We start from the raw sequence: 55,414 nt of genomic DNA, 5'->3' as shown, positions 1-55,414 counted from the left end.
CGTCGGGCTTGGCGCGGCGTGCGGCTTCGATGGCGACAAAGCCGCCGCCGCCTGGGCGGTTGTCCACGGTCACGCCCTGCTTCCAGCGGGCGGAAAGCTTTTCGCCCACGATGCGCAGCACGGCGTCAGGGCCGCTGCCCACGGCAAAGGCCGTGATCACGGTGACGGGGCGCGTGGGAAAGCTGGCGGCGCTGCTGGAGCCTGCCTGTGCCCAGGCGCAATGCAGCGGGGCGATGGAGGCCAGCAGCAGGGCGGCGCCTGCGAGGGCCTTGCGGCGGGAGGGGGCGGTGCCGAGGCGGCTGGATGGGGATGCTTTCACAGTCTGTCTCCTGTTGGATCTGCTTTTTTCACTGCTTGCAATGCCCCGGTCCTTCTGGCGAGGACTCGGGGCGGGTTAGGGCTGCCGGCAAAGGTGCGGCGGGGTTCAGGCGAAGTTCAGCCGGCGTCAGGCTGGGCCAGGGGCGCGGCCTGCGCAAAGGCGGGCAGGGCCGCGCAGGCCCTGTCCACTGCGCTGATCAGCGGCCAGCGGTTCAGGTCCACGCCAAAGCGGCGTGCGCTTTCGATCTGGGGAACCAGGTAGACATCGGCCAGCGTGGGTGCGTGGCCGAAGCAGAAGTCGCCGCGCCGCGTGTCGCGGGCCAGCAGGGCCTCGATGGCGTCGAAGCCGTCGGCAATCCAGGTGGCGCACCAGACGTTGATGGCGGCTTCGTCCGCACCGAACTGGCGACGCAGGGTCTGCAGGATGCGGCGGTTGTTGATGGGATGCACGTCGCAGCCGACGATGGCGGCCAGCGCGCGCACCTGGGCGCGGTCCTCGGGGTCGGCGGGCAGCAGCGGCGGCTCGGGGTGGCGCTCCTCCAGCCATTCGATGATGGCCGGCGACTGGATCAGCGTGCGGCCATCGTCCAGTGTCAGCACCGGCACCAGGCCCTGCGGGTTGACCTGCTTGAACGGCGCCTGGGCCTGCTCGTCCACGCGCAGGTCCACGGGGAAGTAGTCAGCGCGCAGGCCCTTGAGGTTGAGCGCGATGCGCAGGCGGTGCGAGGTGCCGCTGCGGAAAAAGCTGTAGAGCTTCATGGTGGTGGTCTCCCGGGTCTTATTCAGGCTGGCCCACGGTGAGCGCGATCTCGCCCACGCCCTGCACATGGCCGGTGATGCGGTCGCCCGGCAGCACGGCGCCCACGCCTTCGGGCGTGCCCGTGTAGATGAGGTCGCCGGGTTGCAGGTGATAGAACAGCGAGAGGTCGGCAATGATTTCGCGGATGTTCCAGATCAGCTTGTCCACGTCGGACTGCTGCCTGGTCTCGCCATTGACGGCCAGTGCAATGGCGCCGGATTCGATCACCTGCCCCGGCATGGGCACGATCTCGCTGGCCACCGAGGACTGCTCCACATCCTTGCCCAGGTCCCAGGGCCGGCCCTTGTCGCGCGCCACCAGCTGCAGGTCGCGGCGCGTCATGTCCAGGCCGCAGGCGTAGCCGTAGATGTGTTCATGGGCCTGGTCCGCCGCAATGCGAAAGCCCGCCTTGCCGATGGCCACCACCAGTTCCATCTCGAAGTGGTAGTTGTTCGTCTCGGGCGGGTAGGCCACGGTGGCACCCGATTCGGTCAGCGTGGACGGCGCCTTGGTGAAGTAGAAGGGGCGCTCCACGCTCTTGTCCACCGGGCGGCCCATCTCGACGGCATGGGCGTGGTAGTTGCGGCCCACGAAGAACAGGCGGTTCACGGGCAGGCGCTGCGTGCTGCCGCGCACGGGCAGGGATTGGACGGGGGGCGGGGTCCAGAGGTATTGGGGGGCGGTCATGGTATTGGCGATGGGGGAGTAAAGAGACATCGGAGGATTCAAGGCCGGACCTCGTAGAGGCCCAGCTTTCGGTGCAAAGGCGCCTCGTCGGCCAGGAAGAGGAAGGCGGGCTCGCTGGCGCTGGCATTGGCCAGCGTGGCGGGCGCCCAGCCGGGCACGCAGCAGGTGTCGGCCGGGGCCAGGTCGAAATGGCGGTCCACGGCGGCCACGCTGGCGCCGCCCTCGATGACATGGAACACGCAGGCCGGCGAGCGCGCGGGCAACTGCAGCGTCTGGCCCGGGCGCAGCATCAGCGCGTAGAAGCCCAGGATGTTTTCGCAGTCGGCCCCGGTCTCGGGGTTGGTGTAGGCCAGCTGCACGCAGTCCAGATCGGGGCGGTCGGCGGCCAGCTCCAGCAGCGCGGCGCGGGCATCCTTCCACGGGTAGCGCAGCATGGGGTAGGCCTTGGCGCTGCGGGCGAACACCTGCGTGGGCGCCAGGCCGCCGCGCGCATATGCCCGGTCGCCACGGCCGGGCAGGGCGGGCTGGCGCGGGCCGTCCACGTGGTAGGTGACTTCCAGGTAGTAGGCCAGGGGCAGGTCCAGCACATCGAGCCAGACCACGGGCTCGTCGCCGTCATGGCCATGCTCGTGCCACAGGCCCGTGGGCGTGAGGATCAGGTCGCCGCGCTCCATGGGGCATTTCTCGCCGTCGACCAGACTCCAGGCGCCCTGGCCTTCCACCACCATGCGCACGGCATTGGGCGTGTGGCGGTGCGAGGGCGCCCACTCGCCGGGCAGCAGCAGCTGCATGCCCAGGTAGATGGAGGAGCTGGCCTGCATCTTCTCCAGCCCATGGCCGGGGTTGGCCAGCACCAGCACGCGGCGCTCGGCCTTTTCGATGGGCGTCAGCTCGCCGGCCTGCATGAGCAGCGGGCGGATGGACTGGTACGGCCAGGCAATCGGCTGGGTGCGCGGGCGCGGCGTGTGCGGCGGCATCACGTTGCGCAGGCTGGGCCACAGCGGCACCAGGTTGTTGCGCGCGAGTTCGTCGCGGTAGTCCTGGGGCAGGTCTTCCAGGCGGCCAAGTTCTTGCATGGCGGTCTCCTTGTGTTCAGTCTTCGGAGAGGCAGGTTTCGGCCTTCCAGCCGTACAGCCATTCCATGGCGTCGTAGAAACGCTGGGGCGTGCGGCCCTTCCAGAGGTCGTTGCGCACCAGGCGCTCCACGCCGCTGGCGTGGAAGATGCGGCCCATCTCGCGCGCGGACAGCACCACGCGCGCCGTGCGGGCGATGCGCGAGCGCTCGTACAGCCGCAGCGCCTGCGGCCAGTCGTTGCCGCAGTGCTTGAGCGCCTGGCCCAGCGTCACCGCGTCTTCCAGCGCCATGCAGGCGCCCTGGGCGATGTACTGCAGGGTGGGGTGTGCGGCATCGCCCAGCAGCGTGGCGCGGCCGAAGCTCCACTGGCCAATGGGCTCGCGGTCGGCCGTGGCCCAGCGCTTCCAGCTTTTGGGCAGGTCTATGAGCTGGCGTGCGCGCGGGCAGCAGTCGCTGTAGTAGCTTTGCACCTCTTGGCGGCTGCCTTCGCGCACGCCCCATTCCTCCTGCTCGCGGCTGTGGAAGGTGACGACCACGTTGTACTGCTCGCCGCCGCGCAGCGGGTAGTGCACCAGGTGGTAGTTGGGGCCGACCCAGATGCTGGCCGCGTTCCAGCGCAGGTCCTCGGGGAAGTCGTTCTTCTCCACCACGGCGCGGTACACCACGTGGCCGGAGACACGCGCCGCATCGCCCACGTACTGCTGGCGCACCACGGACTTCACGCCATCGGCGCCGATCAGGGCCTGGCCCACATGGACCTGGCCGTGCTGGTCGCGCACGGTGACGGTGTCACCCTCCTGCTGCACGGCTTCGATGCGCGTGCCCGTCAGCGTCTCGATTTGGCCGTGGGTGCGCGCGCCTTCGAGCAGCGAGGTGTGGATGTCGGCGCGGTGGATCACCGCATACGGGTTGCCGAAGCGGGCGCGAAACGCCTCGCCCGTGGGAATGCGGCCGACCAGCCGCTCATCGAGCGCGTCGTGCATCACCATCTCGTCGGTATAGACGGCGCGGCCACGGGCCAGCTCGCCAATGCCCAGCGCGTCGAAGGCCGCGAATGCGTTGGGCCCCAGTTGTATGCCGGCGCCGATCTCGCCCAGCTGCGGCGCCTGCTCCAGCACCTTGACGGCAAATCCCTGGCGCGCCAGGGCCAGCGCGGCCGCCACGCCGCCAATGCCGCCGCCTGCCACAAGAACGGGCAGCGCCCGGGAAGAAATGCTGGTGTTCATGGATGTCCTGTGCTTCGTGGTGCGTGTCGCCAGCCTGCGGGTCAGCTGCGTCGCGACTAATTAAACAGTATGCTGACGATGAGTGTAGTGTTGATTTGCATCAGGCCAGCCTGGGGTTTCCCTGGATGCAGGCCAAACGGTGGTGGACAGCGTGTCCGGGTGAATCACCTGTCCGCCAGCCAACGCCAACGGAGGGCGCAGTTCATGCGAACATCTGCGCTTGCCCGCAGGGACCCGGAAAAGAGCGCAATGGCCATGGACTACCAACCCGCAGAACTAGAAAACTACCCCGGCTACCACATCCGCCGCCTGCAGCAGATCGCGGTGGCCGTCTTCATGGAAGAGACCCAGGAATTCGGCGTGACCCCCGTGCAGTACGCGGCGCTGTCGGCCGTGCTGCGCCAGCCCGGCGTGGACCAGCGCACGCTGGCGCGGATGATCGGTTTCGACACCTCCACCATTGGCAGCGTCATCGACCGGCTGGAGGCGCGCGGCCTCATGGTGCGCAACACCAGCCCGGCCGACCGGCGCGTGCGCCTGCTGTCGGTCACCGCAGAAGGCGCCGCGCTGCTGGCCGCTGCCGAGCCCTCGGTGCTGCGGGCCCAGCAGCGCATGCTGGAGCCGCTGCCGCAGGAGCAGCGGGGCCTGTTCATGGACATGATGGCCGTCCTGGTGCGGCAAAACGACGAGCTGGCGCGTGCGCCCAGCACGCTGGCCGCGCGCCGCGCCGCAGCCGACTGAGGCGGCCTCGACCCATGGACTGGGACCACCTGAGATTCTTTGGCGAGCTGGCGCGCAGCGGCAGCATGGCCGCCGCCGCGCGGCAACTGGGCGTGGAGCACACCACGGTGTCGCGCCGCATCCAGGCCCTGGAAAAGCAGCTGGGGGCCGTGCTCTTCGAGCGCGAAGCGGGCCAATGGCGGCCCACGGAGGCCGGCCGACAGCTGCTGGGCGTGGCAGACGCCATGCAGCGCGCCGCAGCCGGGCTGGAGCGCATGCCGCTGGCGGCGGAATCCACCAGCCAGGGCCCGTCCGGCCTGGTGCGCGTGGGCGCCACGGAGGGCTTCGGCACCCAGCTGCTGGCCCCGCAGCTGGCCGCGCTGACGCAGCGCCATCCGCTGCTGAGCATCGACCTGCTGGCCCTGCCGCGCCTGCTGCACCTGTCGCGGCGCGAGGCCGACATCGTCATCTCGCTGGAGCGCCCCACGCGCGGCTCGGCCGTGGTCACCAAGCTCACCGACTACCGGCTGTTCCTCTACGGCCAGCGCGAATACCTTGCGCGCCGCCCGCTGGTGGCGCGCACCGAGGACCTGCGCCACCACAGCTTCATCCACTATGTGGACGACCTGCTGTTCACGCGCGAGCTGCAGCTGCTGTCCACCCTGTTCCAGCCCGAGCGCTTTGCCTTTCGCAGCACCAGCATCACCGCCCAGTACGAGGCCGTGCGCGCCGGCGCCGGCCTGGCCGTGCTGCCCGCCTTCATCGCCGACCGCGACCCCGTGCTCAGTCGCGTGCTGCCCGCCGAGGCCTGCTTCACCCGCACCTTCTGGATGAGCATGCCCTCGGATGCCCGGCAGGTTCAGCGCATCGAGGCGGTCTGGGGGTTTCTGAGGGAGGCTGTGCAGGGGATGCGGGAACTGCTCAGTCCCCGGAGTTGATGCAAGAGGGCCTAACTGCAGGCGGGGTAAGCATCAGCTAATAACGGGAGTCGTTATTATTGATCCATGATCCTCGATTTCAGATGTGCAGACACCCAGGCATTGATGCTTGGCAAGCGCGTTGCGCGGTTCGCCAACCTGGAGGTCGCTGCCATGCGCAAGCTTGTGCAGCTGAACGCAGCGACCTCCCTGGAGTTCCTGCGCATTCCGCCAGGCAACAGACTGGAGGCTCTTCAAGGAAGCCGCAGGGGCCAGTACAGCATTCGGATCAATGAGCAATGGCGCCTTTGCTTCGTCTGGGCAGATGGCCATGCCAGCCAGGTCGAGATCGTGGATTACCACTGAAAGGACTACAACATGACCCGCGAAGTCAAATGGCCGCACCCAGGAGAAATCCTGATGCAGGAGTGGCTCGAACCCATGGGCCTGAGCCAGTACGCGTTGGCAAAGGCCATCGATGTGCCGCCTCGGCGCATCAACGAGATCGTGAAGGGCATGCGCGGCATCACGGCGGATACGGCGCTGCGCCTTGCGGTCTTCTTTGGCACGGACGCGCAAAGCTGGCTCAACCTGCAGTCCGACTACGACCTTGCCGAAGCCCGCGATGCCATGGCGGACGTGCTGGCGCGAATCCAGCGGTTTGAGCCCACGCATCCCTGAGCGACCTCAGGACGCCCTCTGCCGTCCGCAGCATGATGCGTCTCCGGCGGTGGTTTGCCCCTGCCGCTATACTGCCCGCCCCGAATCTCGTCATCCGACAGCAGGATCTTCCGGCATGCGCCTCCAAGCCCTTTTGCGTCCACTGGTGTACCTGAGCCTGGCGGGGCTGGCCGCTTGCGGCAGCAACCCGCCCAGCCCCTCGGCGGCCACGCCCGAGTCCACGCCCACCGTGCCGGGCACACCCGTGGCCCCCATCAGGATCGGTCTGGCCCTGGGCGGCGGGGCCGTGAAGGGCTTTGCCCATATCGGCGTCATCAAGATGCTGGAAGCCAATGGCCTTGCGCCTGCGGTGGTGTCCGGCACCAGCGCGGGCAGCGTGGTGGGGGCGTTGTATGCAGGCGGTATGAACGCCTTCGAGCTGCAGGAAAAGGCCGTGGCGCTGGATGAGACCAGGATCCGCGACCTGCAGCTGTCCTCGGGCGGCCTGCTGGTGGGCCAGAAGCTGGAGGACTATGTGAACGAACAGGTGGGCCGCAAGCCGCTGGAGCAACTGGCCAAGCCCTTCGTGGCGGTGTCCACGCGGCTGGAGGACGGCGAGCGCACCGTGTTCGCGCGCGGCAATACGGGGCAGGCGGTGCGTGCCTCCAGCAGCATTCCGGGTGTGTTCCAGCCCGTGGCCATCGGAAAGTTCCACTTCGTCGATGGCGGCATCACCAGCCCCGTGCCCGTGGACGCCGCGCGCCAGCTGGGCGCCGATCTGGTGATCGCCGTGGACATCTCCAACAAGGCCCGAGGCAAGGCGCCCGAGAACATGCTGGGCGCACTGGGCCAGTCCATTGCGATCATGGGCCAGAAGCTGGGCCAGGCCGAGCTGGCCCGCGCCGACATCACCATCCGCCCCAAGGTGCTGGACATCGGCCCGGCCGACTTCACCCAGCGCGCCAGCGCCATTCTTGAAGGCGAAAAGGCCGCCGTGGCCGCCATGCCCCAGATCCGCGAGCGCATCGCCCAGCTGCAGGCCGAGCGCGCCAAGGCCGCGAAGCTGGCCCAGCAAAAGGCGGCCGAAGCCCAGCACCAGGCCTGCCTGGAGCAGCGCTCGCGCATGCAGAAGCTGGCTGAGATGGCGGGTATGGAAGAGGCATGCAACAAGCCCTGAGGGCCGGAGCATTGCGATGAATGGAGCGCTGCACAAAGGTGCAATGCTTTGTCGCTTCGTTTGTAAAGAAATGTATACAATCCTCCGCTGATTGAAATCCGGGCGTGTTTGCCACGGGCTTTGTTCAGTCAGTCAATCTCAATAATTTGAGCATCGGAGGGAGAAGAAATGACAAAGATCGCCGTAGTCGCGCTTGCCAGCTTTCTGTTGGTGGGCTGTGCATCCGTGAAGATGGAAAGCAAGGAAGCTTCGCAAAAAGCCAAGGAGTTCAACCCGCCGACCGCTGGCAATTCAGGCCTCTACATTTACCGGGACAGCGTGGTGGGCCGGGCTCTCAAGAAGGATGTCTGGGTCAACGAAAAGTGCGTTGGCGAGACCGCTCCCGACGTCTTTTTCTACACGGAAGTGGCGGGCAACCAGAACCATACCGTCTCCACCGAGTCCGAGTTCTCGCCCAATACGCTGCCGTTGGCGACGGAAACCGGCAAACACTATTTCGTGCGGCAGTACATGAAGATCGGTGTTTTTGTCGGAGGCGCCAATCTGGAGCTGATTCCCGAGACCGAGGGCAAGGCTGCGGTAACCAAGCTGGAACTGGCCACAAGCGGCACCTGCAGCAAATAACTGCCACTTCAAAGTACAGCTTTCTCGCTATGGCTGTCGCGCACCCCCCGGGTACATGGCCGGGCGGTGCGCTCGCGTGATCATCTTTTACCCATACACCGGATACCGACGGCACAGCTCCGTCACCTGATCGCGCACCTGCGCCGCCACCTTGGCAAAGCGGGCGCCTTCCTGCGCGTCCAGCGCATCGAGCACATCGCACAGCCAGTCGGCCAGCTGTTCGCACTGCGCCTGGCCGAAGCCGCGCGTGGTGACGGCGGGCGTGCCTATGCGCAGGCCCGAGGTCACGAAGGGCGAGCGCGGGTCGTTGGGCACGGTGTTCTTGTTGGTGGTGATGTGCGCCTCGCTGAGCGCGGCGTCGGCGTCCTTGCCGGTGTAGCTGCGGTCGGACAGGTCGATCAGCATCAGGTGGTTGTCCGTGCCGCCCGAGACGATGCGGTAGCCGCGCTGCTGGATCACGGCGGCCATGGCGCGGGCGTTGGCCAGCACCTGGCGCTGATAGGCCTTGAACCCGGGCTGCAGCGCCTCCTTGAAGGCGACGGCCTTGGCGGCGATCACATGCATCAGCGGCCCGCCCTGCACGCCGGGGAACACGGCCGAGCTCAGGCGGCGGTTGAAGGTTTCGTCCTGTCCCTTGGACAGGATCAGGCCGCCGCGCGGGCCGCGCAGCGTCTTGTGCGTGGTGCTGGTGACCACATGCGCGTGGGGCAGGGGGCTGGGGTATTCGCCCGCAGCCACCAGGCCTGCGACATGGGCCATGTCCACCCAGAACACGGCACCCACCTTGTCGGCAATGGCGCGCATGCGGGCCCAGTCCTTGTGGCGCGAGTAGGCAGAGAAGCCGCCGATGAGCATGCGGGGCCGGTGCTCCAGGGCGATGCGCTCCATCTCGTCGTAGTCGATCAGGCCCGTGGCGGGGTCCAGGCCGTAGGGGACGATGCGGTAGTGGCGGCCCGAGAAGTTGGACGGGTTGCCATGCGTCAGGTGGCCGCCCTGGGCCAGGTTCATGCCCATGACGGTGTCGCCGGGCTGGGCCAGCGCCAGGAACACGGCGGCATTGGCCTGGGCGCCGGCATGGGGCTGCACGTTGGCGTAGTCGCAGTCGAACAGCGCCATGGCGCGTTCCACGGCCAGGCGCTCGGCCACGTCCACGTTCTCGCAGCCGCTGTAGTAGCGCTTGCCGGGGTAGCCCTCGGCGTACTTGTTGGTGAAGACCGAGTTCTGCACCGCCATCACCAGCGGGCTGGCGTAGTTTTCGGAGGCGATGAGTTCCACATGGTCTTCCTGGCGGCGTTTCTCGCTCTGGATGGCCTTGGCCAGCTGCAGGTCGAAGTCGGCCAGGGTCAGGGATGCGTCGTACATGGGTGAATGGTTCCTGTATTGGGGCAAGGGCTGTAGGGAGCGATGGTCATGCAGCCGCCAGCTGGCCTGCGGCGGGTGCGCCTGCCTGCGCGGCGCTGGCCGACTCCAGCAGGCAGGCCAGGCGGGCGACGATGTCGTCGATCTGGCGCTCGTCGCAGATCAGCGGCGGCAGCAGGCGGATGGTGGATTCGCGCGTCACCGTGATCAGCAGGCGCTGCTGGGCCAGCGCGCGGCCCACCAGGTCCTGGCAGTTGCGGTTCAGCTCGATGCCCACCATCAGGCCCTGGCCGCGCACGGCCAGCACGTCGGGGTGGCCGTGCAGCGCCTGCTGCAGGCCGTTGAGCAGGCGCCGGCCCAGTTGCCTGGCGCGGCCGGGGATGTCCTCGGTCTCCATGATGTCCAGCACCGTGCAGCCCACGCGGCAGGCCAGCGGGTTGCCGCCAAAGGTGGAGCCATGCTGGCCGGGCGAGATCAGGTCGGCCGCAGGCCCGCGCGCCAGGCAGGCGCCGATCGGAATGCCGTTGCCCAGGGCCTTGGCCAGGGTCATCACATCGGGGGCGATGCCCGCGTGCTGGTGGCCGAACCAGGCGCCGGTGCGTCCCAGGCCGGTCTGGATCTCGTCCAGCATCAGCAGCCAGCCGTGCCGGTCGCACAGGCTGCGCAGCTGGCGCAGGTAGTCGGGGCTGGCCAGGCGGATGCCGCCTTCGCCCTGCACGGGCTCGATCAGCACGGCCACGATGTCGCCATGCTGGGCGGCGGCGTGGTGCACGGCCGCGATGTCGTCATAGGGCACGCGCACGAAGCCCGGCATCAGCGGCTCGAAGCCGCGCTGCTTGGCCGGGTTGCCCGTGGCCGACAGCGTGGCCAGCGTGCGGCCGTGAAAGCCGTTGTCCATCACCAGGATCTGCGGCCGCGCCACCTGCCTGCGGTGGCCGTGCAGGCGCGCCAGCTTGAGCGCGGCCTCGTTGGCCTCGGCGCCGGAGTTGCAGAAAAAGGCCGTCTCCATGCCGGCCAGGGCGCACAGGCGCTGGCCCAGGCGTTCCTGCCAGTCGATGCGGAACACGTTGGAGGTGTGCAGCAGCAGGCCGGCCTGCTCGGCGATCACGGCGGCGATCTCCGGGTGCGCGTGGCCCAGGGCGGTCACGGCCACACCGGCAATGGCGTCCAGGTATTCGGTGCCGTGCTCGTCCCAGAGCCGGGCCCCACGGCCACGGACGAAGGAGACGGGCTGGCGGGCATAGGCCTTCATCAGGCGGGAATCAAGGGGTTGCATGGCTTTTTGCATGTCAAGGTCCTCAAGCGGGGTCAGGGTTGAATCGAAAAGGGTGGCGAGGGGGCGCGTTCAGGGCAGCGCCAGGGCGGCGGGATCAGGGCCGCCGGCGGGCCAGTAGAAGCTGTCCGGCTGGGCGCGGGCGCCGAAGATGGCCTGGCCCACGCGCACCACGGTGGCGCCTTCCTCGATGGCGATCTCGAAGTCGCCGGACATGCCCATGGACAGTTCATCCAGCGAGATGCCCGCCGGCGCGCCCTGGCGCAGCTGGTCGCGCAGGCTGCGCAGCAGCACGAAGCACTGGCGCACGCGCTCGGCCTCGCTGGAGAACAGGGCCAGCGTCATCAGGCCGCGCACGCGCAGCGCACTGAAGGCGGGCAGGGCCTGGAGGAATCCCTGCACCTCGTCGGGCGGCAGGCCGTACTTGCTGGCCTCGCCCGAGGTGTTGACCTGCACGAACACGTCCAGCGCCCGGCCTTCGGCCTGCAGGCGGCGGTCCAGCGCCTCGGCCACGCGCAGGTTGTCCAGCGCCTGGAACTCGCTGGCAAAGCGTGCCACGAGCTTTGCCTTGTTGGTCTGCAGGTGGCCGATGACGGACCACTGCAGATCGGCCAGGTCCTGCATGGCCTCCCATTTGCCGAAGGCTTCCTGCACCTTGTTCTCGCCCAGCATGCGGCAGCCCGCCGCGTGGGCCAGGCGCAGGCTGGATTCGGGCTTGGTCTTGCTCACGGGCAGCAGGCGCACGCTGGCCGGGTCGCGCCCTGCGCGGCGGCACGCAGCGGCCATGCGCGCCTGCACGGTGGCCAGGTTGTGCCGGAAATCGTCCACCGTCTCGGCCTGGGGGTAGCGGCCGTGCTGGTCGTGGCGCGTCAGGGTGTCGGCGGCTTGGGCGGTGCCGCCGGTGGTGTCTTGTGTCGCAAGCATGGTTTCAGCTCCTTTTGATGGCGGCATCGGCGGCGGGCACGTTGCCGGTGCCCGCCTCGCTGCGGGCGGTCCGGCGCGGCCACTGGCCGTTGAGCACGGCATGGGCCACCAGGCCGATGACCAGGCCCCAGAAGGCGCCGCCTATGCCCAGCATGGAAATGTTGGCGGCGGCGGCCAGGAAGGTGATCAGCGAGGCCTCGCGGGTTTTGGCATCGGCCAGCGCATTGGCCAGGCTGCCGCCGATGGTGCCCAGCAGCGCCAGGCCCGCCAGCGTGGTGATGAAGGTGGCCGGGAACGCCATGAACACGGCCGCCAGCGTGACGCCGAACACACCCACCAGGATGTAGAACACGCCCGCAGCGATACCTGCGATCCAGCGCCTGGACGGCTCTTCATGCGCCTCCTTGCCCGTGCAGATGGCGGCCGTGATGGCGGCGATGTTGAAGGCGTGCGAGCCGAACGGCGCCATCAGCAGCGAGCCCAGGCCCGTCAGCGTGACGATGGGGTTGGCGCTGGTCCTGAAGCCGTCGTTGCGCAGCACCAGCATGCCGGGCATGTACTGGCCGGTCAGCGTGATCAGGAACAGCGGCAGGGCCACGCTCAGCAGGGCGTTGAGCGTGAACTCGGGCCGCGTGAACACGGGCGCGGCAAAGCGCAGCTGCAGCCCGGACAGGTCCACACGGTCCTGCGCGAGCAGGAACGCCAGGCCCAGCGCCAGGATGCCGACCACCGCATAGCGCGCCGTCAGTCGCTTGAGCAGAACGTAGGCCACGATCAGCAGGCCGGCCAGCAGCGGGTCCACGCTCATGCCGCCAAAGGCCTTGATGCCGAACTGCAGCAGGATGCCCGCCAGCAGGCCCGAGGCCACGCCGGGCGGAATCAGCCGGATCACGCGCTCGAACCAGCCCGACAGTCCCAGCACCACGAAGGCCGCGGCCGACACCACATAGGCGCCCACGGCCTCGGCATACGGCGTGGTGGCCAGGGCCGTCACCAGGAAGGCGGCGGCCGGCGTGGACCAGGCCGTGATGATGGGCTCGCGCGAGAGCCAGCTGAGCACCAGCCCGGTGACGCCCACGCCAATCGAAATAGACCACACCCACGAAGCCGTGAGCTCCGGGCTCAGGCCGGCCACCTTGGCGGCCTGGAACACCAGGATGAAGGTGCCGCCGTAGTTGACGATGACCGAGATCAGCCCGGCCACCACGGGGTGGATGAGGTCGCTGAAGCGAAGGGGTGAGTGTGTGTCTGATGAAGGCATGGTCTTCTCGTTTTCCTTGGGGGTTGGATTCCTGGCTGTCTGGTGAAAGGGGTATTTGAGCGCCGAAGTGGACTGAATGATCCATACACTTCGCTCTCTTGTTGCAGACCACTTTGCAATGGGCGCGCAGCATTTGCGTCAGTACAATGGCCTGCCAAAGAGGTGCAATGAGATGAAAGGCGGCAGACCGCATGAGCAAGACCTTCGAGCTTGAGACCCTGAAGATCCGCATGGGAGATGCCGACCTGCGCCAGCTGGACCTGCACCAGCGGGTGCAGCGCGCCATGCGTGCGCTGATCCTGGATGGGGCGCTGCTGCCGGGCCTGAAGCTGCCGGCCACGCGCTCGCTGGCCGACTCGCTGGGCATTGCCCGCGACACGGTGGAGAACGCCTACACCCAGCTGCACCGCGACGGCTTCATCGTGCGGCGCCAGGGATCGGGCAGCTATGTCTCCGAGACCATCGGCACCGAGCTGCGGGGCCGGGCGGCGCGGCGCGGCCGCTTGCCCGAGCACGAGCGCAGCGCCCATGCGGCCGGTGCTGCCGGTGCTGTCGGTGCCATAAGGGCCGGTGCCGGCCTGAGCCGGCGCGGCCAGGCCATTGTCGATGGCGGCGGCATCGCCGACCAGCAGACCATTCGGGCCTTTGCCACCGGCCTGCCCGAGACGCGCACTTTTCCCACCGATGTCTGGGAGCGGCTGCAGCGGCAGGCGCTCAAGGACTACCGGGCCAGCGTCCTGCTGCACGGCGACCCGCAGGGCGCCGAGCCGCTGCGCAAGGCCATTGCCACCTACCTCAACCTGGAGCGCGGCGCCAAGGTGGAGGCCGGGCAGATCGTGGTGCTCAGCAGCACGCGGCAGGCGCTGTTCCTGTGCGCGCAGCTGCTGGTGGATGCGGGCCGGCCCATCCTGCTGGAGAACCCGGGCTACTTCGGCGCCCGCAAGGCCTTCGAGTCGGCCGAGGCCAAGGTCCTGCCCATCGACGTGGACGCGCAAGGCATTCGCACCGACCTGCTGCACGCCGACCGCAGCGGCGCCACCTGCGTCTATGTCACGCCATCGCACCAGTACCCCACGGGCGTCACCATGCAGCTGGAGCGGCGGCTGGACCTGATCCGCTGGGCATTCGAGCGCGGGCGCTGGATCATCGAGGACGACTACGACAGCGAATTCCACTACGACGGCATGCCCACCGCCTGCGTGCAAGGCCTGGACAAGCACGCGCGCACCATCTACATCGGCACCTTCGGCAAGACCCTGTACCCGGGCCTGCGCATGGGCTACATGGCCTTGCCGCAGGAGCTGGTGCGCGCCTTTGTCCAGGCGCGCAGCATCATGGACGGGCACACGCCCCAGATCCAGCAGCTGACGCTGGCGCGCTTCATGGAGGACGGCCACTACAACTCCCACGTGCGGGCCATGCGCAAGCTGTATGCGGGGCGGCGCGAGGTCATCCTCGAATCCATAGGCAGGCACCTGGCCGGCATCGTCACCGCGCCAAGGCCCCAGGGCGGCATGCAGGTGCCCTGCCTGCTGGAGCCCGGCTGGTCCGAGGAAGACACCATCCGCCGCGCCGCCGCGGCCGGCGTGCTGCTGCAGGGGCTCAGCCGCCTGTACGCGGGCGAGCAGCGGCAGGCGGGCTGGCTGCTGGGCTATGCCTCGCTCACGGCCTACGAGATCGAGGCCGCCGTGCTGCGCCTGGCCAACGCGCTGCGAAAACCCTGACAGGTTGGGAGAAGCCGGACGCTGCATGCCTCAGTAGGGCAGGGGAAAGCGCGCGGTCAGGTCGGACACGCCTTCGTGGATGGACTTGAGCGTGCGCGCGTTCATGGTGCCGCTGCGTATGCCGCCCAGCGTGGCAAGAATCATGTCGCCGATCTCGCGGAACTCGTCGGCGCCCATGCCGCGCGTGGTGCAGGCCGCGCTGCCCACGCGGATGCCCGAGGTCACCAGTGGCCGCGCGCCATCGCCGGGCACGGCGTTCTTGTTGACCGTGATGCCGATCTGCTCCAGCGCCGTTTCGGCGGCCTTGCCCGTCAGCTCCCAGGGGCGCAGGTCGATCACGCCCAGATGGCAGTCCGTGCCTGCGGACACCACGGACAGCCCGCCCTGCGACAGCCGGTCGCACAGCACGCGGGCGTTGTCCACCACGGCCCGCGCATAGGTACGGAAGGCGGGCTTGAGCGCCTCGCCCAGCGCCACCGCCTTGGCCGCCACCACATGCATCAGCGGCCCGGACTGCAGGCCCGGAAACACGGCGGCGTCTATGCGCCTGGCGATCTCGGCGTCGGCCGAGAGGATCATGCCGCCGCGCGGCCCGCGCAGCGTCTTGTGCGTGGTGGTCGTGGTCACATGGGCGTGCTCCACGGGCGAGGGGAACACGCCCGCGGCCACCAGCCCCGCCACGTGCGCGATGTCGGCCATGAAGATGGCGCCCACCCGGTCGGCAATGCGCCGGAACTCGGCCCAGTCCATCTGCCGTGAATAGGCCGAGCCTCCGGCAATGATGAGCCTGGGCCGCTCCTTCAGCGCAATGCGCCGCACCTGGTCCATGTCGATGAGTTGGGAGCGGGCGTCCACCTCGTAGCTGATGGACTGGAACCACTTGCCCGACACGCTCACGCTGGAGCCATGCGTCAGGTGCCCGCCCGAGCGCAGGTCCAGCCCCATGATCTTGTCGCCGGGCTCCAGGAACGCCAGGTACACGCCCTGGTTGGCCTGGCTGCCCGAGTGCGGCTGCACGTTGGCGTGCGCGCAGCCGAACAGCGCCTTGGCACGCGCAATGGCCAGGTTCTCCACGGCATCGGCATTGGCGCAGCCGCCGTAGTAGCGCACGCCCGGATAGCCCTCGGCGTATTTGTTGGTCAGCACCGAGCCCTGCGCCTCCATCACCGCGCGGCTCACGAAGTTTTCAGAGGCAATCAATTCAATCGAACGCGCCTGCCGTGTCCGCTCGGCCGCTATGGCGTCCCAGGCCTCGCTGTCCGCGTGTTGGAGTTCCAGGGAATTGATTCTGGGGAGCGATAAATCGTCCATGTCGCATTGGCTGTCTTGGAGGCGCTGAAGCACGGGAATCGGCAGCGCCCGGGTTATGGAAGGATTTGGAAACCAGGACGCATCGGTAATGGGCAGTCTACAAAGTGCAGCGGCCTTGATTCCGACCATGTTTGAGCGGGTGAGCAGACCAATTAAGGTGGCATGCCAATGTAAACCGTTGAAAAAAGCGGTCTGGTTCATTGACGAAAATAGGTCTGTTTGAATCCACGCTCTCTCCATAGAATTCGCCGCCAGACGTTGAAAGTCATGAGATCCAATACCGCCAGGAATCATCCGCAATCTGCAGTCGGGCAGATTGATTCAAGGTGGAATATGACAGAGTGAAGAAATCCATGACAACGTATCTGCCATCTGCAGCGTCAATTGCAGTGCCATTTGCGGTGCCATTTGCGTCGCCATTGGTGATTGCGGCAGATGGAGAAAGCGGGGGGAGGGAATAGGCGATTTGACTCAGATCAATCAAGTTCAATCACACGGAGTTGAAAAATGAATCTCGATATCTCTCGGACAGATGACGCCGTGCGCGATGCGCTCAAAAAGCTGTCCCTGCTCTGGAAGTCAAGAGCGGCCGTGAATCAGGACCTGCCTGATTACTGCGGCTTGGCGTTCGACCCCGCCCGGCAGGACTTCACCGCCTCGCTGCTGCCGTTTCGCGATCACCAGGCATGGGTGGAGGCGCCACAGCACCTGCGCGACCAATGCCTGTCCTACGCCTGGGGCATCTACAACCTCAAGACCATCTACATCGAGTGCAACGTGGTCACGCCGGCCTGCGAGGACATCATCAAGACCCCGCCGCCCAGCGCCAACCGTGCGCTGCTGCAGGACGTCATGTCCCAGGCCCTGCTGGACGAGGCCCTGCACACCCGCATGTCCATCATGGCCTGCAACTACATCTACGAGATGCGCGGCCTGGCGCCGCTGGACTACGCGGACTTCAACCTCGTCGGCTGGCGCAACGGCGTGCTGGCGCAGTGCGGCGCGGAATGGGAGCGCCGCCTGGCGCGCTTCGCCATTGCCTGCGCCAGCGAGACCCTGATCACCGACTACCTCAAGACCATGGCCGAGGACCGCAGCATCCAGCCCATCTGCCACGAGGTCACGCGCACCCACGCCGTGGACGAATGGAGCCACTCCAGCGTCTTCAGCTCGGTGGCCACCGACATCGTCCAGGGCCTGAGCAACCGCGAGCGCAGCTACCTGCGCTCCATCATCCTCAAGACCGTGCAGATGTTCGCCAACAACGAACTGGGCGCCTGGTCCACCGTCTTCACCATGGTCGGCATGCCGCATGCGCGCGACATCCTGCACGACGTGGGCGACAGCAACGAGATCGGCGTCTACACCGACTCGGTGCAAAGCCTGATCGACCGCATCGGCCTGGCGGGCCGCAACCTGGGCGGCAGCGTGGCGCTGGTGTCGTCGGTCCTCGAGGAGATGCAGGCATGAGCGCCGCCCTCCAGGCAGGCAGCATGCTCGCGCGCTGCGCCGCTGCACGGGCAGAGGCGGGCGGCGTCATGGTCTACACCCTGCGCGTGCAGGGCGCCTCGGCGCAATTCCTCGGCGGCCTGCGGCCCGGCCGGCATGTGGCCATCGAGCATGCCGACGCCAGTGGCACCATGCAGCAGCGCCTGTACTCCATCACCCGCTACGAGCCCTGCAGCGAGCACGACGGCGCCGGCCAGTTCGACATTGCCGTCAAAAGCTCGGGCCGGGGCAGCGTCTCCGACCACATGCATGCGGTGCTGCGCGCAGGCTCCACGCTGCCGCTGGGCGGCGTGGCCGGCGACATCACGGCCGACCTGGTGCTGGGCCTGGACTCCCTGGTCATGCTGGCCGGCGGCATCGGCCTGACCTTGCCGCTGGCGCTGCTGCGCGAACTGGACCGGCTGCGCCAGCAGGGCCAGCGCGTGCCCCGCACCACGCTGCTGCTGTGCTTTGCGCGCATGGCCGACATTCCGTTCCTGCAGGAGCTGCAGCAGCTGTGCGAAACGGCCCCCTGGTTCGACCTGCGTATCCACATCACGCGTGAAGACATTGCCGCCCACGGCCCCTTCGTGCCGGGCCGCCCCTCGCAGCAGTCCCTGCTGGCGCTGGGCCAGCCCCAGGCCGTCGTCATCTGTGGCGGCCACGCCTTTGCGCAGACCTTTCGCGAGCATGCGCGGGCCTGCTTTCCCGGTGCCATACAGCACATCGAGGCCTTCACGCCGCCTGCCGCATCCACCGCCCAGCCAGGCGAGACCGCGCAGGCATGCCAGCTGCAGATCGCGCACAGCGGGCAGATTGTCGAAGCCGCGTCCGGCAAAAGCCTGCTGGAGATCCTGGAAGGCGTGGGCATTGCCATCCGCAGCCAGTGCCGGGCCGGCATCTGCGGCAGCTGCCGCATCCGCATCACGGGAGGCAGTTCACGGCTGGAGGCGGACTTTTGCCTCAGCGACAGGGAAAAGGAAGCCGGCTATGCCTTGGCCTGCTGCACCTTCCCCTCGGCAGGCCATATCCACGTCGATCTCAAGCCCGGCGCCTGACGGGCTCCGCACGTTCCAAGCCACCCTCCTGTATCCACCTGAGTTCCTCCCATGAAAAAAGCCATCGCGCTGCGCCACATCCACTTCGAAGACCTGGGCACCCTGCATGCCGAGTTCGCCAGCCGCGGCTACGAAGTGCAGTACGTCGATCCCAGCATCGGCGAGCTTGACACCCTGGACCTGGGCCGTGCCGACCTGCTCGTCGTGCTGGGCGGCCCCATAGGTGCCCATGACGAGGCGCTTTATCCCTTCGTCGCCCAGGAGCTGGCGGCCGTGCGCCGCTGGCTGGACAGCGGCAAGCCGCTGCTGGGCATCTGCCTGGGCGCGCAGCTCATTGCGCGCGCGCTGGGCGCCAGGGTCTACCCGCTGGGCGTCAAGGAAATCGGCTTCTCGCCGCTCACGCTCACCGACGCCGGCCTGGCCTCGCCCCTGTCCAGGCTGGACGGCGTGCCCGTGCTCCATTGGCATGGCGACCAGTTCGACATTCCCGAAGGCGCCGTGCACCTGGCCGGCACCGCCATCGGCGCCAACCAGGCCTTCGCAGTCGGCTCGCAGGTGCTGGGCCTGCAATTCCATCTGGAGGCCGACGCGGCCCGGCTGGAGCGCTGGCTGGTCGGCCATGCCTGTGAGCTCGGCATGGCCAAGGTGGACCCGCGCACCCTGCGTGCCGATGCCCAGAAATACGGCGGCCTGCTGGCGCTGGCCGCGCGCGATGTGCTGGCCGCCTGGCTGGCCCACCTGGAGCGCAGCCGCTGAACCTGCGGCGCTGCCCATTCACCCATTTCCCCCACGCCGGAGCCGCCGCTGCGCGGCGCCGGAATCTCTGTTCCCGAAAAAAAGGAGAGTTGAAGATGGTTGTCGTACTGTTCGAACTGCAGGCCTTGCCCGGCCAGAACCAGACCTATGTGGACCTGGTCAACAAGCTCACCCCCATGCTCAAGCCCATGGAGGGATTCATCTCCGTGGAATGCTTCCAGAGCACGCTCAACCCCGAGAAAGTCATGTCCGTCACCACCTGGCGCGACGAGGAAGCCGTCGTCCAGTGGCGCAACGTGGAAGCCCACCTCAGCGCCCAGCGCGCCGGCCGCGACAAGATCTTCAAGGACTACCGCGTGCGCGTCACCCAGGTGCTGCGCGACTACGGCCTGAATGACCGCGCGCAGGCGCCCGCGGACAGCATCATGGGCAAGGCAGGCAGCTGCCCCGTCAGCCACGCCTGAGGGCTGGCGGTGCCGCAAAGACCCGGCTGCTCCCCCTGCCGGAGCGCGATGCACGCACTCGGAAGATGCCGGCAGTGACTACGCTGCCGGCGCCTGGCCGGAAAAAAAGCCCGCTGAATGCTCAGAGGGCTTTTTTTCGGACGGCACAGATTCCTTCGCATCGGAACCGCACCGCACCGCACGGCATCCTGCGTGCCGCCGTGTGCAGCGCCTTCAGTTGCGAGCTGCCGCTGCCGCCATTTCTGCGAGGAACGGGCCTTGGGCCGCCTCGGGTTTGCGTTCGATGAGGAAGTCGTCGCGATCCTGGTCCTTGATCCAGTTCGGAGGCTTGCCGCGACCTGTCCACGTTGCTCCTGTAGACGGATCGCGATACTTCGCCGGTGCGCTGGTTTTTGCTGGGATGTAGGGGAACACTTGCTGCTGGGTGAATCCGAAATCGGTCACCAGCTTCTGGACCTTGGACAGGGCAGCGTCGGCCGCCGAGGTGCGGGCCTTGGCAATTTCCATGTCCAGCGCGGCCTTGGCCGCAAGGAGTTCTTTGAGGGACTGTGTCATAGGGGTGCGAAATTTTTGAAGCCAGATTATGGGGCTGTTCGGGCGAGACATGCCTGTCTTCAGGGTCATGCCGGGCGACAAAAGGCAGGCGAGGAAGGCATGGGGCACTGCTGCCGTCATGTGGAAGCTGCGCCAGGCATGAAAAGGACGGCCCTATCCTCGGTGGCTCGCGCCCGCACCACCCGGCACGGCACGGCCGCAGCGATCACGCCAGATGGAATATCCCGCGTTGTACCGGCCTGGCAAGGCAGCCCTAAGCTTCCAAGCTGCGGACGAATTCACTCCCCGCTTCGACTCCTAGAAGCGAGTCCACGGCCGCCACCCGCTTCAGCGCTTCGTCGGCGCTGAAGCCATTTCCCTCCAGCACGGCCAATGCATCGTTGTGCAGGGCATAGGCCAGGTGCGCTGCGATCCGTACGCTCGGATCCGCATCCACGTTGCTCCCCAGATATCCGCTCAGGAGAAGACGGATCTCGTATATGGCTTTCGCCAGGATTTTTGACTCATTGGTGCGCATGGGATGGTCCTGCCATGAATACTGGCGACTGTGTGCCGGAACCGTGAATGTAAGTACTTGGGCCATCTACGGCCCGGCGTGATGGCGGGCACCAAGGCAAATCGCGCCGTACTTTGCGACACAATCCGCCTCTTGAATACCTCTGAAGGAGACGGCCTGTGCCAGCGCCCCGCCATTGGATCGAATTCGTTGAGGACTGGCGTGCCGAACCCATGGCCTACTGGGTGCATGTCGAGCAAGAGGTTGGGCTCTGGTGCCGCGCCAGCCGTTACCTGCCCTCGGCACCTGCTCACATTCCCCACAAGGGCTTTGCCGTTCTCTGTGTGGAGTTCGGGGCGCATGTACTGCGTTTTTCCTCTGCGGCTCAGCTCGATGAGTGCATTCGTGTACTTTCCATGAAACCCTTGCCCACATCGCGCCAGTTGTCCAACCTGCGCGTCACGTCGCTGGGGCCAAACGGGCATTGGTTGAGCCGGCTGCCGGTGGCGATCAAATCCGGAAAGGCAAGAGGGCGGGTGGTGATGGGGCTTGAACAGACGCGGGCAGCGATAGTAGGCAAGTCCGATGGATGGACGTGCCAGAACTCGGCTGAGCGGACCAATGCCCTGGCGAGCTGACAGCATCATTACAACTGGCACAGACTGCACCGCAGCAGCGGCCAAGTCGCTCCGTGTCTAGGATCAAATCTCCAAACAATCGCTTGACGGTTCACAGCTAGTCCGGCCGAGTGGCGAAAGCTCGACACTCCCATCACCAACACCCAGGAGCTTCAATGATCATCACCACCACCCCCCAGATCGAAGGCCGCCGCATCACCCGCTACTGCGGCGTGGTCGCGGGCGAGGCAATTTTGGGCGCCAATGTGTTCAAGGACTTGTTTGCCGGGCTGCGCGACATCGTGGGCGGGCGGTCGGCCACCTATGAGCGCGAGCTGCAGCGGGCGCGCGAGATTGCGCTCAAGGAGCTGGAGGAACGCGCCCAGGAACTGGGCGCGAATGCCGTGGTGGGGGTGGACCTGGATTACGAAGTGCTGGGCCAGGGCAACGGCATGTTGATGGTGTCTGCCAGCGGCACGGCCGTGGTGCTGGAGTAGGCAGGGCCATCGGCCAAGCGGGTCAATCAGGCCAGAGAAGTCAACGCTGCGCTGCGCCGGGCATCTCCAGGCAGCGGGCCAGCGCCCGCGCCGCCTCCCCCAGGCGCGGGCCGGGGCGGGAGACCACGTCTGTTTCGACCAGGTCCAGCGCGCAGATGCGGCCGGAGCGCACGGCGGGCATGCGGCTCCAGCCGGGGCGGGTGGCAAAGCTGGCCGATGGCGTCTGCGGCGTGTGGATGATGAGTTCCGGCTGCTGGCGCAGCACGTATTCGGGCGTGATTCGCGGAAAAGGGCCCAGGTTGGGCGGCAGCACATTGCGCGCGCCCAGGCGCTGCAGCAGCTGGCCTATGAAGGAGTCCGGCCCTGCCGCATAAGGCGTGGCGTCCACCTCGAAATACACCTTCTGCCCGGCGGGCGTGAGCGCCGCCAGCGCCTTGGCCTGCTGGTCCACCTCGGCCTGCATGCGCGCCAGCAGGGCGTTGGCGCGCTGCACCTGCAGCAGCTGGTCGAGCTTGTGCAGTACCTGCTCCAACTGCGCCATGTCGTTGGCGTCCAGTGCCAGCACGGGAATGCCGAAGCGCTCCAGCTGCGCGATGACGGGTGCGGAATACGCCATCAGCACCACGTCGGGCCTGAGCCGCACGGTGGCCTCGACCAGCGGGGCAAAAGTGTGGCCCAGCTTGGGCAGGGCGGCCACGCGCGCCGGGTGGTTGGAGAACTCGTCCACGCCCACGATGCGCTCGCAGGCGTCCAGCGCGCACAGCGATTCGGTCAGCGAGGGCAGCAGCGAGACGATGCGCTGCGGCACGCGCGCCAGGCGCACCTGGCGCCCGCGCATGTCGGTGACGGTGTACGGCGTGCCTGTGCTCGCGCCTGTGCTGCCTTGGTTCGCATCCACCGCCTTTTGCGCGACGGCGCCGCCCGCGCAGGCCAGGGCGGCGATCAGCAGCAGAAGGCGGGGCAGGCGCACAAGCAGGTGCATGGCGGTCAGGGCAGGGGAGTCCAGCGCACGCTGACGAACACGGTGCGGCCTGCGTTCGCATAGCCGCGCGTGGGGGCGTAGTCGCGGTCAGCGATGTTGTTGACACGGGCCAGCAGCGTCCATTGCCTGGTCAGCTGGCGCTGGGCGTAGAGGTTGACCACGCCGTAGCCGCCCAGCTTGAAGGTGTTGGCCTCGCCTGCGTAGCGGCCGCTGTACAGCTGCGCTTCGCCGCCCAGCGTCCAGCCGGCCGCCTGGGTGTCGGCGTTGAGCTTGAGCATGCGCTTGGAGCGGTAGGGCAGCAGCTTGCCGGTCTCCAGGTTCTCGGGGTTCATGAAGTCCAGCGAGGCGCCCAGATTGGCGCTGCCCAGGCGCGTGCTGCCCGACAGCGTCAGGCCGGTGATCTCCACGCTTTGCCAGTTGCGGTAGCAGTTGCAGGGAACGGCGCTGTTCCAGTCGTAGGTGATCAGGTTCTTGAACCTGTTGCGGTAGACCACGGCCGAGAGGCGGTTGGCACCGGCCGCATAGTGCAGGCCCGTTTCCACGTTGGTGCTGCTTTCGGGCTTGAGGTCGGCCGCCGCCTGGCCCGTGAAGCGCTCGTACAGCGTGGGCGTTCTGAAGGCCGTGCCGGCCGATGCCACCCAGCGCCAGCGCTCGTCGATCTGCAGGCCGTAGCCCAGGCCGCCCGTGGTCTTGTTCTGCTGGTCGCGCACCTGGTCGTGACGCAGGTTGGCGTCGAACTGGTGGCGGCCCTCGGTCAGGCGCCAGCCGGCCGACAGGGAGTTCTGCACGCGCCGGCTGTCGGTGTTCTGCGTCCAGGCGTATTGCGTGTCCAGCTTGTCCTCGCGGCGCTCCAGGTCGATGTTGAAACGGTGCTGGCCCAGTGTGAACAGGTTCTGCAGCAGGTAGTTGGTGGAGCGGCCCTTGGCGCTTTCGGGCGACTGGGTGTGGCGGTCGCTTTGGCTGTCGGTATGGGAGATCTGGACCACGCTCTTGTAGATGGCGTTCCAGCCGGCCTGCCAGCGCAGGCTGCCGGTGGTGTTCTTGACCACGTCGTAGTCGTCGAAAGGCGGCGGGCTCTGGTCGTAGTGCGTGCGCAGGCGGCTGTGCAGCAGGCTGGCATCGATCTGGTGGATGCCCGTTTTGTAGCCCGCGTTCAGGCCCAGCGAGGTGTTGCTGTAGCCATCCTTGTCCGGGTTGGGCGAGAAGGTGTTGCCGGGGTAGACGTCAAAGCCGTCGCTGCGCTCGTCAGCCAGGTTCAGGCCATAGGTGAAGCCGTTGGCCCCGCCCTGGAATCCCGTGGCCAGCTTGCTGGTGCCCTGGTTGCCTATGCCGGCCTCGGCATAGGCGCGGGTCTGGCCGTCCGCCCGCTTGGTGAAGATCTGGATCACGCCGCCCATGGCGTCTGAGCCATAGATGGCGGCGGCCGGGCCGCGCAGCACTTCGATGCGCTCGATCTGCGCCAGCGGCAGGGTGGACCAGACCGCGCCACCCTGCAGCTCCTGCGAGCTGTAGCGCACGCCGTCGATGAACACGGCAGTGTGCTGGTTGCTGGTGCCGCGCAGGTAGACCGAGGTGACCTGGCCCGGCCCGCCATTGCGGTTGATCTGCACGCCCGGCACCTGCACCAGCAGGTCGGCCACGCCCGTGGCGCCGCTGCGGGCAATGGTCTCGGCGTCGATCACGGTCATGTCGGCCGTGACGGTGCGCAGGGACTGCTCGCTGCGCGAGGCGGTGACGACCACGGTATCGAGCTGGGAGGTCTGTGCCCGCTGCGCCTGTTGTGCCTGTTGTGCCTGTGCATGGGCCTGGCAGGCCAGCAGCGAGGCCGCAGTCAGGGCGGACAACGTGCGCAGTACGGGGAACGCCGAGGGCGAGCGAAGAGCGGCGCCAGGGGCGCGCGCGAGGGCGAGGGTGTGCATGGATGCGAGCCAGTTGCGCGCCAGCGACCCCGCCGGCACGGAAACCACAAAGACCGGCTGCGCTGCATGCGCGGCCGGCCGCCTGTTGGCCGGTATCCAGACTGGTGACGCACTCGCCAAGGCCTTCCCGGGCTGTACGCCCAGTGGCACGGGTTTGGCGGGGGCCGGTGCCATGCACGCGGCGTTTCACTCACTGTTGCGGGGGCAGTACATGCGGGCGGCTTTATCTGGCCGCCCCATGTTTCCCGTTTAACCGCAGCCCCTGGGGCTGCAGGCACCAACGGCGGCGATTGTACGGCGGGGCGTTCAGTACCGATGTAAAGCTTGCTTGACATGTCTGCGGATGGCATCGCACAATGTCAAGCATCCTTTACACATTGCGAGAGACTTCCATGAATCAAACAACGGTCACCAACCGCCGCTACCAGAAGGAGCTGGGATTTGCGCTGCTGCTCTACATGGCGCTGCTTGTGGGGGCGCTTTTGCTCAGTGCCGACATGCAGGCCGGGGCCCTGCGCACAGCGCTGCTGCTGAGCCCCATGCTGGCGTTTGCGCTGGCCGTGCGGGCCATCGTGCGCCTGGTGCGGGATACCGACGAGTTCCTGCGCAAGTCCATGCTGGAGCAGCTGGCGATTGCGGCGGCGGGCACGGCGGGCCTCACCTTCACCTACGGATTCCTGGAAATGGCAGGTTTTCCCAAGCTCAGCATGTTCATGGTGTGGCCCTTGATGGGTGCGCTCTGGGTGGCTGCCTCGGTGGCCCACTGGCTGCGCAGCCGATGAGCCGCTCCGCCAAGGTCGCCTACCGATGAAAAATGCTCCCCACGCTAACCTTGCTTTTCAACTTGGGGCGGCCCTGCGATGAAAAATGACCCCCACGCTACCCTTGCTGTGCAAGGTCCGCTGCCCCCCAAGGGGGTGCCTTTTCATCTTGGGGCGGCCCGGCGATGAAAAACACCATCCGTGAACTGCGCGCCCAGCGCGGCTGGAGCCAGGCTGCGCTGGCGGACCTGCTGGGCGTGTCGCGCCAGACCGTCAATGCCATAGAGACGGGCCGCTACGACCCCAGCCTGCCGCTGGCATTCGCCATTGCCCGGGTGTTCGAGACCCGGATCGAGGCGATCTTCCTGGAGGGTTGAGCGCAGCGCTCAGGCCACGATCATGACCAGCAGCACCAGGCCCAGCAGGGCCAGGTAGGCCTTGGCATGCAGGGCATCGGGAATGCGGCCGATCAGCGGGGCTGCCAGCCTGATGCCCGTCCACGATCCGGCCGTCAGCAACGCAAAGGCCTGCAGGTCCACATAGCCCACATGCCAGGGGCCAAGCCCCGCGCCCTGCGATGCCAGCATGTAGGCAGCGGTGCCCGCCACGGCCATGGGCAGGGACAGCGGGCTGGCCATGGCCGTGGCGGCCCCCATGCTGGCGCCGCGCCGGCGCATCAGCGGCACGGTCATCACGCTGCCGCCCACACCCAGGAAGGCTGCAATCGCGCCAATCGCCAAGCCTGCGATGGCGGCGGGCCTGCGGCCCATGGGCTGCAATTGGGCGGCGGTGCCGTGCACGAAGCCCGGGCGCAGCAGCGCGTCGGCGATGGTCAGGGCCAGGTAGGCGATGAAGGCCCAGCGCACCCATTCCCCGCTGATCCAGGTGGCGGCCGCCGCGCCCGCCACGGCGCCGGCCGCGATGAAGCCGGCCAGCGGCCGCACCTGATCCCAGGGCAGGGCGCCCGCGCGGTGCTGGCGCAGCGTGGCCATGGAGGCGCCAAAAATCATCACGCAGGTGGAGGTGGCCACGGCAATGTGCATGGCAGCCTGGCCAACGGCGGAGTCCGCGCCGTGGATGGAGGTCAGCAGCGCATAAAGCAGCGGAACGGCCACGAAGCCGCCGCCAAAGCCGAAGAGCACGGTGGTCACGCCGGCAAGCACACCGAAAGCCAGCAGCAGAAGAGGGAACACAGACAGTCCTTTGGAAAAAACGAGCAAGGACTGAACCTTAGGATGCCGCGGTTTGGCCTGCTTTCGCGGATGGGTCAATAATCCTTGAATTCCTGCCAAAGCCTGTTGGCTGTTTTCCGGACATCCTCATGCTCAACATCCCGCTGCATTCCGTGGACGCCGTGGCGCGCGATGTGCTGGCCATCGGCACCGACTACACGCCTGGCACGCTGCTGCCCACGCACAGCCACCGGCGTGCCCAGTTTCTCTACGGGATGAGCGGGCTGATGGAGGTGGAAACCGACGACGGTGCCTGGACCATCCCGCCCTACAGCGGCGTGTGGATTCCGGCCAGCAAGCCGCACAGCGTGCGCATGCAGGGCGTGAGCACGCGCAGCCTGTACATCGAACCGGCTGCTGCGCCCCGCCCGGGTGTGCATTGCGAGGCCCTGGTCGTCACCCCGCTGCTGCACCAGTTGCTGCTGTCCTGCGCCGACCTGCCGGCGCTGTACGACGAAGCGGGCCGCGACGGCGCCCTGGTCACGCTGGTGCTGCACGAGCTGGCCTCGGCCCGCAGCCTGCCGCTGTTCGCGCCCATTCCCCGCGACGAAAAGCTGGCCGCCCTGTGCAAGCAGTTCCTGGCCCAGCCCAGCATCCGCGCCACGCCGCAGGACTGGGCACAGGCGCTGAACAAGAGCCTGCGCACCTTCAGCCGGTTTTTCCAGCAGCACACAGGCATGGCCTTTGGCGCCTGGCGCCAGCAGGCCTGCCTGCTGGCAGCGGTGTCGCGGCTGTCTGCGGGCGCATCGGTCACCCAGGTGGCGCTGGACCTGGGCTATGACAGCCCCAGCGCATTTTCCACCATGTTCCGCAAGGCATTGGGGCGGGTGCCTTCGGAGCTGGTGAGCCGGGTCTAGGCGGGAACGCTGGCCTGGGCAGCCGTTTCCCGCGTCATGGTCCAGAACACCAGGGCCGCCAGGCTGAACGCCGCCCCCGCCACGCAGACCCCTTGCCAGCCAAACCGCGCGTAGGCGTTGGTGGCAATCAGCGCGCCCAGCCCGCTGCCCACGGCATAGAACAGCATGTACAGCCCCACCAGCCGGCTGTGGGCCTGCGGGTTGCTGCGAAAGATCAGGCTCTGGTTGGTCACATGCAGGGCCTGGCCGCCCAGGTCCAGCAGCACGATGCCGGCGACCAGCGCCCACAGCGATTGTTCCAGCAGCGCAATCGGCGCCCAGGCCAGCAGCAGGATCACCAGCGCGCCCAGGCTGGTGCGCTGCGCGAAACCCTGGTCTGCCCAGTGCCCGGCACGGGCCGCGGCCAGTGCACCCACCACGCCGGCCAGGCCAAAGGCGCCGATGGCCGTGAGCGACAGGCTGTAGGGCGGCGCGCTCAGCGGCAGGACCAGGGCGCTCCAGAAGATGTTGAAGGTGGCAAACATCAGCAGGGCCAGCATGCCGCGTGTGCGCAGCATGCGGTCCTGGCGCAGCAGCTGGAGCATGGAGGCGAGCAGCTGCGTGTAGCTGGGTGCATGCAAGGGCGCCGCCAGCCGGGGCAGTTGCCGCCACAGGGGCCAGGCCAGGGCCAGCATCAGCAGGGCCGAGCAGGCATAGACGCCACGCCAGCCAGCCAGGTCACCCACGGCGCCGGCAAACACGCGCGCCAAAAGCAGGCCGATGAAAACCCCGCCCTGGGCCGCGCCCACCACGCGCCCGCGCTCATTTGCCTGGCTGGCGCTGGCCGCATAGGCGATCAGCCCCTGCGTCATGGCCGTGCCCAGCAGGCCCACGGCCAGCATGCCCGCCAGCAGCAGAACGGCCGAACGCGCGGTGCTGACTGCCGCCAGGGCCAGCACCAGGCCCAGCAACTGCAAAAGCATGAGCCGCCGCCGCTCCAGCCGGTCGCCCAGCGGCACCAGCAGCAGCAGTGCCAGCGCGCAGCCGGCCTGCGTGGCGGTGACCACGCCGCCCACGGCCGCATGGCTGATGCCGAAGTCGGCCGCCAGCGCCTCCAGCAGCGGCTGGGCGTAGTAGACATTGGCCACGCTCAGGCCGCTGGCAGCGGCGAACAGCAGCACCAGGCTGCGCGGCATGCGGACCGTGTCCGAGGCTGGGAAGGCTTTCATGAATTGAATCCAGTTGCAAAACAAAACTGGTTGGATGCTAGTTGAACCAGTTTTGAAATGCAACCAAAATAGCGCCATGAAAGAAGACATCCGTCCTGACACACCACAGCCCTGTCCGGTGGCCCGCTCCCTGGATGTGATCGGCGACCGCTGGTCGCTGCTCATCGTGCGCGATGCTTTCGATGGCATCAGCCGCTTTGGCGATTTCCAGCGCAGCCTGGGCGCGGCCCGCAATATCCTGGCCGACCGGCTGCGCCGGCTGGTGGAGGCCGGCATCCTCGAAACCCGCCCGGCCGCAGAAGGCTCGGCCTACCTGGAATATGTGCTGACGGCCCGGGGGCTGGACCTGTTCCCCGTCATCGTGGCCTTGCGGCAATGGGGCGAAGGCCATTTGTTTGCGCCCGGCGAGGCACATTCGCTGCTGCTGGACCGCCACAGCGGCCTGCCTGTCGAGCCCATGCTGCCGCGCGACGGGGATGGCCGGGCCTTGCTGCCGGGCCAGACCGTGGTTCAGAAAATCGATTGATGGATGTCCATGCTCTCTGCCTTCCTGCCACTCATCTACGTACAGATTTCTCCCGAGCGCCTGACGCTGACAAATCCGAAAACGGGCCACACCCTGTCGGAGGTTCCCGAGCTGGCCCTGAGTCTGCCGCCCCGACGCCGGATTCTGGCGGCCGGACCGCAGGCCAGGCTCGCGGCTGCATCGGAGCCTGCGGAAGTCGTCAATCCGTTCGCGCATCCGCGCTCGCTGATATCGGACTTCGTGCTGGCCGAGCATCTGCTCAAGTACCAGCTCAGGCGCATGCAAGCCGGGGGCTGGCTGGCGGCCTCACCGCACATCGTCATCCATCCGCTGGGCGACCCCGAGGGCGGATTCACCCAGGTGGAACTGAGGGCCTTGCGCGAGCTGGCCAACGCGGCCGGGGCCTCGAAGGTGAATGTCTGGACAGGCCGGCCCTTGACCGACGAGGAATTGCTGGCGCGCAAGCCCCCTGCGCAGGGCGGCATCTGGGAGTGAGGCCCTGTTCCTCGCCATGAAAAAAGCGCCCGTCACAACGGGCGCTTTGTCTGGGTCAGCGCAAGGGCCGATAACGCGCTATCAGAACCGCGCCATCAGAACCTGGCCGTCATCCCCACGAAGTAGGTACGGCCGCCGTTGTCATAGTTGGCGCCGATGGTGCGGGTTTCCTTGTCGGTCAGGTTGATGATGCCGGCGCGCAGGGTCATCGAGTCGGTGACGTTGTAGTTCATGGACACGTCGAACGTCGTGTAGGCCTTGGCGAAGGTGGTGGCCGTGCCCGTGGTCACGACTTCCTTGCCCACGTGGCGGGCGCTGAACATGGCGGACCAGCCCTGGCGGATCTGCCACTGCAGCGACGAGTAGATGGACAGCTCGGGCACGGCCAGCAGCGAGGCGCCGGTGCTCAGGTTCTTGGACTCGAACATCTTGGTGATGTTGGTGTTCCAGGTCAGCCCCTTGGCCAGGGGAACGTTCACGAAGCCTTCCAGGCCGCGCGTGCGGGCACGCTGGGCGTTGGCCATGCGGGTCCACCAGAAGCCGTTGTAGAAGCCCAGCGGCTGGTAGTCGATCTTGTTCTTGAAGTTGGTGTGGAAGTAGGTGGCGCCCAGGGCCCAGCCATTGCGGTCCCAGCTGGCGCCCAGCTCGAAGTTGGTGCTGGTCTCGGGCTGCAGGTCGGGGTTGCCGGCCATGTAGCAGCCGCGCGTGCCGTCGGCATTCACGCTGGTGCTGGTCCAGCCCATGCCGGCCAGGCTGCGGCAGCCGTTGCCCCCGGATTGCGTGGCGGCGCTGGCCGAGTTTTCCTTCAGGTTGGGCGCACGGAAGCCGCGCGAGACGCCGCCGCGCACCGTCCACTCCGAGGCCGGGTGGTAGACCAGGTAGGCGCGCGGGCTCCAGTTGTTGCCGTACTTCTGATGGTGGTCCATGCGCAGGCCCAGCGTCAGCGCCAGGTTCTCGCGCAGGAAGATCTGGTCCTCGCCGAACAGCGCCCAGGTGGTGGCGCTCAGGCCCGAGCCCGAGACCGGGCGCCCCGCGTAGTCGATGGGCGCCAGGCCGATGGTGTCGCGGTTGTCCAGCGACTCGCGGCGCCACTGCATGCCCAGCGTCATGGCCTGGTCCAGGCCCCACAGCTTCAACGGCTTGTCGATGCGGCCGTCCAGCGTGGTTTCCTTGGAGTTGTTGCCGATGGTGTCGCCCTTGTCCTCGTACTTGTTGTGCACGAGGTTGAGCTTGGAGGTCAGGTCGCCCCAGCGGCCGTCATGGCTGAGGCCGAACTTGGTCTGCTCCAGCTTGCTCAGGCCCCAGGGATAGACCACCTGGTCGCCCGACGCCGTGCGCGCGTCGGAGCCCGTGGCGCGCTGGATGCCTTGCGCGGCCTCGATGCCGATCACCTGGTCGGGCGTGAGCTGCCAGTTGAGCAGGGCGTTGAGGTTTTGCTTGCGCGAGCCGGCCGTGGACTGGTAGGTGCCCGGGAAGCCGCCCGTGCTCTCGTCGGCAGCGCGGTCCGTGTAGTTGCCGCCCAGGCGCAGGCCGAACTTGTCGGACAGCGGGCCGCTGATGTTGAAGCCCAGCTGGCGCGTGTCGCCGCGGTCGCCGTCGGAGGGCTTGCTGTAGTTCAGCGTGGTCGAGCCGCTCCAGCGCTTGCCGATCTTGCGCGTGATGATGTTGATCACGCCGCCCATGGCGTCGGAGCCGTACAGCGAGGACATGGGGCCGCGCACGACCTCGATGCGCTCGATCATCTCGGGCGAGATCCAGTCCAGATCCTGCGAGCCCAGGTCGTCGCGGTAGTTGATGCCGGCCGAGTTGCCCTGGCGCTTGCCGTCCACCAGGATCAGCGTGTACTTCTCGGGCAGGCCGCGCAGCTTGATCTTGGACTGGGCGCCCGTGCCGGACAGGCCGCCGGTCACGCCGGGAATGGTGGACAGCAGCTCGCCGATGCTGGTGACGGGCTTGCGCTCGATGTCCTCGCGGGTAATCACGCTGATGCTGGCTGGCGCTTCCTTGATGTCCACGGCCGTGCCCGAGGCGGTCACCACCACGGTGGACAGGGACGTGTCGGCCTTGTTGTCGGCTGACTGGGCATGGGCCATGGCTGTGCATGCCAGGGCGGCGCAAAGAGGAAGCGGGCGGAGCACCGAGATTCTGACCATCTTTGTAAAGTTCCGTATGGGTTAAAAATCAAGGTGCGAATGATAACGATTTGTATCTACATATTTCTCTTCACGTAAAGACAGTTGTTTTTTTGTTCACGCGTTATCTAATCGCTGGACACGCCTGAGGCGTTGTGCACAAGTCTGGTGCACAAAATGACGGGGGGCGGCAGGGCGCTGAGAGGGAGCACGGGGTGCGGCGCCTCCGTGCAAAGGCCGCCCCGGAGCGCAGGGGGCGGCCAGAAACAAGGTCAGCGCGGCTTGGCCACGGCGCCCGGCAGGGCGCTGGAAGGCTCAGCGCAGCTGCTCGAGGGTTGGCTCGATGCCCGGCGGCGCACGAACTGGTAGGCAATGGCCAGCAGGGCAAACCAGGCCGGCGTCACCACCAGCGCCTGGCGCGTGTCGGCCTGCAGGGTGAGCAGGCCCAGGATGGCCGCAAAGAACGCCAGGCAGGCCCAGCACATGGCCACGCCGCCCGGCATCTTGTAGCGCGAAGCCTCATGAAGGGCCGCGCGCTGGCGCCGGTAGGCGATATAGGACAGCAGGATCAGCGACCACACGAACATGAACAGGATGGCCGATACCGTGGTCACCAGCGTGAAGGCCTCCACCAGATCGGGCACCACCCACATCAGGAAGGCGCCGGCCAGCAGGCAGGTGCAGGAAAACAGCAGCCCGCGCGAGGGCACGCTGCTGCGCGACAGCCGGTGGAAGGACTTGGGCGCATCGCCCTTGAGCGCCAGGCCGTAGAGCATGCGGCTGGTGGAGAACACGCCGCTGTTGGCCGACGAGGCGGCCGAGGTCAGCACCACGAAATTGATCACGCCCGCAGCGGCCGGCAGGCCTGCAAGCACGAACAGCTCCACGAACGGGCTCTTGCCCGGCACCACGTCGCGCCAGGGGGTGACGGCCATGATGGCGATCAGGGCCAGCACGTAGAACACGATGATGCGCACGGGAATCGAATTGATGGCGCGCGGCAGCGTGCGCTCGGGGTCCTTGGCCTCGGCCGCCGTGGTGCCCACCAGCTCGATGCCCACGAAGGCGAACACGGCGATCTGGAAGCCCGCGAAAAAGCCCATCATCCCGTTGGGGAACATGCCGCCGTCGTTCCAGAGGTTGGACAGGCTGGCCGCACGCCCCGCAGGCGAGACGAAGGCGGCCCCCACCATGTACAGCCCCGTTGCCACCAGGGCCACGATGGCCACGATCTTGATCATGGCGAACCAGAACTCGATCTCGCCGAACAGCTTCACCGTCAGCAGGTTCAGGCTCAGCAGCAGGCCCACGCAGGCAATGGCCGGGGCCCACTGGGGCAGGCCGGGGAACCAGAACTGCGAGTAGGCCGAGATGGCGATCACGTCGGCAATGCCCGTGACGATCCAGCAGAACCAGTACGTCCAGCCTGTGAAGAAGCCCGCCCAGGGCCCCAGCAGATCGGCCGAGAAATCGATGAAGGATCGGTACTGCAGGTTGGACAGCAGCAGCTCGCCCATGGCCCGCATCACGAAGAACAGCATCACGCCGATGATGGCGTAGACGAAGACGATGGACGGACCCGCCAGGCTGATGGTCTTGCCCGAGCCCATGAACAGGCCCGTGCCGATGGCACCGCCGATGGCGATGAGCTGGATGTGGCGGTTGGTGAGATTGCGCTGCAGGTCGTCTTGACCGTGCAGGCCCTGGCCGGTTGGCGGGGCCTTGTGTGTCATCAGAGAACTCCGGGGAAGACTGGCAAAGCGATGGCAGAAAGGGGGAAATCCGCCTGCCGCGGCCGTGTTTTCAGTCTCTGCATGGAGTCCATGCCTGGAAATGCGGCAGCGCAGCAAAACGGAACGAAGGCCGCGAGGATACCTGAACCTCGCCCCCGCATCAGCCCTGCCGCGCCGTGCCGCTCCAGTCAATGAAGCGGGTTTGATATGGGTGGATCAGCCGCGCGCCAGGCGCCGGGCGTTGGCCACTGCAGTGCGGTGCACGGGCGCCATGCCCTTGCCCACCACGCCCCACATGGCGTTGCTCCATTGCGAGGCCTGCGATGCCAGTGCACCCCCATTCCAGGTGGAGGCGCTCCAGGGCATCCACCACATGCGCATCCAGGCCTGCATCAGGGCCTGGCTGGCGACCATGGACTGCAGGCCCATGGCGGCCCAGGATTGGTGGAAGGCTGTCTGTTTCTCGGACACCATGCGCGTGAATTCGCGCCGGTCCCGTGCGGAGGGATTGGCCCCGGCCAGCGCCATGCGGGTGAGCCTGTGCGCCACCACCTGCGGCGCGGCAATGGCCAGATCGGTGGCCTGACGGGCCACCGAAGCGGCCTTGGAAGATTTGCGGTTTGCCATGTGCGCTCCTGAAGCTCTGGATCCATTTGCCGGATCTACCTGCCAGATCCACTTGCCGGTTCCACTTTAGCCAGATGCATGCCGGCCCGCGTAGGCCGATGACGCAATGCAGCAAAAACGCGTTTATCGCGGCTGGGGCCGGGGTGCCGGCGCGGCTCCGTCCTGCGTGACCTCAGATACCAGGGCGCGCCACCAGCGCTCGCCTGCATGGGGGGCGGCCAGGTCCACGCGCTCGCCCATCATGGGCGTGGCCACGGCAATGCCGTGCTCGGCGCCCAGGGCCAGCACGCGCTCGAAGGGGTCCCACCAGGCATGCATGGCCAGGCTGAAGGTGCCGTTGTGAATGGGCAGCAGCCAGCGTCCGCCCAGGTCGCGGTGGGCCTGCACGGTCTGGGCCGGGTGCATGTGCACATAGGGCCAGTGCGGGTCGTAGGCGCCGGTCTCCATCAGCGTGAGGTCGAAGGGGCCGAAGCGCCGGCCGATTTCCGCAAAGCCGTCGAAATAGCCGCCGTCGCCGCTGAAGAAGACACGCAGCGTGTCGGCGCTTGCCAGGTCCTCGATGACCCAGGACGCCCACAGCGTGCGGTTGCCGTCGCGCAGGCCCCGGCCCGAGAAATGCTGGGCCGGCGTGGCCGTGAAGCGCAGGCCGTCCACCTGCACGTCCTGCCACCAGTCGAACTGGCGCACCTTCTCGGGGGCCACGCCCCAGGCCATGAGCCGGTCGCCCACGCCCAGCGTGCACAGGAAGAAGTCGACCCGGGGCGCCAGGGCGCGGATGGTGGCACGGTCCAGATGGTCGTAGTGGTCGTGCGAGAGCACCACGCCGCGCAGCGCGGGCAGTTCATGCAGGGCGATGGGCGGCGCATGAAAGCGCTTGGGGCCGATGAAGGAAAAGGGCGAGGCGCGCTCGGCAAACACCGGGTCGGTGATCCACCAGCCGCCGCGCAGTTTCATCAGCAGCGTGGAGTGGCCCAGGCGGTACAGGCTGCGCTCGGGCGCGGCGGCCAGGTCGGCCGGGGTGAGCCGCTGCACGGGCAGGGGCGCCGCAGGCTCGGTGTCCTTGGGCTTGTTGAAGAAGAAGTCCCACATCACCTTGGCGTCGGGCTGGGGGGCATTGGCCGGGCGGGGATGGATGTTGCGAAAGCGCCCGGCCGACGATTGGGGCGATTGGGAGTAGTCGGCAATCGGGGCGCGGAAGATGCGGGTTGTTTTCACGGTGCTCCGTCGGTGTTCAGGCCGCCGCCATCATGGAACCGATGGCGCAGCCCTGTCGAGATGGTGGTCTTGGCGGCCCCGTTCAAGGCGCCTTGCGTGTCGTCATGTAAACAAAAAAGGAGCTGCCCCTGCAGGCAGCTCCTTGTGGTGATGGCCCGGAGGCTGGTCATCAATGGGCGCCGGCCGCCTCGGCACCGCCGGCATGGCCCGCAGGGCGCCTGGTCATCCAGATCAGCACGATCAGCACCAGGAACAGCACGGACGACGCCAGGAAGATGTCGTCGGCGGCGCGCGTGTAGGCCTGCTGGTCCACCAGCCGGTTGATCTGGGCCAGCGCCTGCGCTTGGCTCAGGCCTGCGGCCTGCAGCCCCTGCAGGGTGACGCCGAACACGCCCTGGCCCTGGACCAGCCCTTCTGTCAGATGGGCGTGGTGCAGCGCGGCGCGGTTTTCCCACAGCGTGGTGGCGATGGAGGTGCCCATGGCGCCCGCCGTGATCCGCACGAAGTTGCTCAGGCCGGCGGCGGCCGGGATACGGTCCGGCGAAATGCCCGACAACGTGATCGTGGTCAGCGGAATGAAGAAGAAGGCCATGGCCGCGCCCTGGATCAGCGTGGGCACCAGGATGTGCATGAAGTCCGTCTCCACCGTGAAGCGCGAGCGCATCCACAGCACCAGGGCGAACACGATGAAGGCGCCCGTGGCCATCCTGCGCGGGTCCCACTGCGTGACCTTGCGGCCCACCAGCGGTGTCAGGATGATGGCGAAGATGCCCACCGGCGCCAATGCCATGCCGGCCGTGGTGGAGGTGTAGCCCATCCACTGCTGCAGCCATAGGGGCAGCAGCACCACGTTGCCGAAGAACAGGCCGTAGGCAATCGACAGCGCCACCGTGCCGGCCGCGAAATTGCGGCGCATGAACAGGCGCAGGTCCACCACGGGGTGGGCATCGGTCAGCTCCCAGACCAGGAAGACCACGAAGCTCACGATGGCCAGCACGCACAGCGTGATGATCTCGCCCGAGGCGAACCAGTCCAGCTCCTTGCCCTTGTCCAGCATCAGCTGCAGCGCGCCCACCCACAGCACCAGCAGGGCCAGGCCCACGGAGTCGATGGGCAGCTTGCGCGTGGGGGTCTCGCGGCTGCGGTAGATGCTCCAGGTCATCAGGGCCGACAGCAGGCCCACCGGCACATTGATATAGAAGATCCAGGGCCAGGAGATGTTGTCCGTGATCCAGCCGCCCAGCAGCGGGCCGACCACGGGGGCCACCAGGGTGGTCATTCCCCACAGCGCCAGGGCCACCCCGGCCTTGGCCGGGGGATAGCTGGACAGCAGCAGCGTCTGCGACAGCGGGATCATGGGGCCGGCAACCAGGCCCTGGAGCACGCGGAACAGCACCAGCGTCTCCAGCGACGAGGCAAAGCCGCACAGCCAGGACGTCAGCACGAACAGCAGCACGCTCATGGTGAACAGGCGCACGGCGCCGAAGCGCTGGGTGAGCCAGCCCGTGAGCGGCACCGAGATGGCGTTGGCCACGCCAAAGCTGGTGATCACCCAGGTGCCCTGGCTGGGACTGACGCCCACGTCGCCGGAAATCGCCGGAATGGCGACGTTGGCAATGGACGAGTCCAGCACGTTCATGAAGGTGGCCAGCGACAGGGCCAGCGTGCCCAGGGCCAGCTGGGCGCCCTTGAGCGGGACCGGCCGTGCAGGCATGGCCGGCGGCGCCGAGGGGGCGACCGGCGGCGCCGGCTCCGGCACGGCGGTGGTAGAGGAAGTCATAGGCAGTCCGCGTAGGTTCTGGGAAGGCGGGGGAGCGATGCCTGCTTACCTGGACTGCATGGCCTGCGCGTCAACCGGCGCGGAGGCCACGGCGGCTGGCGCCTTGCCCTGTGCCCTGTCCTGCACCTCGGCCATGGCCACGGGCGGCAGCTCGGGCAACTGCTTGAGCGGTGCCACGTTCTGGCCCGCCACGATGTGGGCAATGCGCTCCTCGGCCTGCGGCAGCGCCATGTCGTAGACGGAGGTCTGGGCCACGGGTGCGTTGCGCGTGGTCGTTGCCAGCACCTCGCCCTGCTGGTCTCGCACGTCCACCTTGACTTCCATGGACAGGCCCACGCGCAGCGGGTGCTGTGCCAGGTCTTCCGGCGCCAGCGCAATGCGCACGGGCACGCGCTGCACCACCTTGATCCAGTTGCCGGTGGCGTTCTGCGCGGGCAGCAGCGAGAAGGCCGCGCCGGTTCCTGCGCCCATGCCCACCACGGTGCCGTGGTAGCTGATCTTGTCGCCGTAGACATCGGCCGTCAGCTCGGTCTTCTGGCCTATGCGCAGCTGGGCCAGCTGGCTTTCCTTGAAGTTGGCATCCACCCAGAGGTTGTGCAGGCCCACCACCGTCATCAGGGGAGCGCCCGAGGCCACGCGCTGGCCCAGCTGCACGCCGCGCTTGGCCACATAGCCTTCCACGGGCGAGACCAGGCGCGTGCGCTGCAGCGCCAGATAGGCTTCGCGCACCTTGGCGGAGGCGGCGATCACGCTGGGGTGCTCTTCGGCGCTGCTGCCCTTGGTCTGGGCTTCGGCAGCCGTCAGCTGCGCCTTGGCGGCGCGCACGGCGGCTTCGGCTGCCGAGGCGGCATTGCCGGCCGTGCGGGCCAGGGACTGGGCGTGGTCGAACTCCTCCTTGCCCACGGCGCCCGTGGCCAGCAGCGGGCGGCGGCGCTCCACATCCTCGCGGGCGCGGGCGGCATCGGCCTGCAGGCGGGCCAGATCGGCCTCGCGCTGGGCCACCTGGGCGACCAGGGGGGCATTGTTGGCGTACAGCGTGCGCACCTGGCGCACGGTCTGGGCCAGCTGCGACTCGGCCTGGGACAGGGCGACCAGGGCATCGGCCGAGTCCAGCTGCACCAGCAGCTGGCCGGGCTTGACGTAGTCGGTGTCGTCGGCGCCGATGCTGATCACCGTGCCGCCGACCTGCGGCGTGATCTGCACCACGTTGCCCGCCACATAGGCGTTATCCGTGGTCTGGTAGTTGCGGGCCACCATCCAGTGCCAGCCGCCCCAGGCGACGGCGGCCACCGCGACGGCGGCGGCCACGATGGTCAGGCCCTTGCGGCGGCCCTGCGGGTTGGCCACGGGCGAGGCTGCGGCAGCGGGTGCATTGGATGCTTGCTTGTTGGTATCGGTCATGGTGTTCGGCGCTTTGTTATCTGTGAATGTGGTTGTGCGGCCGGGGCAGGGGGCTGGCGGTCTGTCACGCTGGCTGGCGGTCTGCCCGGTGGAGGGTCAAGAGTGAGGTGGGTTCCTGTGCGGGTTGCGATCTCAGTGCTGGCTGACCTGCACGGCATCCGTGCCATCGGTCCAGCCGCCGCCCAGGGCCTTCATCAGCGACACGCGCGTGTCCAGCGCGCGGGCACGCAGGTCCACGTCCAGGCGGCGCTGGGTGATCACCTGGGTCTCGGTGTTCAGCACCGTCACCTGGCTGGCCAGGCCGGCCTTGTAGCGCTGCACTGCAAAGTCGTAGGCGCGTTCGGCCTTCTCCAGCGACTCGGCCTGCAGCTGCTGTTGGCGCACCAGCGATTGCACGGACGTGATGGCATCGCCCGCTTCCTTGACCGCATCGAGCACCACGCCGTTGTACTGGGCAATGGCGGTGTCCAGGTCGGCCTGCGTGCCGCGCAACTGGGCGCGCAGGCGCTTGCCGTCGAACAGGGGCAGGCGCAGCGCGGGCGTCACGCCCATCTGGCGCGAGCTGCCCTTGAACAGGTTGTCCAGCCCGACGGCATTGAGGCCGATGAAGGCCGTCAGGTTGATATCGGGATAGAAATCCGCCCGCGCGCTCTCTATGCCCTGCGTTGCCGACTCCACGCGCCAGCGCGCGGCCACCACATCGGGGCGGCGGCCCAGCAGGTCTGCGCCCAACTGGCCGGGCATGGCCTGGATCTGCAGCGCGGCCAGACGGGGCGCCAGCTGCAGCTGCGCCTCGGGCGCCTGGCCGCAGAGCACGGCGATGGTGCGGCGCGCCAGCGTGATCTGCTCGTCCAGCATCTCGATCTGCGTGCCGGCATCGGGCAGGCCGGCCTGGGCCTGGGTCAGCTCCACCTGGCTGTCCAGCCCGGCGCGCGTGCGCTGCTGGCTCAGCTCCAGCAGCGACTGGCGCTGGGTCAGCGTGCGGCCGGCCACCTCCTTCTGGGCAATCAGCCGGGCCAGCGCCACATAGCTGCGCGCCACCTGGGCGGCCAGCTGGTTGGCGGCGGCGGCGCTGTCGGCCTGGGCGGCACGGGCCTGGCCCAGGGCGGCCTGCAGGTCGGCGGCATGGCGGCCAAAGAAATCCGGCGTCCAGCTCAGCCCGGCCTGCAGGTTGCCGGTGTTGTAGGTATGGCCGGCAATGGGAGCAGGCACCAGGCCGTTGGCGCTGTAGTGCTGGCGCGTGGCGTCGACGCCGAGCGTGCCGCGCACATCGGTGGCCGTGCTGGTGGCCGTGGCCAGGGCGGCGGCCTTGTCGAAGCGGGCGCGGCTCATGGCCAGGCTGGGGCTGCCCTGCAGCGCCTGGGCGATCAGGCCGTCCAACTGGGCATCGCCCAGGGACTTCCACCAATCGGCGGCGGGCAGGCTGGTATTGGCGCCTGTCTCGGACTGGGCCGTCAGACCCAGGTCGGAGGCGCCCAGCCGGGCCAGCGGCTCATGGGCCGGGCCCTGGGAAGCACAACCGGCCAGGGCCAGCGCGGCGCACAGGGTGGCCGCTGCGGCGGCCACGCGGCGGGGCGCGGCGGACACGGAAACAAAGGATTTGGGCATGGTGGTCTGCCTGTTGGGGGTCAAGAATCAGGAAATCGGAAACCGGGGCGGAAAAAGGGGCTGGCGCTGTCAGGCCGCGGGCGTGGCAGGCGCAGGGGCTGGCGGCGCAGCTTCCGGCGCGCGCATCGCATCGCCATTGGCCAGCAGGCGGCGCAGCATGTCCAGCAGCTGGCGCGACTCGTCATGGCTGAAGCCGGCCATATGGGCATTCATCACGCTGGACAGCACCTGCGGCACCTTGGCCGCCATGGCGCGGCCTTCATCGGTCAGCACCAGCTTGACCACGCGCCGGTCCACCGTGGAGCGCTCGCGCCGCAGCATGCCCTTGGATTCGAGCCGGTCCAGCGCCCGCGTGATGGAGGCCGGATCCAGCCCCAGGTCACGTGCCATGCCGGCATTCGTGGCGTCGCTGCACAGCAGCAGCTTGTACAGCGGCAGCCACTGCACATAGGTCAGCTCATGCTCGGCCAACTGCGTATCGGCCTGCTGGAGGATGGAGCTGAGCACCTTGCGCATGAGGAACCCCACGCTCTCGAAGGGCGTGTAGCTGCCGGGGCTGTAGAAGTCCGAGGGCTGCAGGCCGTTGGGCAGGGGAGGCTGGGTCATGGTGTCTGCGGGTGAAATAATTGACTGCGCAATGATTGTTGCGGCAATTATTGCAGAAGCACACGCTGGATGTGTGGTGGGGTCGGGGGTGGGGTTTTTCCCCGGGACGCTGTGGGATGTCTTCTGCGGTGACTCAAGCATCTGGATGCGTCTTTTGGTCAGCCGACACTCCTGGAGGCAAGTGCGAAGCGGCCATTTGGCATTGGCCTGCCTGTATCGCTCATGGCACTGCGCCTCATGGGATTGGCGTCTGTGACGAATGCGATATCGGGAATTATTGCCGTGCTAACCTTTTTCCCGGCACGGCACTGATTGCCTTGATGATTCCAGGCATTTGGCCTTACCCATCTTGGAATAGGGGAAATTGATGTGTCTCTTCATTGCGATTGTTTAAGATGATCTTCTTGATTGTGTGAGATACCGGTGTTTGTTGGGGAGGGTGCTTTGCCATTTGTTTTGATTTCAATCTGATGGTTCCTTCATGAGGGGTATTTGAGAGTTGAAATGTAATCTCCTTGCAGGATATTTCTGGGAATGCTTAAATTTCACAATACCATGATTTATAAAAAATTTGGAATTCTTCTGGCCTTTGTTATTTTTTCGTCATATGGTAATTCTGGGACATTGCCATTGGTAGATTATATTTGGCATGATCCTTCTTATCCGCCTGAGTCGAATTCAGTCTATATCATCAACGGATATTTCGACAAGCCCGAAAAGGCTTGTAAGGCATTTGTGGAAAAGATGGGCGGCAGGGGGCTACCTGTAGCATTTACACACCAGTTTATAGATGTTGAGCCAAATACGCCAAATTTGGAATGCTACGCTACGGCTGTAGCCCCACCGGCGAGTGGAAAATATTCTTGGATCTTCTATGCGAAATTCATCCCCTACACCATAAAAATAGAAGGTCCGTCGAGCACTTCTGCGTTGCCAAGCCTGTCCGGCCCTGTTCGTCAGAGAATTAGCATCACACGAAATGATGGTACTGGAGTTCAAACTCAATTCTATCTTCAGTATAACAATCATTCCGCACCAGGAACCTCATTGACCGAGACTCTACAAACGGATGAAAACGGGGTATATGAGTTTCTGTACGTTCCTCCGTATTTCAAGGGGATAAGCTTCGATTTCAACGTGCGCTGTAATAAATGTGGAAACATGGATTACAAAAGTATTGCTGTGGCACCTGTCGAGCTTTCTCCGCAGATGTGCGCTCGTGAATGAAATGATTGGATGGGGAGGGGCCTCTATGTCTTGTTTCAAATATTTGCTTTCGGGAATCTCTTGTGCAAATTTCTTGCTGAAGAGATCTTTCAGTCAATCATTGATTTGCCTATTTTTCATTCTGGCAGCTGACTATTCTTTTTCTCAAAATGTTCCGGACTCTCCTCGAAATATCCAGTCCCACATGGATTGGATTGACCAGGGTGCGCAGCCGTTGTCGTTAGCGCATTATTTCAACAGCGGCGACGTTGATGGGCAAGCCGATGTCGGGATGGGCAAGGGCTGGAAGCATTCTTGGATTTCCCGGGTCAAATTGCCAACGAAGCAGGGGCCGGAATTTTCGTCCAGCGTATCGGTGCAGATGCCTGATGGAACATCCGTGCTGTTCTTCAAGGGCAATAGTCAGTCTTCTGCCTGGGTGGCCGCCTCTGGCACCGACCGGATTCAAGGCACCATGGGCGGTCAGTGGAAGTACTACCGTGCCAGTGATGACAGCTGGTGGCATTTCGACAACAAGGGCTGGCTCACGCGGATCGTGATGCGCAATGGCTGGGCGTATCAGGTAACCCAGACCGAGGGCAAGGTGGCGTCCGTATCCAACTCCTTCGGGCGGCAGTTGAACTTTCTCTATCGGACTGACGGGCGGCTGGATTCTGTCCAATTGCCTGATGGCAACTCTATCAACTACAGCTACAACGCCAACGGCAGCTTGAAGGCTGTCAAATTCAACGATGCACAGACTCGGGCCTATGCCTATGAAAGCACGTCATTTCCCGAATTGGTGACGGGTATTGCAGATTCGCAGGGAAATCAATTGATGGGCTTCTCCTACCAGGGAGATGGAACATTGACGGAAACCAGACGCGCCGGGGTGCAAGGTAGTTATGCTGTTTCCACTTCTGTCGCAGCCAGTCTCCCTGCAGGTGGTGCGATGCTTCCAGTAGGCACGCACGACCCAAATTGGTACAAGGCGTCGGTGACCACCACGGCTCCCAATGGCTCGGTACACACTCGACATTACGAAGGAACCGCCACCGGCGTGCGTGCGGTCAGCCAGAGCAACGCCCGGTTCGGGAATACATTCAAGGAAGAAATCAATCAGGACCTCTTGCCATCTTTCAAGGAAGATTTCATGGGCAACAGGACCAGCTACCAATGGGACACGCAGCGGCAGCGGCTCACCCAGGTAACGGCTGCTTCCAACCGTGCTGAAGCCCAGGTCACAAAGATCGCGTGGCACCCGACCCTATCACTGCCCACAAAAATCACAGAAGCGGGTCGCATCACCGATCTTGGTTATGACGCTGGCGGCAACCTGATCAGTTCTGTCGTCACGGACGTTGCAAGTGGCAAGGCGTACTCCAACACCTGGTCCTATAACGAGCAAGGATTGGTCGCCAGTCACACCGATGCCGCTGGCCGGTCTTCCTTCGGCTATGACGCCAAGGGCAACCTCAGCACGGTCACCGATCCGCAGGGCCGGGTCAGCCAGTACAGCCACGACGGCGCTGGGCGGGTGGTGACAGCCACCAATCCGGCGGGTCAGACTAGCACGTATGGATACAGCCCGAGGGGGCAACTGACGCGTTTTGGTGTGGCAGGTCTGGAGACAGCGCTGACCTACTTGCCCAATGGTCAATTGGACACCCTGCGTCTGGCCAGCGGCCATTCCATAACCTATCAGTACGACAATGCCCAGCGCGTCATTGGCTGGAGCGACAACCGTGGCAACTCTGCGCAGTACACCGTGGATCAATGGGACAACCGAACCAATGAAACCATCAGCTCCGGTGCTTCGCAGGTGGCCTTCCAGGTGCAGCGCTCCATCAACAACATCAATCGGGTGACCAGTGAAACGGTTGGTGGCGATCAGAGCGTCAGCCTGGCATATGACGCCAATGGCGACCTGACGGAAACCAGCAACGCGCTGAATCAACGCACCAGGTTTGCACTCGATGGTCTGCAGCGGCTGAACCGCGTCACCAATCCCCTCGATGCGGCCGCCAACCTCAGCTACAACGCCCTGAATGCCGTCACCACTGCCCAGGACTTCAAAGGCGTCACCACCACCTACACCCGAGACGCCCTGGGCAACGCCAAGGCCGAAGCCACCCCCGACGCCGGCAACATCACCGCTACCTATGACGCCCTGGGCCTGATCGCGACCGCCAAGGACGCCGCAGGCCGCACCCTCGCCGTGCAGCGCGACGCCCTGGGCCGCCCCACCCAGCTCCAATACGGCAGCACCGCCACCTCCACGCTGCGCTACGACCTGCCCGGCAACACCTACAACGGCCCCGGTGCCCCCAAGGCCAGCACGGGCTACCTCAGCGAGATCCAGGACCCCGGCGTCACCACCCAGTACCAGCGCGACATCCTGGGCCGGGTGCTGCGCAAGAGCCAGATCCTTGCCAATGGCGACACCAAGTCGCTGATCCACTCCTATGTACCCGCCGGGCAGGGCGGAGGCGGAGAACTGCAAAGCATCACCTACCCCAGCGGCAAGCAGGCCACCTACCTGTATGACAGCACAGGCCAGATCACGGGCCTGCAGTGGAACGGCCAGCCCCTGGTCACCGGCCTGGCCTGGAGCCCGCTGGGCCAGCCCACGGCCTGGCAATGGGCGGGCTTTGTGCAGCAGCCCGGCGCCACGGCAGCCCTGGCCGAGCAGCGCAGCTACAACACCGCAGGCCAACTGGCCAGCAGCAAGCTGCTGAACCTGACCTGGGATGCGGCAGGCCGCATCAGCCTCATCCAGCAGCAGCACATGCTGCCGGGCACGGCGGCGGCCCAGCAGGCCAAGCTGTCCAGCGCCTTCAGCTATGACGCCGTGGGACGCCTGACGGCCAGCGCGCACAGCGCGCCTGCAGGCCTCACGCTGCCCACAGGCTGGAGCCTTGCCGACACCATCGAGCTCAGCGCCTCCGGCTACGCCTGGGATGCCAACGGCAACCGCACCCAGGTGCACTACAGCAATGCCCTGGCATCGGGCACCTCCACGCTGCAGCGCAACTACCAGACGGCTGCGGGCACCAACCGCCTGCAAAGCTATGCCCAGACGCTGCAGCGCCCGGGCAGTGCGGTGCAGAACAGCAACGTGACCTTCAGCTACGACGCTGCGGGCGCCCTGGTCAAGAAGGGAGACAACTACCTGCACTACGGCGCAGATGGCCGCATCGCCAAGGCCGGCGAATACGCGGACGCTGCGGACGCAAGAGCCGTCAGCTACGTCTACAACGCCCTGGGCCAGCGCGTGCTCAAGAGCGATGCCCGGGGCGCAGGTCAACCGGCCACGCTGCAGACCCTGTATGCCGAAGACGGCATAGGCAGCACCGTGCTGGGCCAGTACGCCAACCAGCGCAGCGCCAATAGCGCAGCGCCAGCAGGCCAGAGCGACAGCACGGAAATCATCTACCTGCCCACGGCCAGCGGTCCCATGCCCATTGCGGCAGAGATCAACGGGCGCTTGTACGCCATCCACACGGACCACCTGAACACCCCCAGGCGCCTGACCAACCAGCAAGGGCAGGTGGCCTGGCAATGGCTGATCTCAGGGTTTGGCGAAGTGCGGCCCACCACGGGCGACCGTGGCTACGGCCAGACCGTCAGCGGCCCCAGCTATGCGCAGGCGGTGAAGTTCGACCTGCGGTATCCCGGTCAGGTGTTTGATGAAGAGACGGGGCTGTCGTACAACCTGCACAGGTACTACGATGCGGCGACGGGGAGATACATCCAGGCGGACCCGATCGGGTTGGAGGGTGGGTGGAATCGGTTTGGGTATGTGGGTGGTAACCCGCTGAATTACATTGATCCTGAAGGATTGGTGTTCCTTGACCTAACGACGTTTGAAGGTGCAAAGCGCAAAACCACTCTCGATCAAGCTGTGCAGGCAGGCGCATGGACTAGGCTTGTTACTATGCCGGCAATTGGTACGGGATTAAGTCCTTCAGCGATGGGGTTGTTTGGCTCAGCGACTATCCCTGCGTGCTCATCTGCCGCGAATTGGTACATGCTTGGGTCAGAAGCTGATACGACATTTTTGAATTTAACTTTTCGAGAGAAAATGCTTTACGAAGTTGGTCAGAAGACTACTGCCTCGTATGCAAGATATGCAAAACTTTCTCCCGTTGAGCGAGGGGCAGCGATGGTTAGCGAGCTTGGCTGGTGGCGTGCTCTTGTCCCTGAGGTGGGAGGATTAAGCTTGGGTATTGGTTCCACGTTTGGAACAGGTCCAACGCCTTGGCTAAGATGGCTTCTGCCAAAGGCTTTAGGAGGTGCGGGCCTTGGAGCAGCGCTATCTGGTGATGCTGAGCAATGCTCTTGTGGAAGATAGAAAAAAATGACAGTTTTCACGTTAATTTATGGGTTAATTTATTTCGGAATCTGGCTGTTTGTCTATAACTTGTTGAAAAATCATTTATCAGGTTGGATTGCTGGATTTGCGGGGGTGGTTGTGGTGCTCTTGTTTCGATATTTCTTGATTTGGAGCGGAGAAGTTTCAATGCGCCGCCACCAAAGAAAGAAGGGAATTGAAGAAATGAAGAAAAATATTTCTTCAAGGGAAGATGTCTAATTGAATGGCGCGCATAGCTTCTTTGGGACATCGGCTGTGCGTGTCAATTTTTCACTCTGAAAATTATGCAGCGACTAATAATTCTCATTGCGGAAAAGATCAACGGCCGGCTGTACGCCATCCACACGGACCATCTGAACACCCCAGGCGCCTGACCAACCAGCAGGGCACGGCCAACGGCCCCATGCCCATCGCGGCAGATGGTTAACGGTCGCCTGTATGCCTTTCACATGGAGCACCTGAATGCCCCCAGCGTCTGAGAAAATTAAGGGAGATAATATGCTTTGCTCATTGATGAGCTTGATAAGATCAATTGCTTGCGTGATCTTTTTTTTAAGTGGAGGTTTGGCGAATGCAGTTTTGCCGTATAAGCTGCAATATGGTCCTGCAGTTTGGAGCGGAGGACCTTGGGATATGCCTTGGCTTGATTCTGCCGAGGAAGCCTGTGATGTTGGATTTTCCGCTCGAGCAGAGATTTGGCAATCGCCATGGAGTGTCATCAAATCGACGCCATACATTAAATATGATCCCCAGGGTTTTGCCAATGAATGCAAAATTACCCGCCTAAGGGATGGTCAAGGCGACTGGGGGAATCAAGATTTTGGCCTGAACCACAGAAGAACTGTTTGCCCAGCAAACAGTTCTTCCGCGTCTGGCGGGTGCAACTGCGATTCAGGTTATCGCGAGGATATAATTTTAGGTGTTTGTCAGCCAATCGATGTAATTACTGACGAATATGCTGCTTGCAGCCGTAGTAATTTTGGAGAAACGGCGCAAGATGGTTTTAGGATTGGCCAGCCAATTCTTCCTGCGACGAGGGAGAAGTATCGATCTGAGGTTGATTGGCGTGACGGAGGCGCAGCTCCTTTGTCCATGGTGCGGACATATCGGAGTAGCTGGGGTCAGGATGCACCGAGGATGAATTCTGGATTGGGTCGTGTCTGGAGTCATGGCCATTCAATTTATTTGAAAACAAAAATATCTCCTTCCGAATCAAAATTGACGGTGTATTTTCCAGAGGGGGGAGTACGAACGTTCTCAAAATCTGGTGCCTCACAGAATTGGATTGCTGATGGCGGTATTGATGAATTGACGCAGGAAATTGATGGGTGGGTTTACAGAAAATCTAATAGTAATTTAATCTTGTTCTTCTCTTTGGATGGAATATTGCGTAAAAGGGTGGAGCAAGGAAGTTTTGTTTTAAATTATTTTTATGATGAGAAATATCGCCTGGATAAAGTTGAAAACAATTTTGGCAGATCGTTGCGGTTTTCTTATAACGAATCCGATCAGTTGATTCTGGCCTTGCTGCCTGATGGTCGTAAAATAAATTACGTTTATGATGGCAGCGGTCGTTTGATTGGGGTGAATTATCCAGATGGCCAGAGTCGTGGATTCCTATATGAGAAAGCCGGTTTTCCTCAGGCATTGACTGGTATCGTTGATGAGGCAGGAGTACGGTGGGGAACGTTCGACTACGATGACCAAGGCCGAGCCATAAGCACTGAACTGGCCGGTTCTGTGGAGCGCTATCAGGTCAGCTATCCTTCCACCAATACTGCAAGCGTGCGCGATCCGTTGGGAACCACGCGAAACTATGTTTACTCTGTAGTTGCCGGCCGATTGGCGGTAACGAGCGGATCCTTACCATCAGGATTCGGCGGCGCTGATGCTGCGCTTCGTGTACAGGACAGTAATGGCCTGATCACTAGCGAGAAAGATTTCAAAGGCATAACGACTGCGACAACATGGGATGCGGCTCGCAGGCTTACCACTTCAATCATCAGGGCATCAGGTTCCCCTGAGGCGCAGGCACGTACCATCCATTGGCATGAAAGCCTCAATCTCCCAGTCATGATCAAGGAGGCTGGCAGAGTTTCGAGTTATACCTATGATAGCCAGGGGCGCGTGCTGTCTGAGTCTGTCTCGGATTCCGATATTTCTCCTGGTGTCAATCGAACAAGAAAATGGACCTATACTCCCCAAGGTTTGCCAGCTTCTATTCAGGATGCGAATGGAGGAGTCACATCATATTCCTATGATTTACGCGGAAATATGGTGACCGCGACCAATGCGCAGGGACATGTGACAGATTACAGTTATGACGATGCCAATCGCATGGTAACGCTTAGCCGTCCCAATGGATTAGTGTCCTCCTATACCTATGATCCTCATGATCAGATAATTTCCGAGAGTGTGAATGATGGGTTGGGGAATGCATTGGTTACCCAATGGGGTTACAAGCCCTATCGCAGTTTGGAGTCCATCCGCCTACCAAGCGGCAAGAAGCTGGAATATTCCTATGATGCGGCACATCGTGTCATAGGCTGGAGCAGCAACCAGGGTTCTGCCGGTTTATATGTATTGGACGCAGCAGGTAATCGCATTGCCGAAACCATCAAGGATGGTGCAACCAATGTGGCTTACCAAGTGCAACGGTCCATCAATGCCGTCAACAGGGTTGGCAGCGAGATCGTGGGTGAGGTGCAGAGCGTCGGTTTGACCTATGACGCGAACGGCGACTTGGCCACGGCCCGCAACGGCCTGGGGCAGACCACCACGCTGGATGTTGATGGCCTGCGCCGCCTCACCAAAATCACCGACCCTCTCAACGCCAGCGCATCGCTGTCATACAACGCCCTGAACGCCGTCACCACCGCCCAGGACTTCAAAGGCGTTACCACTACCTACACCCGCGACGCCCTGGGCAATGCCAAGGCCGAAGCCACCCCCGACGCCGGCAACAGCACCGCTACCTACGACGCCCTGGGCCTGATCGCCACCGCCAAGGACGCCGCAGGTCGCACCCTCGCCGTGCAGCGCGACGCCCTGGGCCGTCCCACCCAACTCCAGTACGGCAGCACCGCCACCTCCACGCTGCGCTACGACCTGCCCGGCACCACCTACAACGGCCCCGGTGCCCCCAAGGCCAGCACGGGCCACCTCAGCGAGATCCAGGACCCCGGCGTCACCACCCAGTACCAGCGCGACATCCTGGGCCGGGTGCTGCGCAAGAGCCAGATCCTTGCCAATGGCGACACCAAGTCGCTGATCCACTCCTATGTACCTGCCGGGCAGGGCGGAGGCGGAGAACTGCAAAGCATCACCTACCCCAGCGGCAGGCAGGCCACCTACCTGTATGACAGCACAGGTCAGATCACGGGCCTGCAGTGGAACGGCCAGCCCCTGGTCACCGGCCTGACCTGGAGCCCGCTGGGCCAGCCCACGGCCTGGCAATGGACGGGCTTTGCGCAGCAGCCCGGCGCCACGGCCACCCTGGCCGAGCAGCGCAGCTACAACACGGCAGGCCAACTGGCCAGCAGCCAGTTGCTGAACCTGACCTGGGATGCGGCAGGCCGCATCAGCCTCATCCAGCAGCAGCACATGCTGCCGGGCACGGCGGCGGCCCAGCAGGCCAAACTGTCCAGCGCCTTCAGCTACGACGCCGTGGGGCGCCTGACGGCCAGCGCGCATAGCGCGCCTGCGGGCCTCACCCTGCCCACGGGCTGGAGCCTGGCTAACACCATCGAGCTGAGCGCCTCCGGCTACGCCTGGGACGCCAACGGCAACCGCACCCAGGTGCACTACAGCAATGCCCTGGCATCGGGCACCTCCACGCTGCAGCGCAACTACCAGACTGCAGCGGGCACCAACCGCCTGCAAAGCTATGCCCAGACGCTGCAGCGCCCGGGCAGCGCGGCGCAGAACAGCAACGTGACCTTCAGCTACGACGCTGCGGGCGCCCTGGTCAAGAAGGGAGACAACCACCTGCACTATGGCGCAGATGGTCGCATCGCCAAGGCCGGCGAATACGCAGACGCTGCCGATGCACGGGCCGTCAGCTACGTCTACAACGCCCTGGGCCAGCGCGTGCTCAAGAGCGATGCGCGGGGCGCAGGTCAACCGGCCACGCTGCAGACCCTGTATGCCGAAGACGGCATAGGCAGCACCGTGCTGGGCCAGTACGCCAACCAGCGCAGCACCAACAGCGCAGCCCCGGCAGGCCAGAGCGACAGCACGGAAATCATCTACCTGCCCACGGCCAGCGGCCCCATGCCCATTGCGGCAGAGATCAACGGACGTCTTTACGCCATCCACACGGACCACCTGAACACCCCAAGGCGCCTGACCAACCAGCAGGGGCAGGTGGCCTGGCAATGGCTGATCTCGGGGTTCGGCGAAGTGCGGCCCACCACGGGCGACCGTGGCTACGGCCAGATGGTCAGCGGCCCCAGCTATGCACAGGCGGTGAAGTTCGATCTGCGGTATCCGGGGCAGGTGTTTGATGAAGAGACGGGGCTGTCGTACAACCTGCACAGGTACTACGATGCGGCGACGGGTCGGTATATCCAGGCGGACCCGAACGGGTTGGCTGGAGGATGGAATCGGTTTGGGTATGTAGCCAACAACCCGCTCAACGATGTGGACCCGCAAGGCCTGCACCCCGTGCTGGGAAGAATACAAGGCCTGTACTACCGGTACGGTCCGGCGATCACGGAGTTCATTGCCGGGGCGTCTGGAGTCAACGGGGCGTTGGCATCGCCTGCGGCGATCAGCCCGCTGGTGGCGCAGATTCCGACGGGTGTCTCGAGGATGCTGCCGATTGCGCGGGGGATCTCTGAGGGGGTGGAGTCGGGGGCGTTTTGTGCGGCAGGTGGCAGAACTTTTAGTTCTTCTGATCCTTTGGTTGGTGAATTGGCAACCAAGATCGATGCCATATACCCAGGCCATGTTGTTGGTGTCAATGTGCCAGTTTTTAATTCGTCGGGGAAATTGGTGACCGATGCTGATATATTATTGAGAAATGCAATTATTCAAGTTAAATCGGGAGGCGGAAAGGGTATGACTGATCAGCTTCAAAGAACGGAAAGGGCAACAGGTCTTCCTACTATTGGATATGGTCCTGATTTAAAACCGTCAATCCTTCGCGGCTGTTTTTCGACCAACTGCGAAACCACACTTCTGAATATCATTAGACCATGAATACATTAATTTTCTATATTGACCGCCATAGCGTGTGGAGGCCGCAAGACTGGATTGTTTCCCTTGGTGGTGGGAACGTTTTTAATAATCAATTTACTCTTGAATTCGACGGTGAATTAATCTCCGTGATACCGTCTGCTCAAGTGCTTTGTGAGTTGGAAGAAGAGGAATTGATTAGATTGCATGAGATAGTTGCAGAGCCAAACGCATTTATTGTTGAATGGAGAGGTGATGGGTTGATTGAAAAATTTATTGAATCAATACCAAATACCACTTCGGTCGCAGTAGATAATGATCATGGGTTAATAGTTTCTGTTCATGATGTTAGGGGTATGCCTTTAAATTCATGGATTCATTGAAAATTTTTGAATTAATTTGGGTGCTTTTTAATTAAGTGCCAATGTGCCCCGTAGGGGCAGGTGGCCTGGCGATGGCCGATCTCGGGGGGGCGAGGTGCGTCCCACCACGGGCGACCGTGGCTACGGCCAGACCGTCAGCGGCCCCAGCTATGCGCAGGCGGTGAAGTTCGACCTGCGGTATCCGGGCCAAGTGTTTGATGAAGAGACGGGGCTGTTGTATAACCTGCACCGGTACTACGATGCGGCTATGGGGCGGTATGTGCAGGCGGCCCCGATCTATATGAATCCTGGAACTGGGGAAGTGTTTTATTACTTGGATTATAAAGCTATATTTAATAATTATTCTGGAGCATTAAAATGAAGGTTCAATGTATTAAATTGCTCGACACTGAGGGAAATGAGGTTTTGTCCTCGCCTTGGTTGAAGCTAAACTCTGTTTATCAGGTTTTGTCAATTTTTATTGATCCGCATGGTCGACGTAGTTTTAATATTGTAACTTCTGAGAATAATGGAGGACGTCCTATATTTGGTAGTTATCAAGCAGAGTGCTTTAAGATTATTAGCACTGTTGTTCCAACAAATTGGACTGTATGGATTCATGAGAGCTCTGCTATAGGAATTTCGCCAAAGGCCTGGCAAGAGGCTGGATTTCTTGATTCTCTTTTAGAGCAAGAACAATTTGCATGGGATATTTTCGAGCAAGAACGCCGCTTAATAATGTCTGAAGAGCCTTAGCAGAGGCGGTGTGATGCTGGGCCAGCAAGTTACCCGCACAGCGTTGACAGAATAGCCCCCGGCCAGTGGTCCCATGCCCATTGCGGCAGAAATCAACGGCCGCCTATACGCCATCCACACGGACCACCTGAACACCCCCAGGCGCCTGACCAACCAGCAGGGGCAGGTGGCCTGGCAGTGGCTGATCTCAGGGTTTGGGGAAGTGCGTCCCACCACGGGCGACCGTGGCTACGGCCGAATCGTCAGCGGCCCCAGCTATGCGCAGGCGGTGAAGTTCGACCTGCGGTATCCGAGCTTCGACCGTTACAACAACTATCGTGCCTTGCCAAAAACGACCAGCACAACCGCTGCCCTCGTTTCGACTTGGGCAATGGTGTTCTTCATCATGCGGATGGCAGTGTCTTCATTGAAGCCTCCAGATCCGCAACCGATCAGGGGAAAGGCTACGGATTTGAAGCCGTGATCGTTGACGAGTTGAAGGGCCGACTGTGTGGACTTCTCAATGGAGAGTTGTGACGCCCTCCAAAGAAGATTGATACCCGCCACATGGATGATGCCTTTGAAAGGCAGTCTGCCGGCAGATGTCAGGACGGCATCGCCCAGAGGAATTGGGCCGGCCCGCGCAACCTCCAGGAATGGCTGCAGTCCACCCTTGCGCTTGATTGCGCTGGACACGCCTTGGGGGATCAACAGCCACCAGGGAATGATGTTTCTATTCCATGAGTTGACGATGACCTCAACGTCCTGGTCCAGAAGGTCGCCGTTGACTATGCGGATATTCATGGAGTGAGGGGCGATGCTCGCAGGTGGGGAAACTGCACAGTATCTCGCGCCTCGCGTCACCCCAACGCTCACTTGTCTTGAGCCACCGCATGCCCTTTCTCCAGTCTGGCCACGGCCTCGCGGTAGGCGGGGCTGGCGCGCAACTGCTGGTAACGCTCCAGGCCGCGCTGGTATTCGGTGGAGCGGACATCGATCTCGCGGTCCGAGACATAGGTGAGTCCGGCGCGGTGCCACATTTCCAGGTCGGCCAGCACCTGGGCGCGGCTGAGGTCGGTGGGGGCAGCAGTGGACGAGGGCGTGGCTTCCTGGGCGAGGGCGGTGCCGGCCAGGCCCAGGCTGAGGACGGCCAGTGCGATGAAGCGGGTGAAGTGGGAAGTGCGCATGGGGAACCTTTCAGGTGAAGCGAAGTGATGAGGGCTTCATGGTCCCGCTGCCGCCCTAGCCGGCACAGCCGTTTGCGACGCACTGCAGCATGGCGGGAGCCAATGGCCGTTGGGTTTCGTGAAATGTCAGGAGGGCAGGCGCGGCCGTCCGAGGAGCGCCGCCAGCCATGGAAATGGGTTGAGCGGCGCTTGTGGGGCGCTTGTGCGGCAGATTATTTCAAGTTGATCGAATAAATCGGCATAAACGTCCGTGAAATGGCTGGTGAAAGCATGAATCGGCAGCAAATTCCAGCTGCGCAGGCCGACAATCGCCGCTCTCCATGTCTTCATCCATTCCACTTTCCCCCGCTGCCGTTTCGGCAGATTCCGTCTCCCGCAGTTCCGAGGCCTTTCGTGGCTTCAGGGATGCGATTCCCGTGATGCTGGGTTTCGTGCCCTTTGCCCTGGTGCTGGGCGCCCAGGCCGTGCAAAAGGGGCTTGCACCGCTGGAAGTTCCTCTCATGACCGGGATGAACTTCGGCGGCGGCTCGGAGTTCACGGCCATACGGCTGTGGACCTCGCCGCCGCATGTGCTGCTGATCGTCGCCATGTCATTTCTGGTCAATTGCCGGCACATCCTGATGGGTGCGGCGCTGGCGCCCTATCTGCGCCATCTGCCCAGGCGCCGTGCGCTGCCGGCCCTGTTCTTCATGTGCGACGAAAGCTGGGCGTTGGCCCTGGCAGACGCCCAGCGCAGTGCCGCGCGGCGCGTGAGCCTGCCTTACTACATGGGCGTGTCGGCAGGCCTGTACATGGCCTGGGTGTCGTGCACGGCGGCCGGTGCCTTTCTGGGGCCGCGCTTTGGCGACCTGGAGCAGTACGGCTTCGACATGGCGTTCACCGCCGTGTTTCTGGTGCTGCTGCGCGGCATGTGGAAGGGCGTCAGGCCTTGCCGGCCCTGGCTGGTGAGCCTGGTGACGGCGGCTGTGGTCTACAAGCTGGTGCCTGGCGCCTGGTATGTGGCGGCCGGCGCTGTTTCGGGCCTGATCTGCGCGGCCTTGCTGGCGCCCAGGAGCTGAGCGATGGAAGCCACAACCTTGCTGACGCTGGTGCTCATGGCGTGCAGCACGTATTTCACGCGGGTGATCGGCTACCTGCTGCTGCGCGGGCGCACGCTGAGCCCGCGCATGCAGTACGTGATGGAAAGCCTGCCGGGCTGCGTGCTGATCTCGGTGATTGCCCCGGCGTTTGTGTCCGAGCGTCCGGCCGATCTGCTGGCCCTGGTGGTGACGCTGGTGGCGGCCAGCCGGCTGCCCATTCTGCC

At 64.7% G+C, this 55,414-nt stretch carries 54 protein-coding genes, 1 pseudogene and 1 riboswitch (2 of these 56 only partly in view); of the genes and pseudogenes, 28 read left to right on the top strand and 27 right to left on the bottom strand.

Going from position 1 to position 55,414, the window contains the following annotated elements:
• The 5 genes from ACF8LI_RS22385 to ACF8LI_RS22365 form a co-directional block, all read right to left on the bottom strand.
• On the bottom strand, positions 1-319 hold the 5' portion of the coding sequence (locus ACF8LI_RS22385) for a Bug family tripartite tricarboxylate transporter substrate binding protein (RefSeq protein ID WP_392414152.1). Its footprint begins 719 nt before the window's first position; the window shows 319 of its 1,038 coding nt (coding positions 1-319); its start codon is at positions 317-319; its stop codon lies beyond the left edge, outside the window.
• 116 nt (positions 320-435) lie between these two features.
• Positions 436-1,077: a maleylacetoacetate isomerase gene (gene maiA / locus ACF8LI_RS22380; protein WP_392414151.1), complete on the bottom strand. Its 642-nt coding sequence runs from the start codon at positions 1,075-1,077 to the stop codon at positions 436-438.
• A 19-nt stretch (positions 1,078-1,096) separates the two neighbouring features.
• Positions 1,097-1,804: a fumarylacetoacetate hydrolase family protein gene (locus tag ACF8LI_RS22375; protein ID WP_034393430.1), complete on the bottom strand. Its 708-nt coding sequence runs from the start codon at positions 1,802-1,804 to the stop codon at positions 1,097-1,099.
• Positions 1,805-1,842: 38 nt separating this feature from the next.
• Positions 1,843-2,880 (bottom strand): cupin domain-containing protein, encoded by a 1,038-nt coding sequence (locus ACF8LI_RS22370; RefSeq protein WP_047218633.1) that lies wholly within the window; start codon positions 2,878-2,880, stop codon positions 1,843-1,845.
• Positions 2,881-2,896: 16 nt separating this feature from the next.
• Positions 2,897-4,105, bottom strand: a complete 1,209-nt coding sequence (locus ACF8LI_RS22365; RefSeq protein WP_392414150.1) for a 3-hydroxybenzoate 6-monooxygenase — start codon at positions 4,103-4,105, stop codon at positions 2,897-2,899.
• Between the two features lie 204 nt (positions 4,106-4,309).
• On the opposite strand from ACF8LI_RS22365, the gene ACF8LI_RS22360 reads away from it, so the two are divergent.
• The 6 genes from ACF8LI_RS22360 (at position 4,310) to ACF8LI_RS22335 (ending at position 8,203) form a co-directional block, all read left to right on the top strand.
• On the top strand, positions 4,310-4,846 hold the full coding sequence (locus ACF8LI_RS22360) for a MarR family winged helix-turn-helix transcriptional regulator (protein ID WP_012205532.1): 537 nt from the start codon (positions 4,310-4,312) through the stop codon (positions 4,844-4,846).
• Positions 4,847-4,860: 14 nt separating this feature from the next.
• The gene (locus ACF8LI_RS22355; RefSeq protein ID WP_013802476.1) at positions 4,861-5,763 is read left to right on the top strand and encodes a LysR family transcriptional regulator; all 903 of its coding nucleotides are present in this window, start codon (positions 4,861-4,863) and stop codon (positions 5,761-5,763) included.
• Between the two features lie 66 nt (positions 5,764-5,829).
• On the top strand, positions 5,830-6,108 hold the full coding sequence (locus tag ACF8LI_RS22350) for a type II toxin-antitoxin system RelE/ParE family toxin (protein ID WP_047218636.1): 279 nt from the start codon (positions 5,830-5,832) through the stop codon (positions 6,106-6,108).
• A gap of 12 nt (positions 6,109-6,120) precedes the next feature.
• Positions 6,121-6,423 carry a HigA family addiction module antitoxin gene (locus ACF8LI_RS22345; protein WP_043791964.1) on the top strand — a complete coding sequence of 101 codons (303 nt, stop codon included), beginning with the start codon at positions 6,121-6,123 and terminating at the stop codon, positions 6,421-6,423.
• Positions 6,424-6,538: 115 nt separating this feature from the next.
• Positions 6,539-7,579 (top strand): patatin-like phospholipase family protein, encoded by a 1,041-nt coding sequence (locus tag ACF8LI_RS22340; protein ID WP_392414149.1) that lies wholly within the window; start codon positions 6,539-6,541, stop codon positions 7,577-7,579.
• A 168-nt stretch (positions 7,580-7,747) separates the two neighbouring features.
• A complete protein-coding gene (locus ACF8LI_RS22335; RefSeq protein ID WP_071955834.1) occupies positions 7,748-8,203 on the top strand; it encodes a DUF2846 domain-containing protein in 456 nt (151 codons plus the stop codon).
• Positions 8,204-8,290: 87 nt separating this feature from the next.
• On the opposite strand, the gene glyA is transcribed toward ACF8LI_RS22335, so the two are convergent.
• The 4 genes from glyA to ACF8LI_RS22315 all read right to left on the bottom strand — a co-directional run bounded on the left by glyA (position 8,291) and on the right by ACF8LI_RS22315 (position 13,020).
• Positions 8,291-9,565 carry a serine hydroxymethyltransferase gene (gene glyA / locus ACF8LI_RS22330; protein WP_392414148.1) on the bottom strand — a complete coding sequence of 425 codons (1,275 nt, stop codon included), beginning with the start codon at positions 9,563-9,565 and terminating at the stop codon, positions 8,291-8,293.
• Between the two features lie 46 nt (positions 9,566-9,611).
• Positions 9,612-10,838 carry an aspartate aminotransferase family protein gene (locus ACF8LI_RS22325; RefSeq protein ID WP_046238953.1) on the bottom strand — a complete coding sequence of 409 codons (1,227 nt, stop codon included), beginning with the start codon at positions 10,836-10,838 and terminating at the stop codon, positions 9,612-9,614.
• Between the two features lie 69 nt (positions 10,839-10,907).
• Complete coding sequence (locus ACF8LI_RS22320) at positions 10,908-11,759, bottom strand: YggS family pyridoxal phosphate-dependent enzyme (RefSeq protein ID WP_288899345.1); 852 nt, start codon at positions 11,757-11,759, stop codon at positions 10,908-10,910.
• A gap of 4 nt (positions 11,760-11,763) precedes the next feature.
• Entirely contained in the window at positions 11,764-13,020 is a 1,257-nt protein-coding gene (locus tag ACF8LI_RS22315) for a benzoate/H(+) symporter BenE family transporter (RefSeq protein ID WP_392414147.1), read from the bottom strand.
• 191 nt (positions 13,021-13,211) lie between these two features.
• Here ACF8LI_RS22315 and ACF8LI_RS22310 point away from each other — a divergent pair, with 191 nt between their 5' ends.
• Positions 13,212-14,744 (top strand): PLP-dependent aminotransferase family protein, encoded by a 1,533-nt coding sequence (locus tag ACF8LI_RS22310; protein ID WP_392414146.1) that lies wholly within the window; start codon positions 13,212-13,214, stop codon positions 14,742-14,744.
• Positions 14,745-14,774: 30 nt separating this feature from the next.
• Here the strand turns inward: ACF8LI_RS22310 and ACF8LI_RS22305 are convergent, their stop codons facing one another.
• Positions 14,775-16,055, bottom strand: coding sequence for a serine hydroxymethyltransferase (locus ACF8LI_RS22305; RefSeq protein ID WP_191625561.1), 1,281 nt, complete (start codon positions 16,053-16,055; stop codon positions 14,775-14,777).
• 507 nt (positions 16,056-16,562) lie between these two features.
• Here ACF8LI_RS22305 and ACF8LI_RS22300 point away from each other — a divergent pair.
• The 4 genes from ACF8LI_RS22300 (at position 16,563) to ACF8LI_RS22285 (ending at position 19,821) form a co-directional block, all read left to right on the top strand.
• Complete coding sequence (locus ACF8LI_RS22300; protein ID WP_012205541.1) at positions 16,563-17,525, top strand: diiron oxygenase; 963 nt, start codon at positions 16,563-16,565, stop codon at positions 17,523-17,525.
• On the top strand, positions 17,522-18,601 hold the full coding sequence (locus ACF8LI_RS22295; protein WP_046238948.1) for a 2Fe-2S iron-sulfur cluster-binding protein: 1,080 nt from the start codon (positions 17,522-17,524) through the stop codon (positions 18,599-18,601). Before ACF8LI_RS22300 ends, ACF8LI_RS22295 begins: the two co-directional genes overlap by 4 nt.
• A gap of 51 nt (positions 18,602-18,652) precedes the next feature.
• Positions 18,653-19,357 carry a glutamine amidotransferase gene (locus ACF8LI_RS22290; protein ID WP_392414145.1) on the top strand — a complete coding sequence of 235 codons (705 nt, stop codon included), beginning with the start codon at positions 18,653-18,655 and terminating at the stop codon, positions 19,355-19,357.
• Between the two features lie 95 nt (positions 19,358-19,452).
• A complete protein-coding gene (locus tag ACF8LI_RS22285; protein ID WP_012205544.1) occupies positions 19,453-19,821 on the top strand; it encodes an antibiotic biosynthesis monooxygenase in 369 nt (122 codons plus the stop codon).
• Between the two features lie 213 nt (positions 19,822-20,034).
• Here ACF8LI_RS22285 and ACF8LI_RS22280 read toward each other — a convergent pair whose 3' ends face one another.
• A complete protein-coding gene (locus ACF8LI_RS22280) occupies positions 20,035-20,376 on the bottom strand; it encodes an H-NS family nucleoid-associated regulatory protein (protein ID WP_016446025.1) in 342 nt (113 codons plus the stop codon).
• Positions 20,377-20,629: 253 nt separating this feature from the next.
• Entirely contained in the window at positions 20,630-20,893 is a 264-nt protein-coding gene (locus ACF8LI_RS22275; protein WP_034367556.1) for a hypothetical protein, read from the bottom strand.
• A 158-nt stretch (positions 20,894-21,051) separates the two neighbouring features.
• Between ACF8LI_RS22275 and ACF8LI_RS22270 the strand changes: the two genes are divergently transcribed.
• Positions 21,052-21,510, top strand: a complete 459-nt coding sequence (locus ACF8LI_RS22270) for a hypothetical protein (RefSeq protein WP_151020012.1) — start codon at positions 21,052-21,054, stop codon at positions 21,508-21,510.
• A 155-nt stretch (positions 21,511-21,665) separates the two neighbouring features.
• Positions 21,666-21,986: a heavy metal-binding domain-containing protein gene (locus ACF8LI_RS22265; protein WP_012205554.1), complete on the top strand. Its 321-nt coding sequence runs from the start codon at positions 21,666-21,668 to the stop codon at positions 21,984-21,986.
• Positions 21,987-22,026: 40 nt separating this feature from the next.
• Here ACF8LI_RS22265 and ACF8LI_RS22260 read toward each other — a convergent pair whose 3' ends face one another.
• Both ACF8LI_RS22260 and ACF8LI_RS22255 read right to left on the bottom strand, forming a co-directional pair.
• The gene (locus ACF8LI_RS22260) at positions 22,027-22,968 is read right to left on the bottom strand and encodes an ABC transporter substrate-binding protein (protein ID WP_392414144.1); all 942 of its coding nucleotides are present in this window, start codon (positions 22,966-22,968) and stop codon (positions 22,027-22,029) included.
• A gap of 5 nt (positions 22,969-22,973) precedes the next feature.
• Complete coding sequence (locus ACF8LI_RS22255) at positions 22,974-24,887, bottom strand: TonB-dependent receptor domain-containing protein (RefSeq protein ID WP_392414143.1); 1,914 nt, start codon at positions 24,885-24,887, stop codon at positions 22,974-22,976.
• Between the two features lie 69 nt (positions 24,888-24,956).
• A riboswitch (cobalamin riboswitch) is annotated at positions 24,957-25,184 on the bottom strand.
• A 95-nt stretch (positions 25,185-25,279) separates the two neighbouring features.
• Between ACF8LI_RS22255 and ACF8LI_RS22250 the strand changes: the two genes are divergently transcribed.
• Positions 25,280-25,669, top strand: a complete 390-nt coding sequence (locus ACF8LI_RS22250; protein ID WP_017406629.1) for a hypothetical protein — start codon at positions 25,280-25,282, stop codon at positions 25,667-25,669.
• 164 nt (positions 25,670-25,833) lie between these two features.
• On the top strand, positions 25,834-26,025 hold the full coding sequence (locus ACF8LI_RS22245) for a helix-turn-helix transcriptional regulator (RefSeq protein ID WP_392414142.1): 192 nt from the start codon (positions 25,834-25,836) through the stop codon (positions 26,023-26,025).
• A 9-nt stretch (positions 26,026-26,034) separates the two neighbouring features.
• Here the strand turns inward: ACF8LI_RS22245 and ACF8LI_RS22240 are convergent, their stop codons facing one another.
• Positions 26,035-26,841 (bottom strand): sulfite exporter TauE/SafE family protein, encoded by an 807-nt coding sequence (locus tag ACF8LI_RS22240; RefSeq protein WP_392414141.1) that lies wholly within the window; start codon positions 26,839-26,841, stop codon positions 26,035-26,037.
• Between the two features lie 128 nt (positions 26,842-26,969).
• Here ACF8LI_RS22240 and ACF8LI_RS22235 point away from each other — a divergent pair, with 128 nt between their 5' ends.
• Entirely contained in the window at positions 26,970-27,737 is a 768-nt protein-coding gene (locus tag ACF8LI_RS22235; protein WP_013802455.1) for a helix-turn-helix domain-containing protein, read from the top strand.
• Here the strand turns inward: ACF8LI_RS22235 and ACF8LI_RS22230 are convergent.
• Positions 27,734-28,945: an MFS transporter gene (locus tag ACF8LI_RS22230; protein WP_392414140.1), complete on the bottom strand. Its 1,212-nt coding sequence runs from the start codon at positions 28,943-28,945 to the stop codon at positions 27,734-27,736. The two genes, ACF8LI_RS22235 and ACF8LI_RS22230, sit on opposite strands and share 4 nt — an antisense overlap.
• A gap of 76 nt (positions 28,946-29,021) precedes the next feature.
• Between ACF8LI_RS22230 and ACF8LI_RS22225 the strand changes: the two genes are divergently transcribed.
• Both ACF8LI_RS22225 and ACF8LI_RS22220 read left to right on the top strand, forming a co-directional pair.
• A complete protein-coding gene (locus tag ACF8LI_RS22225) occupies positions 29,022-29,471 on the top strand; it encodes a helix-turn-helix domain-containing protein (protein ID WP_047470032.1) in 450 nt (149 codons plus the stop codon).
• Positions 29,472-29,474: 3 nt separating this feature from the next.
• Complete coding sequence (locus ACF8LI_RS22220) at positions 29,475-29,966, top strand: rod shape-determining protein MreB (RefSeq protein ID WP_392414139.1); 492 nt, start codon at positions 29,475-29,477, stop codon at positions 29,964-29,966.
• Between the two features lie 95 nt (positions 29,967-30,061).
• On the opposite strand, the gene ACF8LI_RS22215 is transcribed toward ACF8LI_RS22220, so the two are convergent.
• The 8 genes from ACF8LI_RS22215 to ACF8LI_RS22180 all read right to left on the bottom strand — a co-directional run bounded on the left by ACF8LI_RS22215 (position 30,062) and on the right by ACF8LI_RS22180 (position 41,068).
• On the bottom strand, positions 30,062-32,059 hold the full coding sequence (locus tag ACF8LI_RS22215; protein ID WP_392414138.1) for a TonB-dependent receptor domain-containing protein: 1,998 nt from the start codon (positions 32,057-32,059) through the stop codon (positions 30,062-30,064).
• Positions 32,060-32,370: 311 nt separating this feature from the next.
• Positions 32,371-33,831, bottom strand: coding sequence for a D-serine/D-alanine/glycine transporter (cycA, locus tag ACF8LI_RS22210; protein ID WP_392414137.1), 1,461 nt, complete (start codon positions 33,829-33,831; stop codon positions 32,371-32,373).
• 216 nt (positions 33,832-34,047) lie between these two features.
• Positions 34,048-34,458 (bottom strand): polyhydroxyalkanoate granule-associated phasin, encoded by a 411-nt coding sequence (locus tag ACF8LI_RS22205; protein ID WP_016453442.1) that lies wholly within the window; start codon positions 34,456-34,458, stop codon positions 34,048-34,050.
• Positions 34,459-34,581: 123 nt separating this feature from the next.
• Positions 34,582-35,673 carry an MBL fold metallo-hydrolase gene (locus ACF8LI_RS22200; RefSeq protein ID WP_016446038.1) on the bottom strand — a complete coding sequence of 364 codons (1,092 nt, stop codon included), beginning with the start codon at positions 35,671-35,673 and terminating at the stop codon, positions 34,582-34,584.
• 169 nt (positions 35,674-35,842) lie between these two features.
• On the bottom strand, positions 35,843-37,453 hold the full coding sequence (locus tag ACF8LI_RS22195; protein WP_016453441.1) for a DHA2 family efflux MFS transporter permease subunit: 1,611 nt from the start codon (positions 37,451-37,453) through the stop codon (positions 35,843-35,845).
• Positions 37,454-37,498: 45 nt separating this feature from the next.
• Positions 37,499-38,854, bottom strand: a complete 1,356-nt coding sequence (locus ACF8LI_RS22190) for an efflux RND transporter periplasmic adaptor subunit (RefSeq protein WP_016453440.1) — start codon at positions 38,852-38,854, stop codon at positions 37,499-37,501.
• Positions 38,855-38,986: 132 nt separating this feature from the next.
• Complete coding sequence (locus tag ACF8LI_RS22185; protein WP_252652368.1) at positions 38,987-40,462, bottom strand: efflux transporter outer membrane subunit; 1,476 nt, start codon at positions 40,460-40,462, stop codon at positions 38,987-38,989.
• 69 nt (positions 40,463-40,531) lie between these two features.
• Positions 40,532-41,068 carry a MarR family winged helix-turn-helix transcriptional regulator gene (locus tag ACF8LI_RS22180; protein WP_252652369.1) on the bottom strand — a complete coding sequence of 179 codons (537 nt, stop codon included), beginning with the start codon at positions 41,066-41,068 and terminating at the stop codon, positions 40,532-40,534.
• 534 nt (positions 41,069-41,602) lie between these two features.
• Between ACF8LI_RS22180 and ACF8LI_RS22175 the strand changes: the two genes are divergently transcribed.
• The 8 genes and pseudogenes from ACF8LI_RS22175 to ACF8LI_RS22140 form a co-directional block, all read left to right on the top strand.
• Positions 41,603-42,295 (top strand): hypothetical protein, encoded by a 693-nt coding sequence (locus tag ACF8LI_RS22175; RefSeq protein ID WP_392414136.1) that lies wholly within the window; start codon positions 41,603-41,605, stop codon positions 42,293-42,295.
• Between the two features lie 73 nt (positions 42,296-42,368).
• Positions 42,369-46,628 carry an RHS repeat-associated core domain-containing protein gene (locus tag ACF8LI_RS22170; RefSeq protein WP_392414135.1) on the top strand — a complete coding sequence of 1,420 codons (4,260 nt, stop codon included), beginning with the start codon at positions 42,369-42,371 and terminating at the stop codon, positions 46,626-46,628.
• Positions 46,629-46,634: 6 nt separating this feature from the next.
• A complete protein-coding gene (locus tag ACF8LI_RS22165) occupies positions 46,635-46,868 on the top strand; it encodes a hypothetical protein (protein ID WP_392414134.1) in 234 nt (77 codons plus the stop codon).
• 243 nt (positions 46,869-47,111) lie between these two features.
• A complete protein-coding gene (locus ACF8LI_RS22160) occupies positions 47,112-51,851 on the top strand; it encodes an RHS repeat-associated core domain-containing protein (protein WP_392429818.1) in 4,740 nt (1,579 codons plus the stop codon).
• Positions 51,848-52,210, top strand: a complete 363-nt coding sequence (locus ACF8LI_RS22155; RefSeq protein ID WP_392414132.1) for a hypothetical protein — start codon at positions 51,848-51,850, stop codon at positions 52,208-52,210. The genes ACF8LI_RS22160 and ACF8LI_RS22155 overlap by 4 nt, the downstream gene beginning before the upstream one ends.
• A gap of 94 nt (positions 52,211-52,304) precedes the next feature.
• Positions 52,305-52,571: an RHS repeat-associated core domain-containing protein gene (locus tag ACF8LI_RS22150; protein WP_392414131.1), complete on the top strand. Its 267-nt coding sequence runs from the start codon at positions 52,305-52,307 to the stop codon at positions 52,569-52,571.
• On the top strand, positions 52,568-52,945 hold the full coding sequence (locus tag ACF8LI_RS22145) for a hypothetical protein (protein ID WP_139223895.1): 378 nt from the start codon (positions 52,568-52,570) through the stop codon (positions 52,943-52,945). Before ACF8LI_RS22150 ends, ACF8LI_RS22145 begins: the two co-directional genes overlap by 4 nt.
• Positions 52,946-53,018: 73 nt before the next feature.
• A pseudogene (locus ACF8LI_RS22140) lies at positions 53,019-53,141 on the top strand (RHS domain-containing protein); the annotation flags it as partial.
• 116 nt (positions 53,142-53,257) lie between these two features.
• Here the strand turns inward: ACF8LI_RS22140 and ACF8LI_RS22135 are convergent.
• The 3 genes from ACF8LI_RS22135 to ACF8LI_RS22125 all read right to left on the bottom strand — a co-directional run bounded on the left by ACF8LI_RS22135 (position 53,258) and on the right by ACF8LI_RS22125 (position 54,441).
• The gene (locus ACF8LI_RS22135; RefSeq protein ID WP_392414130.1) at positions 53,258-53,728 is read right to left on the bottom strand and encodes a macro domain-containing protein; all 471 of its coding nucleotides are present in this window, start codon (positions 53,726-53,728) and stop codon (positions 53,258-53,260) included.
• A 68-nt stretch (positions 53,729-53,796) separates the two neighbouring features.
• Positions 53,797-54,111, bottom strand: coding sequence for a DUF4148 domain-containing protein (locus ACF8LI_RS22130; protein WP_126312282.1), 315 nt, complete (start codon positions 54,109-54,111; stop codon positions 53,797-53,799).
• A gap of 126 nt (positions 54,112-54,237) precedes the next feature.
• The gene (locus ACF8LI_RS22125; RefSeq protein WP_392414129.1) at positions 54,238-54,441 is read right to left on the bottom strand and encodes a hypothetical protein; all 204 of its coding nucleotides are present in this window, start codon (positions 54,439-54,441) and stop codon (positions 54,238-54,240) included.
• Between ACF8LI_RS22125 and ACF8LI_RS22120 the strand changes: the two genes are divergently transcribed.
• Both ACF8LI_RS22120 and ACF8LI_RS22115 read left to right on the top strand, forming a co-directional pair.
• A complete protein-coding gene (locus ACF8LI_RS22120; RefSeq protein WP_392414128.1) occupies positions 54,432-55,169 on the top strand; it encodes an AzlC family ABC transporter permease in 738 nt (245 codons plus the stop codon). The two genes, ACF8LI_RS22125 and ACF8LI_RS22120, sit on opposite strands and share 10 nt — an antisense overlap.
• A gap of 3 nt (positions 55,170-55,172) precedes the next feature.
• Positions 55,173-55,414: the 5' portion of an AzlD family protein gene (locus tag ACF8LI_RS22115; protein ID WP_012205574.1), read on the top strand. Its footprint extends 55 nt past the window's final position; the window shows 242 of its 297 coding nt (coding positions 1-242); the start codon lies at positions 55,173-55,175; its stop codon lies beyond the right edge, outside the window.

The sequence above is a fragment of the Delftia sp. WSY_12 genome (assembly GCF_043104645.1).
GTDB classification, from domain to species: Bacteria; Pseudomonadota; Gammaproteobacteria; order Burkholderiales; family Burkholderiaceae_C; genus Comamonas; species Comamonas tsuruhatensis.
This window is presented reverse-complemented; position numbering and strand designations above follow the sequence as displayed.

Bases quoted from the DNA above. Each gene is read 5' to 3' on its own strand.
- ACF8LI_RS22345 (WP_043791964.1), top strand. From the start codon at position 6,121: ATGACCCGCGAAGTCAAATGGCCGCACCCAGGAGAAATCCTGATGCAG.
- maiA (WP_392414151.1), bottom strand. From the start codon at position 1,077: ATGAAGCTCTACAGCTTTTTCCGCAGCGGCACCTCGCACCGCCTGCGC.
- cycA (WP_392414137.1), bottom strand. From the start codon at position 33,831: ATGACACACAAGGCCCCGCCAACCGGCCAGGGCCTGCACGGTCAAGAC.
- ACF8LI_RS22280 (WP_016446025.1), bottom strand. From the start codon at position 20,376: ATGACACAGTCCCTCAAAGAACTCCTTGCGGCCAAGGCCGCGCTGGAC.
- ACF8LI_RS22215 (WP_392414138.1), bottom strand. From the start codon at position 32,059: ATGGCCCATGCCCAGTCAGCCGACAACAAGGCCGACACGTCCCTGTCC.
- ACF8LI_RS22300 (WP_012205541.1), top strand. From the start codon at position 16,563: ATGAATCTCGATATCTCTCGGACAGATGACGCCGTGCGCGATGCGCTC.
- ACF8LI_RS22310 (WP_392414146.1), top strand. From the start codon at position 13,212: ATGAGCAAGACCTTCGAGCTTGAGACCCTGAAGATCCGCATGGGAGAT.
- ACF8LI_RS22120 (WP_392414128.1), top strand. From the start codon at position 54,432: ATGTCTTCATCCATTCCACTTTCCCCCGCTGCCGTTTCGGCAGATTCC.
- ACF8LI_RS22175 (WP_392414136.1), top strand. From the start codon at position 41,603: ATGCTTAAATTTCACAATACCATGATTTATAAAAAATTTGGAATTCTT.
- ACF8LI_RS22340 (WP_392414149.1), top strand. From the start codon at position 6,539: ATGCGCCTCCAAGCCCTTTTGCGTCCACTGGTGTACCTGAGCCTGGCG.
- ACF8LI_RS22160 (WP_392429818.1), top strand. From the start codon at position 47,112: ATGCCCCCAGCGTCTGAGAAAATTAAGGGAGATAATATGCTTTGCTCA.
- ACF8LI_RS22230 (WP_392414140.1), bottom strand. From the start codon at position 28,945: ATGAAAGCCTTCCCAGCCTCGGACACGGTCCGCATGCCGCGCAGCCTG.
- ACF8LI_RS22225 (WP_047470032.1), top strand. From the start codon at position 29,022: ATGAAAGAAGACATCCGTCCTGACACACCACAGCCCTGTCCGGTGGCC.
- ACF8LI_RS22315 (WP_392414147.1), bottom strand. From the start codon at position 13,020: ATGCCTTCATCAGACACACACTCACCCCTTCGCTTCAGCGACCTCATC.
- glyA (WP_392414148.1), bottom strand. From the start codon at position 9,565: ATGTACGACGCATCCCTGACCCTGGCCGACTTCGACCTGCAGCTGGCC.
- ACF8LI_RS22255 (WP_392414143.1), bottom strand. From the start codon at position 24,887: ATGCACACCCTCGCCCTCGCGCGCGCCCCTGGCGCCGCTCTTCGCTCG.
- ACF8LI_RS22375 (WP_034393430.1), bottom strand. From the start codon at position 1,804: ATGACCGCCCCCCAATACCTCTGGACCCCGCCCCCCGTCCAATCCCTG.
- ACF8LI_RS22130 (WP_126312282.1), bottom strand. From the start codon at position 54,111: ATGCGCACTTCCCACTTCACCCGCTTCATCGCACTGGCCGTCCTCAGC.
- ACF8LI_RS22185 (WP_252652368.1), bottom strand. From the start codon at position 40,462: ATGCCCAAATCCTTTGTTTCCGTGTCCGCCGCGCCCCGCCGCGTGGCC.
- ACF8LI_RS22195 (WP_016453441.1), bottom strand. From the start codon at position 37,453: ATGACTTCCTCTACCACCGCCGTGCCGGAGCCGGCGCCGCCGGTCGCC.
- ACF8LI_RS22145 (WP_139223895.1), top strand. From the start codon at position 52,568: ATGAAGGTTCAATGTATTAAATTGCTCGACACTGAGGGAAATGAGGTT.
- ACF8LI_RS22360 (WP_012205532.1), top strand. From the start codon at position 4,310: ATGCGAACATCTGCGCTTGCCCGCAGGGACCCGGAAAAGAGCGCAATG.
- ACF8LI_RS22190 (WP_016453440.1), bottom strand. From the start codon at position 38,854: ATGACCGATACCAACAAGCAAGCATCCAATGCACCCGCTGCCGCAGCC.
- ACF8LI_RS22125 (WP_392414129.1), bottom strand. From the start codon at position 54,441: ATGAAGACATGGAGAGCGGCGATTGTCGGCCTGCGCAGCTGGAATTTG.
- ACF8LI_RS22320 (WP_288899345.1), bottom strand. From the start codon at position 11,759: ATGCTTGCGACACAAGACACCACCGGCGGCACCGCCCAAGCCGCCGAC.
- ACF8LI_RS22365 (WP_392414150.1), bottom strand. From the start codon at position 4,105: ATGAACACCAGCATTTCTTCCCGGGCGCTGCCCGTTCTTGTGGCAGGC.
- ACF8LI_RS22180 (WP_252652369.1), bottom strand. From the start codon at position 41,068: ATGACCCAGCCTCCCCTGCCCAACGGCCTGCAGCCCTCGGACTTCTAC.
- ACF8LI_RS22220 (WP_392414139.1), top strand. From the start codon at position 29,475: ATGTCCATGCTCTCTGCCTTCCTGCCACTCATCTACGTACAGATTTCT.
- ACF8LI_RS22325 (WP_046238953.1), bottom strand. From the start codon at position 10,838: ATGCAACCCCTTGATTCCCGCCTGATGAAGGCCTATGCCCGCCAGCCC.
- ACF8LI_RS22245 (WP_392414142.1), top strand. From the start codon at position 25,834: ATGAAAAACACCATCCGTGAACTGCGCGCCCAGCGCGGCTGGAGCCAG.
- ACF8LI_RS22155 (WP_392414132.1), top strand. From the start codon at position 51,848: ATGAATACATTAATTTTCTATATTGACCGCCATAGCGTGTGGAGGCCG.
- ACF8LI_RS22275 (WP_034367556.1), bottom strand. From the start codon at position 20,893: ATGCGCACCAATGAGTCAAAAATCCTGGCGAAAGCCATATACGAGATC.
- ACF8LI_RS22265 (WP_012205554.1), top strand. From the start codon at position 21,666: ATGATCATCACCACCACCCCCCAGATCGAAGGCCGCCGCATCACCCGC.
- ACF8LI_RS22355 (WP_013802476.1), top strand. From the start codon at position 4,861: ATGGACTGGGACCACCTGAGATTCTTTGGCGAGCTGGCGCGCAGCGGC.
- ACF8LI_RS22370 (WP_047218633.1), bottom strand. From the start codon at position 2,880: ATGCAAGAACTTGGCCGCCTGGAAGACCTGCCCCAGGACTACCGCGAC.
- ACF8LI_RS22235 (WP_013802455.1), top strand. From the start codon at position 26,970: ATGCTCAACATCCCGCTGCATTCCGTGGACGCCGTGGCGCGCGATGTG.
- ACF8LI_RS22335 (WP_071955834.1), top strand. From the start codon at position 7,748: ATGACAAAGATCGCCGTAGTCGCGCTTGCCAGCTTTCTGTTGGTGGGC.
- ACF8LI_RS22260 (WP_392414144.1), bottom strand. From the start codon at position 22,968: ATGCACCTGCTTGTGCGCCTGCCCCGCCTTCTGCTGCTGATCGCCGCC.
- ACF8LI_RS22295 (WP_046238948.1), top strand. From the start codon at position 17,522: ATGAGCGCCGCCCTCCAGGCAGGCAGCATGCTCGCGCGCTGCGCCGCT.
- ACF8LI_RS22135 (WP_392414130.1), bottom strand. From the start codon at position 53,728: ATGAATATCCGCATAGTCAACGGCGACCTTCTGGACCAGGACGTTGAG.
- ACF8LI_RS22250 (WP_017406629.1), top strand. From the start codon at position 25,280: ATGAATCAAACAACGGTCACCAACCGCCGCTACCAGAAGGAGCTGGGA.
- ACF8LI_RS22205 (WP_016453442.1), bottom strand. From the start codon at position 34,458: ATGGCAAACCGCAAATCTTCCAAGGCCGCTTCGGTGGCCCGTCAGGCC.
- ACF8LI_RS22290 (WP_392414145.1), top strand. From the start codon at position 18,653: ATGAAAAAAGCCATCGCGCTGCGCCACATCCACTTCGAAGACCTGGGC.
- ACF8LI_RS22350 (WP_047218636.1), top strand. From the start codon at position 5,830: ATGATCCTCGATTTCAGATGTGCAGACACCCAGGCATTGATGCTTGGC.
- ACF8LI_RS22305 (WP_191625561.1), bottom strand. From the start codon at position 16,055: ATGGACGATTTATCGCTCCCCAGAATCAATTCCCTGGAACTCCAACAC.
- ACF8LI_RS22285 (WP_012205544.1), top strand. From the start codon at position 19,453: ATGGTTGTCGTACTGTTCGAACTGCAGGCCTTGCCCGGCCAGAACCAG.
- ACF8LI_RS22165 (WP_392414134.1), top strand. From the start codon at position 46,635: ATGACAGTTTTCACGTTAATTTATGGGTTAATTTATTTCGGAATCTGG.